This is a genomic window from Proteiniborus ethanoligenes, from assembly GCF_900107485.1.
Classification (GTDB): Bacteria; Bacillota; Clostridia; order Tissierellales; family Proteiniboraceae; genus Proteiniborus; species Proteiniborus ethanoligenes.
Window position 1 is genome coordinate 1 of sequence record NZ_FNQE01000016.1, and the last position, 57,671, is coordinate 57,671.

54 protein-coding genes (1 of these 54 running past the window's edge) are annotated in these 57,671 nt (G+C 31.9%); 50 read left to right on the forward strand and 4 right to left on the reverse strand.

Features of this window, described 5'->3' with window-relative positions; all coding sequences use genetic code 11:
- Positions 1-149 precede the first annotated feature (149 nt).
- Positions 150-1,580 (reverse strand): transposase, encoded by a 1,431-nt coding sequence (locus BLV37_RS07735; RefSeq protein ID WP_091729620.1) that lies wholly within the window; start codon positions 1,578-1,580, stop codon positions 150-152.
- A 162-nt stretch (positions 1,581-1,742) separates the two neighbouring features.
- Between BLV37_RS07735 and BLV37_RS07740 the strand changes: the two genes are divergently transcribed.
- The 18 genes from BLV37_RS07740 to BLV37_RS15435 all read left to right on the forward strand — a co-directional run bounded on the left by BLV37_RS07740 (position 1,743) and on the right by BLV37_RS15435 (position 22,084).
- Complete coding sequence (locus BLV37_RS07740) at positions 1,743-2,534, forward strand: HAD-IIA family hydrolase (RefSeq protein ID WP_091729622.1); 792 nt, start codon at positions 1,743-1,745, stop codon at positions 2,532-2,534.
- A 54-nt stretch (positions 2,535-2,588) separates the two neighbouring features.
- Positions 2,589-3,155: a glycerol-3-phosphate responsive antiterminator gene (locus tag BLV37_RS07745; protein ID WP_091729624.1), complete on the forward strand. Its 567-nt coding sequence runs from the start codon at positions 2,589-2,591 to the stop codon at positions 3,153-3,155.
- 175 nt (positions 3,156-3,330) lie between these two features.
- Positions 3,331-4,761 carry an NAD(P)/FAD-dependent oxidoreductase gene (locus BLV37_RS07750; protein ID WP_091729626.1) on the forward strand — a complete coding sequence of 477 codons (1,431 nt, stop codon included), beginning with the start codon at positions 3,331-3,333 and terminating at the stop codon, positions 4,759-4,761.
- A 29-nt stretch (positions 4,762-4,790) separates the two neighbouring features.
- On the forward strand, positions 4,791-6,059 hold the full coding sequence (locus BLV37_RS07755) for an NAD(P)/FAD-dependent oxidoreductase (RefSeq protein ID WP_091729629.1): 1,269 nt from the start codon (positions 4,791-4,793) through the stop codon (positions 6,057-6,059).
- A gap of 2 nt (positions 6,060-6,061) precedes the next feature.
- The gene (locus BLV37_RS07760) at positions 6,062-6,475 is read left to right on the forward strand and encodes a DUF1667 domain-containing protein (protein WP_091729631.1); all 414 of its coding nucleotides are present in this window, start codon (positions 6,062-6,064) and stop codon (positions 6,473-6,475) included.
- A gap of 40 nt (positions 6,476-6,515) precedes the next feature.
- Entirely contained in the window at positions 6,516-7,217 is a 702-nt protein-coding gene (locus BLV37_RS07765) for an MgtC/SapB family protein (RefSeq protein WP_091729634.1), read from the forward strand.
- Between the two features lie 199 nt (positions 7,218-7,416).
- On the forward strand, positions 7,417-7,755 hold the full coding sequence (locus BLV37_RS07770) for a cytoplasmic protein (RefSeq protein WP_091729636.1): 339 nt from the start codon (positions 7,417-7,419) through the stop codon (positions 7,753-7,755).
- Between the two features lie 142 nt (positions 7,756-7,897).
- The gene (locus BLV37_RS07775) at positions 7,898-8,539 is read left to right on the forward strand and encodes a peptidoglycan recognition protein family protein (protein WP_091729639.1); all 642 of its coding nucleotides are present in this window, start codon (positions 7,898-7,900) and stop codon (positions 8,537-8,539) included.
- A gap of 221 nt (positions 8,540-8,760) precedes the next feature.
- The gene (locus BLV37_RS07780) at positions 8,761-11,187 is read left to right on the forward strand and encodes a hypothetical protein (RefSeq protein WP_091729641.1); all 2,427 of its coding nucleotides are present in this window, start codon (positions 8,761-8,763) and stop codon (positions 11,185-11,187) included.
- Between the two features lie 301 nt (positions 11,188-11,488).
- Complete coding sequence (locus BLV37_RS07785) at positions 11,489-13,330, forward strand: sigma-54-dependent Fis family transcriptional regulator (RefSeq protein WP_091729644.1); 1,842 nt, start codon at positions 11,489-11,491, stop codon at positions 13,328-13,330.
- 240 nt (positions 13,331-13,570) lie between these two features.
- On the forward strand, positions 13,571-13,792 hold the full coding sequence (locus BLV37_RS07790; protein WP_208975229.1) for a hypothetical protein: 222 nt from the start codon (positions 13,571-13,573) through the stop codon (positions 13,790-13,792).
- Between the two features lie 16 nt (positions 13,793-13,808).
- Positions 13,809-15,218 (forward strand): ABC transporter permease, encoded by a 1,410-nt coding sequence (locus tag BLV37_RS07795; protein WP_244270499.1) that lies wholly within the window; start codon positions 13,809-13,811, stop codon positions 15,216-15,218.
- A gap of 15 nt (positions 15,219-15,233) precedes the next feature.
- Entirely contained in the window at positions 15,234-16,742 is a 1,509-nt protein-coding gene (locus tag BLV37_RS15320; protein WP_091729650.1) for an ABC transporter permease, read from the forward strand.
- A gap of 16 nt (positions 16,743-16,758) precedes the next feature.
- Entirely contained in the window at positions 16,759-17,730 is a 972-nt protein-coding gene (locus tag BLV37_RS07805) for an ABC transporter ATP-binding protein (protein WP_091729653.1), read from the forward strand.
- A 2-nt stretch (positions 17,731-17,732) separates the two neighbouring features.
- On the forward strand, positions 17,733-18,716 hold the full coding sequence (locus tag BLV37_RS07810; RefSeq protein WP_091729655.1) for an ABC transporter ATP-binding protein: 984 nt from the start codon (positions 17,733-17,735) through the stop codon (positions 18,714-18,716).
- 111 nt (positions 18,717-18,827) lie between these two features.
- Positions 18,828-20,654 carry an ABC transporter substrate-binding protein gene (locus BLV37_RS07815; RefSeq protein WP_091729658.1) on the forward strand — a complete coding sequence of 609 codons (1,827 nt, stop codon included), beginning with the start codon at positions 18,828-18,830 and terminating at the stop codon, positions 20,652-20,654.
- Positions 20,655-20,800: 146 nt separating this feature from the next.
- Entirely contained in the window at positions 20,801-21,844 is a 1,044-nt protein-coding gene (locus tag BLV37_RS07820; protein ID WP_091729661.1) for a PLP-dependent cysteine synthase family protein, read from the forward strand.
- A 105-nt stretch (positions 21,845-21,949) separates the two neighbouring features.
- Positions 21,950-22,084, forward strand: a complete 135-nt coding sequence (locus BLV37_RS15435; protein ID WP_280140123.1) for a hypothetical protein — start codon at positions 21,950-21,952, stop codon at positions 22,082-22,084.
- 64 nt (positions 22,085-22,148) lie between these two features.
- Here the strand turns inward: BLV37_RS15435 and BLV37_RS07825 are convergent, their stop codons facing one another.
- Positions 22,149-22,745, reverse strand: coding sequence for a DUF1836 domain-containing protein (locus BLV37_RS07825; RefSeq protein ID WP_091729663.1), 597 nt, complete (start codon positions 22,743-22,745; stop codon positions 22,149-22,151).
- 208 nt (positions 22,746-22,953) lie between these two features.
- Here BLV37_RS07825 and BLV37_RS07830 point away from each other — a divergent pair, with 208 nt between their 5' ends.
- A complete protein-coding gene (locus BLV37_RS07830; protein ID WP_091729666.1) occupies positions 22,954-23,790 on the forward strand; it encodes a DegV family protein in 837 nt (278 codons plus the stop codon).
- Between the two features lie 34 nt (positions 23,791-23,824).
- Here the strand turns inward: BLV37_RS07830 and BLV37_RS07835 are convergent, their stop codons facing one another.
- Positions 23,825-25,924: an ATP-dependent helicase gene (locus BLV37_RS07835; protein WP_208975230.1), complete on the reverse strand. Its 2,100-nt coding sequence runs from the start codon at positions 25,922-25,924 to the stop codon at positions 23,825-23,827.
- A 176-nt stretch (positions 25,925-26,100) separates the two neighbouring features.
- Between BLV37_RS07835 and BLV37_RS07840 the strand changes: the two genes are divergently transcribed.
- Entirely contained in the window at positions 26,101-26,943 is an 843-nt protein-coding gene (locus BLV37_RS07840) for an alpha/beta hydrolase (RefSeq protein ID WP_091729669.1), read from the forward strand.
- 150 nt (positions 26,944-27,093) lie between these two features.
- Positions 27,094-27,864: a helix-turn-helix domain-containing protein gene (locus tag BLV37_RS07845; protein ID WP_091729671.1), complete on the forward strand. Its 771-nt coding sequence runs from the start codon at positions 27,094-27,096 to the stop codon at positions 27,862-27,864.
- Positions 27,865-27,903: 39 nt separating this feature from the next.
- Here the strand turns inward: BLV37_RS07845 and BLV37_RS15440 are convergent, their stop codons facing one another.
- Positions 27,904-28,698, reverse strand: coding sequence for a methyl-accepting chemotaxis protein (locus BLV37_RS15440; protein WP_176967920.1), 795 nt, complete (start codon positions 28,696-28,698; stop codon positions 27,904-27,906).
- A 144-nt stretch (positions 28,699-28,842) separates the two neighbouring features.
- Between BLV37_RS15440 and BLV37_RS07855 the strand changes: the two genes are divergently transcribed.
- The 29 genes from BLV37_RS07855 to BLV37_RS07995 all read left to right on the forward strand — a co-directional run.
- Positions 28,843-29,091 carry a hypothetical protein gene (locus BLV37_RS07855; protein ID WP_176967921.1) on the forward strand — a complete coding sequence of 83 codons (249 nt, stop codon included), beginning with the start codon at positions 28,843-28,845 and terminating at the stop codon, positions 29,089-29,091.
- Positions 29,092-29,101: 10 nt separating this feature from the next.
- Positions 29,102-31,063, forward strand: coding sequence for a hypothetical protein (locus BLV37_RS07860; protein WP_091729678.1), 1,962 nt, complete (start codon positions 29,102-29,104; stop codon positions 31,061-31,063).
- Positions 31,056-31,526 (forward strand): PTS sugar transporter subunit IIA, encoded by a 471-nt coding sequence (locus BLV37_RS07865; RefSeq protein WP_176967922.1) that lies wholly within the window; start codon positions 31,056-31,058, stop codon positions 31,524-31,526. The genes BLV37_RS07860 and BLV37_RS07865 overlap by 8 nt, the downstream gene beginning before the upstream one ends.
- Positions 31,527-31,630: 104 nt before the next feature.
- Positions 31,631-32,029 carry a hypothetical protein gene (locus BLV37_RS07870; protein ID WP_091729683.1) on the forward strand — a complete coding sequence of 133 codons (399 nt, stop codon included), beginning with the start codon at positions 31,631-31,633 and terminating at the stop codon, positions 32,027-32,029.
- Between the two features lie 194 nt (positions 32,030-32,223).
- A complete protein-coding gene (locus BLV37_RS07875) occupies positions 32,224-32,664 on the forward strand; it encodes a MarR family winged helix-turn-helix transcriptional regulator (protein WP_091729685.1) in 441 nt (146 codons plus the stop codon).
- Between the two features lie 13 nt (positions 32,665-32,677).
- A complete protein-coding gene (locus tag BLV37_RS07880) occupies positions 32,678-34,417 on the forward strand; it encodes an ABC transporter ATP-binding protein (RefSeq protein ID WP_091729688.1) in 1,740 nt (579 codons plus the stop codon).
- 19 nt (positions 34,418-34,436) lie between these two features.
- A complete protein-coding gene (locus BLV37_RS07885; protein ID WP_091729691.1) occupies positions 34,437-34,547 on the forward strand; it encodes an RCKP-type rubredoxin-like domain-containing protein in 111 nt (36 codons plus the stop codon).
- Between the two features lie 120 nt (positions 34,548-34,667).
- Positions 34,668-35,843, forward strand: coding sequence for a sensor histidine kinase (locus BLV37_RS07890; protein ID WP_091729694.1), 1,176 nt, complete (start codon positions 34,668-34,670; stop codon positions 35,841-35,843).
- The gene (locus BLV37_RS07895; protein ID WP_091729698.1) at positions 35,836-36,483 is read left to right on the forward strand and encodes a response regulator transcription factor; all 648 of its coding nucleotides are present in this window, start codon (positions 35,836-35,838) and stop codon (positions 36,481-36,483) included. Before BLV37_RS07890 ends, BLV37_RS07895 begins: the two co-directional genes overlap by 8 nt.
- A 163-nt stretch (positions 36,484-36,646) precedes the next feature.
- Positions 36,647-37,669 carry a hypothetical protein gene (locus BLV37_RS07900; protein WP_091729701.1) on the forward strand — a complete coding sequence of 341 codons (1,023 nt, stop codon included), beginning with the start codon at positions 36,647-36,649 and terminating at the stop codon, positions 37,667-37,669.
- Positions 37,670-38,605, forward strand: a complete 936-nt coding sequence (locus BLV37_RS07905; RefSeq protein WP_091729703.1) for an ABC transporter ATP-binding protein — start codon at positions 37,670-37,672, stop codon at positions 38,603-38,605.
- Positions 38,606-38,616: 11 nt separating this feature from the next.
- Positions 38,617-39,996 carry an ABC transporter permease gene (locus BLV37_RS07910; protein WP_091729706.1) on the forward strand — a complete coding sequence of 460 codons (1,380 nt, stop codon included), beginning with the start codon at positions 38,617-38,619 and terminating at the stop codon, positions 39,994-39,996.
- Positions 39,959-41,125: an ABC transporter permease gene (locus BLV37_RS07915; protein ID WP_091729707.1), complete on the forward strand. Its 1,167-nt coding sequence runs from the start codon at positions 39,959-39,961 to the stop codon at positions 41,123-41,125. The genes BLV37_RS07910 and BLV37_RS07915 overlap by 38 nt, the downstream gene beginning before the upstream one ends.
- A gap of 166 nt (positions 41,126-41,291) precedes the next feature.
- On the forward strand, positions 41,292-41,846 hold the full coding sequence (locus tag BLV37_RS07920) for a phosphatase PAP2 family protein (RefSeq protein WP_091729710.1): 555 nt from the start codon (positions 41,292-41,294) through the stop codon (positions 41,844-41,846).
- A 164-nt stretch (positions 41,847-42,010) separates the two neighbouring features.
- Positions 42,011-44,179, forward strand: a complete 2,169-nt coding sequence (locus BLV37_RS07925) for a heavy metal translocating P-type ATPase (protein WP_091729713.1) — start codon at positions 42,011-42,013, stop codon at positions 44,177-44,179.
- A gap of 151 nt (positions 44,180-44,330) precedes the next feature.
- Positions 44,331-45,653, forward strand: a complete 1,323-nt coding sequence (locus BLV37_RS07930) for a sensor histidine kinase (RefSeq protein ID WP_091729716.1) — start codon at positions 44,331-44,333, stop codon at positions 45,651-45,653.
- A gap of 53 nt (positions 45,654-45,706) precedes the next feature.
- Positions 45,707-47,134 (forward strand): M28 family metallopeptidase, encoded by a 1,428-nt coding sequence (locus tag BLV37_RS07935; RefSeq protein WP_091729719.1) that lies wholly within the window; start codon positions 45,707-45,709, stop codon positions 47,132-47,134.
- A gap of 193 nt (positions 47,135-47,327) precedes the next feature.
- Positions 47,328-49,448, forward strand: a complete 2,121-nt coding sequence (locus tag BLV37_RS07940) for a ribonucleoside triphosphate reductase (protein WP_091729722.1) — start codon at positions 47,328-47,330, stop codon at positions 49,446-49,448.
- A gap of 30 nt (positions 49,449-49,478) precedes the next feature.
- The gene (locus BLV37_RS07945) at positions 49,479-50,165 is read left to right on the forward strand and encodes an anaerobic ribonucleoside-triphosphate reductase activating protein (protein WP_091729724.1); all 687 of its coding nucleotides are present in this window, start codon (positions 49,479-49,481) and stop codon (positions 50,163-50,165) included.
- Positions 50,166-50,452: 287 nt separating this feature from the next.
- Positions 50,453-50,788 (forward strand): PH domain-containing protein, encoded by a 336-nt coding sequence (locus tag BLV37_RS07950; RefSeq protein WP_091729727.1) that lies wholly within the window; start codon positions 50,453-50,455, stop codon positions 50,786-50,788.
- Positions 50,789-50,999: 211 nt separating this feature from the next.
- On the forward strand, positions 51,000-51,314 hold the full coding sequence (locus tag BLV37_RS07955; protein ID WP_091729730.1) for a YciI family protein: 315 nt from the start codon (positions 51,000-51,002) through the stop codon (positions 51,312-51,314).
- A gap of 66 nt (positions 51,315-51,380) precedes the next feature.
- Complete coding sequence (locus BLV37_RS07960; RefSeq protein WP_091729732.1) at positions 51,381-51,632, forward strand: apurinic/apyrimidinic endonuclease family protein; 252 nt, start codon at positions 51,381-51,383, stop codon at positions 51,630-51,632.
- A gap of 24 nt (positions 51,633-51,656) precedes the next feature.
- Entirely contained in the window at positions 51,657-52,169 is a 513-nt protein-coding gene (locus tag BLV37_RS07965) for a sugar phosphate isomerase/epimerase family protein (protein ID WP_091729735.1), read from the forward strand.
- A 125-nt stretch (positions 52,170-52,294) separates the two neighbouring features.
- Entirely contained in the window at positions 52,295-53,035 is a 741-nt protein-coding gene (locus tag BLV37_RS07970; RefSeq protein ID WP_091729737.1) for a DUF3784 domain-containing protein, read from the forward strand.
- 108 nt (positions 53,036-53,143) lie between these two features.
- The gene (locus BLV37_RS07975; protein ID WP_091729739.1) at positions 53,144-53,389 is read left to right on the forward strand and encodes an SHOCT domain-containing protein; all 246 of its coding nucleotides are present in this window, start codon (positions 53,144-53,146) and stop codon (positions 53,387-53,389) included.
- A gap of 77 nt (positions 53,390-53,466) precedes the next feature.
- Positions 53,467-54,156, forward strand: coding sequence for a response regulator transcription factor (locus BLV37_RS07980; protein ID WP_091729741.1), 690 nt, complete (start codon positions 53,467-53,469; stop codon positions 54,154-54,156).
- A gap of 1 nt (position 54,157) precedes the next feature.
- Positions 54,158-55,561, forward strand: a complete 1,404-nt coding sequence (locus tag BLV37_RS07985; protein WP_091729744.1) for a sensor histidine kinase — start codon at positions 54,158-54,160, stop codon at positions 55,559-55,561.
- A 99-nt stretch (positions 55,562-55,660) separates the two neighbouring features.
- A complete protein-coding gene (locus BLV37_RS07990; protein ID WP_091729747.1) occupies positions 55,661-56,593 on the forward strand; it encodes a tetratricopeptide repeat protein in 933 nt (310 codons plus the stop codon).
- Positions 56,594-57,004: 411 nt separating this feature from the next.
- Positions 57,005-57,671, forward strand: partial view of a 2-keto-4-pentenoate hydratase gene (locus tag BLV37_RS07995; RefSeq protein ID WP_091729750.1) — the 5' portion only. The gene runs 122 nt beyond the window's last position; the window shows 667 of its 789 coding nt (coding positions 1-667); its start codon is at positions 57,005-57,007; its stop codon lies off the right edge, out of view.

The following is a 57,671-nucleotide window of genomic DNA, read 5'->3' on the forward strand; positions in this document are numbered from 1 at the left end:
AAAAATAGATAGTTGCAGAATGGAAATTGAGAATTATCCACAGGAATTAGATAAAATCTATTAAGGATATCAAATTACCAACAGATAAAAGGCATAGGAAAACAAAGGTTTAACTCAACCTTTTAAATTTAATATTCAGTTGATTAAAACTAAGCTATTAAAGATTTGATAGCAAGTGGATTATCATAGTTTTTAGTCTTAAACATAAGTATAAAAGCAATTAACTGTGAAATGCAAGCGAGTAAAATATCTGATTTTAGAGATACTGTATTTCTAACTCTGGATGATTTGATTTGTATGAAATTTTTAATTTGGCAAATTGATCTTTCACAAATGGTTCTTAACTTGAATAATAGTTGCCACTTCAAGCTATCACGGGGCATTGAGGTATTAAATCTGTAATTATGGTGTATAGTAATTTGTTTAACTCGACCCATTTTGGATGAAGTACAAGGACTTTCACATTTAAGAGAATAGGTAGTTGTCCCATTAGAACAAATTTTTAATGCCTTTGGACAAATATACTTTATTCTATCAGCCCTACCTTTTTCACGAGTAATGCCGTCATAAACCATAGGCAAAGAAGAATCGTATGGACAAAGTGGAACTCCTATCTCGTTAAATCCAGGTTGAGGTATATTGGGAGAATTGCGTGGATTTAAGGAGATAATAGGCATAATGTTTTTTTGGTGGAGATAAGCATAGTTATCATCAGCATCAAATCCAGCATCCCCTAAGAAATATTTATATGAAAAACTGGGATGCAGTTGAAAAAAAGTTTCTAGAGTGGGGATCAAAGATTTAGCATCATAAGTATCTTTAATATCTTGGGGTCTTAGATCTTGGTCAAGATTGTTATTGACATCATAGAAGTTAACATTCCTAACAACACCAAGTGCATTAGTTGAAATAACACATTTTTGAAAGTAGCCGAAATGGCCATTAAGATAAGTAAGCTTAGCATCAGAATTGGATGAAGCGAACTTAGGCATTTGACCTTGAGCATATTTTTCAATATCAAAAGTTGAATCAGGATTATCTTTTGTAAAAATCTTAGCATATGTTTTAGCTTTACGTAGTTGGGATTGATAGAATTTAGGATTATTCTCAGTAACATAAGCCTCAAAACCTGTGGTATCAGTAATTAAGATAGAGGCTAAAAAAGGATTAACTTCCTTACAGAAGTCCTCAGTTACATCTACTAGATTGTTGAATAAATCATTTAAACTATCTAAGAAATTATCTTTAAATCGTGAGAACTGAGACTTATGAGGAACTTTAAGGAATCCACAAAATTGACGCATTTCAGAGGAAATATTAAGTAATGTAATCAATAGGTCAATAGAGGGAATAGATAAAATGTTTTTAAGTATAAAAGCATAAATCATGGATTCTAAAGAGAAATCTCTCTTTCTACCAAAATGAGAATAATACTTTTGGTAAAAAGAAAATGGAATAAAATCACTAATATTAATAAATTCGTTTAACAAATCAAGCAAATTGTTTTGATTTTGATTATAAAACTTATCAAAGTCAGTGGAAATATCACAAAGGTTTAATTGTTTAGCTGAAATTGGCATAGGATTCTCCTTTCTTAATTGATTTTGAGTTATACACATCTTGTCAATGTATATATACCCAAAATGGGGGAATCCAGCCATTTCAATATAATAAAGATGTAGTGTTTATGCGAGTTGTAGAGTTTTACAACGAGCTATTAAGTAAGGTAAAGGGGGAAAAAATTGGAGACTTTAAAAGGGAAAACTGTGTTTTTACTAGATATGGATGGGACTATCTATCTTGGAGATGAATTAATAGATGGCTCAAAACGATTTCTAGAAACTATAAATCAAAAAGGAAAAAGATATATTTTTCTTACAAACAATTCATCAAAAAACAAAGAAACATATGTGGATAAGCTTAATAATTTAGGTATACAGGCTTCAGCAGAAGAGGTATTTACTTCAGGAGAAGCCACTACTATGTACTTAAAAAAACAAAAAGAGGGCGCTAAAATTTTTCTATTAGGAACTGAGGCATTAGAAGAAGAGTTTATAAGAGAAGGCTTTATTTTAGAAAAGGAAAGACATAAAAATATAGATTATGTAGTTTTGGGATTCGATACTACATTGACTTATGAGAAATTATGGGCTGCATGTGAATATATATCTGAGGGAGTAGAGTATATAGCTACACATCCAGACTTTAATTGTCCTTTGCCTAATGATAAATTTATGCCGGATGCAGGTGCAATGGCTGCCTTTATCGAAGCTTCTACTGGAAAGACCCCAAAAGTAATAGGTAAACCAAATAAAGAGGTAGTAGAAAGCATTGCTTTAAAATACGGTTTAAATAAAGAAGATATGGTAATGGTAGGAGATCGATTATATACAGATATTAAGACTGGAGAAAATGCAGGTATAGCTTCTGTATTAGTTTATTCTGGTGAAACTAAGGAAGAGGACTATAAAAATAGTGAAATCAGAGCAGATTATGTGTTTAATTCTGTAAAAGATATGATAGAATTATTATAAGCTAGAACTGCATACAAAAAGTGAATTCACTTATTAAAATTAAGGAATGATAGTATGAATGAAACATTAATTGATAAGGTTGAATTGAATCCGGTCATTGCGGCTGTTCAAAGTGAAGAGGACCTAGAACCTGCAATCAATTCTCGAGTATCTACTATATTCTTGCTTTGTGCTGATATTTTTAATGCCAAATCATTGGTTCATAAAATTAAAAATGCAGGTAAAAACGCTTTTATCCATATTGATTTTCTCGAAGGAATAGGAAAAGATGCCAAAGCTATTGATTACATTATCCAAGTTATTCAACCAGATGGTATAATTAGTACAAAAAGTAGTCATATAAAGATTGCTAGAGAAAAAGGAGCTTTCACAATACAGAGATTCTTTTTGATTGATAATAAGTCATTTGAAATGACTATAAAAAGTGTGAAATCTATAAAGCCAGACATGATTGAGATTATGCCTGGGGTTATGCCAGGGATAATATATCGTATGACTAGTCAACTGTCTATACCTGTTATAGCTGGAGGCTTAATAAGTAACAAACAGGATATAATGGAGGCTCTAAAGGCAGGAGCAATAGGAGCATCCACCAGTAAAAAGGATTTATGGGAGCTATAGCACAAATAATATGATGCTATAATTACAAAAAAATATTTTTTGGCTGAGAATAGGAGAGCCGTGGAACTAAATCTATTTTAAATAGGTTATGTTTACACGGTTTTTTTTATCTTTTTAAAAACTCTAAGATTTTCGTGTGTATGGACTATAAGATTTTATAAGGGAGGAATAAAAAATGCATGATATCACAATCGTTGGAGCAGGTATAATAGGTACATTTATAGCTAGAGAGCTTTCAAGATATGATCTAAGAGTGCTATTAATCGATAAAGAAAATGATATAGCTAATGGAACTACAAAAGCAAATAGCGCTATAGTTCATGCAGGCTATGATGCTGCAGAAGGAACATTAAAAGCTAAATTAAATGTAAGGGGAAACGAACTTTATGAAGATGTATGTAAAGAATTACATGTTCCTTTTAAAAGAATAGGCTCTTTAGTTGTTGCCTTTAACGAACAGGAGATGAAAACAGTAAAAGAGCTATTCCATAGAGGAATAAAAAATGGTGTCCCTCATTTGGAAATATTGGACAAGGCTAGTGTGTTAAAGCTTGAAAATAATTTAAGTGAAGAAATAGTAGGAGCCCTATATGCAAAAACAGGTGGAATAGTTGGGCCATGGGAATTAGCCATTGCTTTAGCTGAAAATGCATTGGAAAACGGAGTAGAATTGATGCTTAATAGTCCAGTAACTGACATTAAAAAAACAGCAGATGGCTACTGTATCACAGCTGGAGATAGAAAGATAGAAAGTAAAATGATTATTAATTGTGCTGGGATTCATTCTGATGATATCAATAATATGGTAAATAGTCCTAGCTTCGAGATATTACCTAATCGAGGAGAGTATAATTTATTTGATAAATCAGTAGGAAATATGGTCAATACAGTAGTTTTTGGATGTCCTTCAGAAGCGGGTAAGGGAGTAGTAATTATGCCTACGGTCCATGGTAACCTACTTATTGGTCCAACATCAGAATATGTAGATGGAAAAACTAATTTTGCTACCACACTTGAAGGACTAAATTCTATCAATGAACATGCTCAGCAAACATTGAAGGGAATAGGCTTTCAAAATGTTATTACTTCCTTTATTGGCTTAAGAGCAAAGACTAAAACACAGGATTTTATTATTGAAGAATCAGAGGAGTCTGTTGGATTCTTTAATGTAGCAGGAATTGATTCTCCGGGACTTACAGCAGCTCCTGCCATTGCAGAATATGTTATAGAGCTAGTGAAAAGAAGAATAGATAATATAGAGCTAAAAAAAGATTTTAATCCTAATAGAAAACCTAATATTCACTTCATGGAATTGTCTGATTCTGAGAAAGCCAAGCTTATTGAAAAGGATCCTAGCTTTGGAAGAATTATCTGCCGCTGTGAGCATATTACGGAAGGAGAAATCGTAGATGTTATCAAAAGAAAAGCAGGAGCAACAACAGTGGATGGAGTAAAGAGGAGAGCAAGGCCAGGCTCTGGAAGATGCCAAGGTGGATTCTGTGCTCCAAGGGTAATGGAAATTCTTGCAAGAGAACTTGAGATAGATATTACAGAGGTTGTAAAGGATAGTCAGGCTTCTCATATATTAACTGGAAAGACCAAGTAGTATAAAAATCTAGAAGAGTAGGAGGGAGCATGTTGTTATACTATGATATTGTAGTAATCGGTGGAGGACCTGCAGGGTTAGCGGCTGCTATAGAAGCACGAAAAAATGGAGTAAAAAATATATTAGTAATAGAGAGAGATAGAGAATTAGGTGGTATATTACAGCAATGCATTCATAATGGGTTTGGACTCCAGGTTTTCAAAGAGGAGCTTACGGGTCCAGAGTATGCAGAAAGGTTTATTAAAGAGCTCATTACTATGGGTATAGAATATAAATTAGATACAATGGCTCTAGAAGTTTCAGACAATAAAGTTATTACAGCTATGAACTCAACAGATGGCATACTTAATATTCAAGCTAAGGCTATAATACTAGCCATGGGTTGTAGAGAAAGAACTAGAGGGGCTATCAGAATACCGGGAACTAGACCAGCAGGAGTTTTGACAGCTGGAACAGCTCAGAGATTTGTTAATATGGAAGGTTATATGATTGGGAAAAGAATTGTTATTCTTGGTTCAGGAGATATAGGACTAATTATGGCAAGACGTTTAACTCTTGAAGGAGCTAATGTATTAGCTGTTGCTGAATTAATGCCATATTCAGGAGGATTAACAAGAAATATAGTTCAATGCTTAGAGGATTTTAATATCCCTCTTTACTTAAGTCATACAGTAGTAGATATAGAAGGACATGATAGAGTAGAGTCTGTGACCATTGCTCAGGTTGACCATAGGCTTAAACCAATTAAGGGGACAGAAAAGAAGTTTGAATGCGATACTTTACTATTATCTGTAGGACTGATTCCTGAGAATGAGCTTTCAAAATCAGCAGGAATAGAGCTTCACAATATTACTGGAGGTCCAATTGTAAACGAATCCATGGAAACATCTGTTGAAGGAATTTTTGCCTGTGGCAATGTGGTTCATGTTCATGATTTAGTGGATTGGGTCACAGAAGAAAGTCAAAAAGCTGGAAGAAGTGCCGCTAAATACATTAAAGGGCAGATAGAAAGCAATTGTAAAACCATAAAAGTTAAGGGGATAAATGGAGTACGATATGTGGTTCCTCATCAAATAAGATTAGATAATATAGATCAAGTAGTTGAGCTAATGATGCGTGTAGATAATATATACAAAGATATAAAACTTGTTATAAGAAGCAATGAAAAAGTAATTGAAGAGGTAAAAAGAAAGCATGTTGCACCTGGAGAAATGGAAACTATAAAATTAGATTTAAATAAAATTAATCTACAGGCTAGTGATGAAATTTGTATAGAAGTTGTTAAGGAGGAGGCATAACCATGGAAGCTAAAGATATGGTTTGTATTGTTTGCCCTTTAGGTTGTAAGTTAAAGGTTATTAAAAATGAAGGAAGTCAAACAGGATACACTGTTGAAGGGAATAAATGCTTTAGAGGGGCAGATTATGGCATTAAAGAAATGACTAATCCTACAAGGGTATTGACAACAACTGTTATTATATATGATGCCCCTTTAAACAGGCTCCCAGTTAAAACATCGGGAGCAATTCCTAAGTATCAAATTGAGCGTGCAATGGAGATAATTAACGGAGTGGAGGTTAAAGCACCAATAAAAGCAGGACAGATTATAATAAAAAATATTCTTGATACAGGTGTAGATGTAATAGCTTCTAGGAGTATGTATGGAAATTATAAGCATGAGGATTATTTAAAAGATTATCTGGTTCAAGGATAGAGCATTTCAAAGATAAGCAATATAAAGGAGGTAGAGATTATTGATAAGTAATGGGGAAGTTATACTAAGATTAGTTTTATCAGCTCTAGCAGGAGGTATTGTTGGTATGGAAAGAGAGGCTAACCATAGCTCTGCTGGACTTAGAACCCACATATTAGTTACTTTAGGCTCTACCCTTATTATGCTAATATCTATGTATGGTTTTCAAGGACTTGGGGCCAATAACAACGGGGGAGAACCTGCTAGATTAGCAGCACAAGTAGTTAGTGGGATTGGATTTCTAGGAGCAGGAACTATTTTAAGAACGGGGAACAATATTCGAGGTTTAACTACTGCTGCAAGTATATGGGTTTGTGGGGGTATTGGATTAGCTATAGGAAATGGTTATTATATAGGAGGAATTGCAACTACTATAATAGTTTTATTTACCTTGAGAGGCTTGGTTTTTATACAAAATAAATTATCTAAAGGTCCGAATAAACTATTAATAGTGCATTGCAAAGAGCGAGCTGGATTAATAGGTGACATAGGACATATATTAGGTAAAAATAATATTATCATTAATGAAATTAAGGTTAATAGCGAAGATAATATTGTAGAAAATGGAGATTATTTGATAGAAATTAGATTTACGGTGAAGCTTCCCTCTAAATTTTTAAGCAGAAGTTTTTTTGATGAAATTTTAAGCGTGAACGGAGTAGAAAATGCAATATGGGAGGGCGATTTAGAAAAAGCTTTTTAATACTTAATTTTAAGTCATGCATTTTCAAGTACTTAGCTTATTAATATTTAAAGATAACGAATTAATATGGGAAACTCCAGCTATAAGGAATTATTGGTTCAAGGTTGGAGTTTTTTGTTTTCGTCTTCTATTTTAATAAAATAAAAGCAGGAAAAACCCTTCTTACCATAGAATAAAATACAATAAGGAGGCTGAGAAAATGAAAAAAATTGCTTTTTTCGCTTTTAAGGGAGAACAGATGTGTTTTATGCACATACTATTAAATGCTTTAGACCTTCATGAAAAGGGTATTGAAGCTAAAATTATTATGGAGGGTGAAGCAGTTAAGCTGATTAAAGAGCTTGAAGAGTCAAACAATAAGCTTTACAAAAAAGCTAAGGAGTTAAATCTGTTTGACTGTATATGTAAGGCTTGCTCTGCTAAAATGGGAGTTTTAGAGTATAATGAAGCCTGTGGTATTCCATTAAACGGAGATTTGCAAGGGCATCCTGCAATGTATGACTATATTAAAGAAGGCTTTGAGATTATTACATTATAGCTTAGTATAAATTATAAAAAATAAAGATTCGGGGATTCCTGAATCTTTATTTTTATGTAGAATAATATACAAGCATACCGAACATATGTTTGTCACACTTTGTATTATATTATATAATATATAAATAAAGGGAGGCGATATTATGTTATATCAAATTCAACATATCCCAAAAGATACAGCCTACAACAAAAGACCAGGAGTGGCTATGGAGCCTAGTTATTTAACTATACACAGTACTGGGAATCCAAGCAGTACTGCTATAAACGAGAGAAATTGGCTAACTAATCCCGAAAACACTAAAACTGCTAGCTGGCATATTGTAGTAGATGAAAATGTTGCTATAGAGGCTATACCCACATCTGAGATGGCTTGGCATGCTGGAGATGGGAAAAATGGAAAGGGCAACAGAGAATCTATATCTATAGAAATATGTGAGAGCGGTAACAGGAAAAAGACTGTGGGAAATGCAGCTAAATTAGCTGCTAAAATACTTTATGAAAATGGCTGGGGAGTTGAGCGGTTAAAAAGACATTATGACTGGAGTGGCAAGCATTGTCCTAAAATATTTTCAGACAACAACTGGGAAGAGTGGTACAGGTTTAAGGATATAGTTTCTTATGAACTAGAGCAGCTATTTATTAGTCCATGGGCAAAGGATGCTGTTGATTGGGCAACAAGTCCAGATGTAAATATTACAGATGGTAGTCTGCTTAAAGAGCCTTTAACCTTAGAACGTATGCTCACTATATTGCATAGATACGACAAATTAAGATATAAGAAATAATATTTATTGAAATATTAAGATTGTAATTTTAAATAATAAAGATAATTTTAATAAAGTTTTGTGCTTTTATGTATATATAATGGTGATAGCACATATGAAATCTTTTACAGCTAAAGTAGCTATTTTGAATCATTATCTAGAAACTATTATAAAATTAGCCTTAGTCTCTATGTCTAAGGTTATTTTCATAATATTTTTAAATATTATTTTGGAGGGATATTATGAACAATAAAGCTTTTAAAACTCTTACTGCGTTAATTCTAATTTTATCCATGCTTATAATGACTGGATGCCAAGCAGTTAAAAATATTCTGCCAGAAAAGGAGGATATAAAAAAAATCCTTGAAGCTACAAGGGGAGAAAAAGAGCAAGACCTTGAAAACATTTTTGAAATAATCAATATAGATTCTAAAAACATAGGAAAGGTAAGCACTCAGATGCTAACCTTAGCAAAGCTTTATTATGATCTATCCTATCCTAAAATAGAAAATAATACTGGAGATCTAAAGTTAAAGCTACCATTAAATCCAGATTTTAAGGGAAAAACATTAGACAAAGCAAAAAGTCATGAGTTAAGCGAGCTTTCAGCATCAGCAGCAATCACCATGTCTATGCCTTATTTCTCCATATCGAGTAGTGCATTGGCTTTTGCATATGCACCTGATTCTGCATTTGCTGTACATAACTTAGCTGCTTCCATTCGTCTTGCAATAGAGAATAATGACAAAAGTGTATTTGAAATCGAGGGGCTTTACCCCTTAGAAGATAGTGCAGCCTTGTACCTTTATTCTATTGCCATAGAGCCAGAGAGGATAGAATCATACATAAATCTAGGAAATATATTTATGGAAATGGCTGGAGAAGATGTGGATGTAGTTAGTACGCCTTATTTTTCTGGAGATATGACTAAGGCTCAAATGCTAAATTACGCTAAAGGTTTATTTGAAAAGGCTTATTCTATTGATAATGAAAGTAGCTTAGCCTGTACAGGTATGGCAAATTATTATTATGCCAAGGGAGATAGAGATAAATGGCTAGAATGGATAGTAAAAGCTTCAAAAGGAGTTGCTTTTTATAAAAAGGTTGATCAAAAAGTAGAAGAAATAGAGACTGTAACCAAGAAAGTAGGAGAACAGGGATATATCTCTGGAGACGTTGCAAAGGAAGCTATTGATCAATTAAGTAAAATAGAGGTATTTACTACTGCGGACTATTTTGAAGAACTAAGCCCAGATATTGCTACTGCTATTCGCAAGAAAATGAATAGCTTACCTAAGGACGATGTAATATTTAAAATCAATACTCAGCCCTATGTTGCTGGTGTAACCTCTTATGAGCTTTACTCTAAGCAGTATAGCATTGCTGCAGAGGATTATTATTTTAGTATAATAAACAGCCTGGAAAAATGGAGAGAGGAAGTGTCTGAAAAAAAACAGGCCATAGATGAAAAACTATATTCACAGACTGAAGAAATTGATAGTAGCATAATGGAGGAACTAGCTGAGCGGTTAGGAAAAGGAGATTTATCGGCTCTAGAAGAAATAAAAAAATATTTAAATTCAGTTGCTCCTAATATAGATTTATTTCCAGGCTATGATTATTCCCAAATTGAATCAGTAAAAAACTCCATAGCTGTGAACAATCAAATGCTACTTCAACTAAGAACTACGTATTATATGCTATATCTGGATCATGAATTAAATAAGGCTCAAGAGCTTGATTGGAATAAAAAGCAACTATTTTATGAAAAAGCTAATAGTTTATTCGAACAGGAAGATGCAGAGATAGAGCCTTTATCTGCAAAGCTTAATAATGCTGATGAATATGAAGCAGCAATTATAGCGAAAGAGATCAGCAAAATAAGGAACGAATATTCTCGTAAACGTAATGAACTTAGGCAAACTGGCTTTGCAGATTTAACAGGAGAAATATTCCCTAAATATCCTAAGGCAATGAATACTTTGATGAAAATGTGGGAGGAATGTGCTCCTCTTATACGCTTTATTGAGGATGAGCAGACAAGGAATTATAAGTATTATGAATTAAGTGAATACACTGTTCACATTGCCACGAGCTATATGTATTTAGCAGCTAACTTAAATGGCTTTGGAAGCTGGGAAGATGCTACAACCATGGAATGGGAAGAATTGAATGCAGAGCAATCAAAGATTGAAAAGCAGGCAGAAGAAGCTCAAAAAGAGGCTATTGCCAAAGCAGAAGCGGAAAAGGCATATCAAAAAATACCTGTTCCAGTTAGGGCTTTGCAAGCATTACTAGGAGATACAACATTTTCAAAAAGCTTCGGTCCCATTAGCATATCAGTGTCTCCAACAAATATATCTATGGCAGGTGCACTCATAGCAGCAGGAGAGATTGGCTACAATTGGGTAGAGGATACTGGTACAGTAGGTCTCGGCTTAGGAGCACAAATGAAAGGTAAAGGCGTTGGGGGCAGTGCTTCAACCTTATTGACATTGACCTTTGATGCAAATACTGGAAATGTAAAGGAAATAGACTGGAAGGCCTCAGCAGACGCATCTTTTGATATTGGAGTCTTTAGCCTTGGAGGAGGCTATTCTACATCAGTTATGCATGGAGGAGATTTTTCGTCTTCCCTTGGTTGGGGGGATTATGGGATTTCAAGATAAAAGCAAATAAAATATTGTTAGATAAGATCAGTGGGTATATTATCCATTGGTCTTTTTTATTATAAATTTAGTACGAAATAGCACTTATTACATTGTTATTTAATCATTAGTTGTGGTATTATATAATACAATATTTAATTCAGCCTATAAATTGTTAACAAAAATATAATCGTTTTTGTATACAGAAAAAGCAGAACAATATATAATATTATTTAAGGCAGAGTTTATATCTTCACTGGAGAGCAATTGAATTTTTATCTAATCTTTAAGTTGTTAAAACAAGTAAAAGGAGGACAATTTAATGGATTATGAAAAAATCGGCATTATAGAATATCGTCAGTTGTCACAAAAGGTAGCTGAGGCTATAAAGGCTGTTCTTGGCATTGACGTAACAATAATGAATGAATGGATGGAGCGTATAGCAGGTACAGGAATCTATAAGTCATTAATTAATGATAATATTGAGGAAAATTCAGCATTTGGTAGATGCTTTTCTACTGGTAAAGCACAAGTGATTACAAATAGATGTCAAGAAGATTCATTATTTATTGGCTGTTCAAGACTTTCAACATGTGCAGAACAAGCAACTATATGTGTTCCTATTAAGCAGGAGGATAAAACCATAGGAGTCTTAGGTATTGTTGCCTTCAATGGAGAACAGAAAAAACAGGTAATTAATAATGAAGATGTATACTTAAATTATCTGGAAAAGATGGCTTTTCTTTTGGAAGGGAAATATTCAGAATATCAGTCAAACCTAGAGAAGAAAGTTTTATCCGATAGAATGAAAGGCATACTAGATACAATTAATTCAGGTGTAGTAATATACGATGGGGATGGAAATGTTTTATACAAAAATAACTCTCTAGTTAGAATATTAAATGAAATAGGCATAGAAAACATGGATAATTTTGTAAATGAAATAAGGAAAAATGATCTTCTCCAAAGCTTGCTAGATAATGATGAGTGCACTCATCCATGCGAGATTGCTATTGATATTCTTGGCGTAAAATACAATCTTCTTGTGACTATAACTTATTTGAAAACAGACAGTTTTTCTAATGAAGTCATGCTGACTATTCAAAATATTAACTATTTTAAAAAGCAGGTTATGCAGTCTATAGAAAAAAATCATGTTAGGCTTCAATTTGACAATATTCTAGGCGTGTCAGAGAACTTCCTTGAGGTTAAATCTCTTGCAGAAAAAGCAGCATTATCTGATTCAAATGTGTTGCTTCTAGGTGAAAGTGGAACTGGAAAAGAACTTTTCGCTAGAGCTATACACAATCATAGTGAGAGAAAAGACAATGCTTTTGTTCCTATTAACTGCGGTGCCATACCAGATGCATTGTTTGAAAGTGAGCTTTTCGGTTATGAAAAAGGTGCATTCACAGGAGCCTATTCTAATAAAATAGGAAAGTTTGAAATTGCTGATAAGGGTACAGTTTTTTTAGATGAAATTAGTGAATTACCATATCGCCTACAGGTAAAGCTTTTAAGAATTTTGCAAGATAAGGAAGTATCAAGGATTGGAAGCAACATTATACACAAAATTGATATTAAAATAATAGCTGCTTCAAATGTGGATTTAAAACAAAGAGTAAAAGAAGGGCTTTTTAGAGAGGATTTATATTACAGACTTAATGTAATACCACTCTATATTCCACCGCTTAGAAAGCGTGAGGATGATATTATATTTATTGCTAACCATTTCATTAAATATTATTCTGAAATGTTAAAGAAGGATATTAGAGGAATAAGTCAAGATGCCATATCTATGCTTTTGAAATATCCATGGCCAGGAAATGTAAGAGAGCTTCAAAATGTAATAGAGTATGCAGTTAACTTCGAGCAAAGGGACATAATTCATAGTGAATTAATTGAAAGAAGACTTTTATCCAATAACGATAAGTGCAGCTTGACGAAGCATTTAAGTGGAAAATCCCTTGGGAACTGCTTAAAGGAATTAGAAAGAGAAATTATATCCAGCTCAATTAGTAGATATTCATTTCCAAATAGTAAAGATTATATAACTCAGCAGGTGTGTAGAGAATTAGATATTAGCAGGGCAACTCTTTATAGAAAAATCAAGGAGCTAGACATAAATCTCAACGATGAGAATTTTCTCATTAATGAGATTTGACGGCTTCGACTAATACAATTACTATATATACACATCTATATATTGGCAACATGTCTCATGATTGAGACTTTTAGACAAGGGGTATAAGGTAATAACAGGGGTTCTTTTGTGGCATGATTATTGCATTATAGTAAGACTATATTGACGCTTATTAAAAATAATATGGAAAACATCACGGGAGGTATACGTATGAAGAAAATCATTGTTTTTGGAAGTAAGCATTGACCAGGCTGTGCACCTATGAAAGAGTTTCTTTCAGATGAAAATATTAAATTTTTATATCTAGATATTTCTGAGAATATGTTAAACTTAAAAACCTTTTTAAAATATAGGGACAGTGCTCCTGAGTTTGAAGAAATTAAAAAGGCTGGTAGAGTTGGATTGCCTTGTATAGTAATCAATAATGGTGAAGAAATAGTTTTTGATAAGGCTTCGTTAGATATTGAAGAGTTGAAGAAATAGTAAGGAGGTAAATAAGTTGATAAAAAGTCTCGGAGTGACATTTGAGAAAATGTATAAACGCCCCTTTTATAAAGTGTTGCTGCTTATATTTGGATTTCTTTCTCTTCCTTTTGTTTTAGTTAAATATATGAAAAATAAAAGGAACAATGATTATGCTATTTTAAGACAAAGTATCTATCAGAGGCTTGAAAAAGAAGGGGTTAGAGAAGAAACATACAATAATGCTCAAGAACAGCTTAAAAACAAATTGTCATTTTTTAAGAAAGAATTAAGCCCAGAAGAATTTGAACGTCAAGTTAAAGAAATTACAGATAAAAAGTTTAATGAAATTATTCATAATGAATTAAATATAATATCTAGACAAAAACATGTTAAAAATGTTAACTTTTGCAATACATTTATAGAAATGTTTAATAATAAGCTATTTCTTACCCTTTCAATAATACTGTCTTTTCCAATGTATATATTGATTTTAATATTCAGCAATCCTTATGCAAAATACATTGTTGAAAGACTTTTCATGATGGTCTTTGTCATATTTGGTGTTACTTGGTTAGTATTTACAATACTATATTTGTCACCTATGGACCCTGCCACTAACATATTAGGACAAACAGCAACACCAGAGCAAGTTGCACAGTTCAATAGTATTTATGGTCTTGACAAACCATATCATATACAGCTAATAGGTACTTTTAAAAGCCTGTTTTCATTTGATTTAGGTAAATCCTATGTAGGAAATGAAGATGTTCTCTCAGCAATAATGAGAAAATTTCCTGTTACATTACAATTGACATTTGCTTCTCTTATAATAGCAGTTTTGATTGCAATACCTGCAGGAATAATATCTGCAATAAAACAATACTCATCATTTGATTATATATTTATGCTTGGTGCTCTATTAGGGCTATCAATACCAAATTTCTGGTTAGGACTAATTATGATATTAAACTTTTCGATTAAGCTAAAATGGCTGCCTGCTACTTTTGTGGTAGGTGATTGGAAAACACTTATTATGCCAAGTATAGTTTTAGGAACAGCTTTGGCTGCCAGTGTAGCCCGAATGACAAGATCCTCAATGCTAGAGGTTAAGAACATGGATTATATTTTTACTGCTCGTGCAAAAGGATTAAGTGAAAGAAAGGTTATAACAAAGCATATTCTTGGCAATGCAATGATACCTATTGTTACGGTTATAGGATTACAATTTGGTGGTATGCTTGGAGGCTCTGCAGTTACAGAAAAAGTATTCAATATTAATGGTATCGGAAGCTTTATAGTGGACAAGCAGTTTGTTCCAGACATACCTATTGTTCTTGCAGGAGTAGTTTATGTCGCAGTAATCATAAGCTTAGCTAATTTAATAGTTGATATCATGTATGCATTTTTGGATCCAAGAATCAAATCCAAAATGAAATCCTATTAAGGAGAGTTAGAAACTATGGAGAATAAACAATATAAGAAAAGAATCCAACAAAGAAAATTGAATAGTTTTCAAGAATACAAGACATCTACATTTGCTTGGGGAGCATCATTTCTTTTGTTTTTAATAATTCTCATTTCAAGTGTAGACATAGCAAGTGGCCAGATAAAGAAATTATCTTTAGCTGTGTCTTTAGTATTTCTTGTATCAGGAATAATTCAATATCTTGTTACTAATAAAATTAGGAAAGAGATATTAAAATATGATGATATTAAATCTTCAACAAGATTAATTGGCTATTTTTTAATTCCTTTTGCTTTAACAGGAAATTTTTTTATAGCTATAGCTGGATTTACATTGATTAAAAAAGAAAAAACTATTGAGTATACTCTCTGTATATATTCAATATTAACTACTTTTACAATTATGCTTGTATCATCATTAAATCTATTTAAAGAATATGTATCTAATACTTTTATGATTGGAATGGGCATATTGCTTGGTATTACTTTGTTCTATGTGTTTACTATGTTTATGGTTTCAAAGTACGTCAAAGGCAAGCATGTGGATAAAAAGCTAGTACCCATTGCTATTCCTCTTATTCTCAGTATTGGAATAGGTAATTTATTTGCATTTCTCTTAGGCTTGATAATTATTAGCAAGGCAAGACATAAAGACGAGGAAATATCTATTGAATGGATTGATGTCCTAAGAAGGCTCTTTAGAAACTATATGTCTGTATTAGGTATGTTTGTAGTAACACTTCTTATATCATTATCTATTTGTAGCTATTTAACCTTTGATTATTCAATAGCTATTGACAATAACTATTCTGCTATACTTCTGTCACCTTCATTAGAGTATCCTTTCGGTACAGATAATTATGGTAGATGTGTATTTACAAGAATTATTTTTGGAGCTAGAATTTCTCTAGTAGTAGGTACAATAGCGACTTTAGTTCCTATTGTAATAGGAGGTATTTTAGGTGCTTTATCAGGCTACTATGGAAAAAGAACAGACAATATTATTATGAGACTTTTGGACGTACTTTACGCTGTTCCAGGGATACTTCTAGCTATTGCAATAGTTGCAGCTTTTGGCGCCAGTACAATGAACTTAATTTTAGCCTTAAGTATTGGTTCCATACCTATGTATGCAAGAACTGTCAGAGCTACTGTTATGAGCATTGCAAACCAGGAGTTTGTTGAGGCTGCAAAGGCATGTGGTGCAAAAGATTTCACTATTGTATTTAAACATATTATACCTAACTCTTTGGCACCTATTATTGTAAGGGCAACGCTAGGAATAGGAGGAGCCGTGCTTTCCACCAGTTCTTTAAGCTATTTAGGATTAGGTGTAGAGCCACATATTCCAGAGTGGGGAAATATTCTTAAAATTGGAAGTGCTTATCTTGAAACCAGCCCATATTTAGCTATTTTCCCAGGACTGGCAATTATATTAATAGTTTTAGCCTTCAACTATTTTGGTGATGGTCTTAGAGATGCTTTAGATCCTAAGTTGAAGTAAGGAAGGAGGTTAAATTTTGGATAATAATATATTAGAAATAAAGAATCTTCATGTTCATTATATTACAGAGGATGAAACCGTTAGGGCGGTAAATGGACTGAACTTATCCTTACAAAAAGGAGAGAGCTTGGGATTAGTAGGTGAAACAGGTGCTGGTAAAACAACTACTGCATTGTCAATAATGCAATTGGTACCCTACCCACCTGGAGTTATTACAGATGGAGAGATAATATTCCAAGGCAAAAACCTTATTTATAATACAGATAAAGAGAATCAACAAATGAGAGGTAATGGTATATCTATGATATTTCAAGATCCTATGACTTCTCTCAATCCAATAATGACTATAGGAGAACAGTTAGTAGAGGTTATCTTAACTCATAAAAAAGTCACCAAGGAAGAGGCAAAACAGCAAGCAATTGAATTATTAAAGGTTGTAGGAGTTAAAGAAGACAGATTTAATGATTATCCACATCAGTTTTCAGGTGGCATGAAGCAAAGAGTAGTTATTACTATGGCGCTCTTATGTAACCCTCAGCTTTTAATTGCAGATGAGCCTACTACCGCTTTAGATGTGACTATACAAGCTCAGGTTTTGGATATCATAAGAGAGCTTCAACAAAAATACAACATGTCTATGATACTCATAACCCATGATCTAGGTGTTGTTGCAGAAACATGTGACAAGGTTGCCATTATGTATGCTGGTGAAATAGTAGAAACAGGAACGATAGAGGAAGTATATACTAATGCTAAACACCCCTATACTAGAGGATTATTTGAGTCAATACCAAAACTAGATGAGGATAATGAAAAACTGATACCTATTCCAGGTAGCACTCCTAATGCTGCAGCATTGCCGGATGGATGCTTTTTCCATCCTAGATGTAAGTATAAACAGGAAATATGCGAGAAGGTTTCACCACCTGTAATGGGAGAAGGACACTGTTATAAATGTCATTTTTCATTATTTGAAAAGGAGCAATAAATATGAGGCCTTTATTGGAAGTAAAAAACTTAAAAAAATATTTTGATGTGCCTAATGGACATTTGCATGCAGTTGATAATGTTAGCCTACAGATTAAAGAAGGAGAGACCTTGGGTATTGTTGGAGAATCAGGATGTGGGAAAAGCACCTTAGGAAGAGTTATTCTTCGCCTACATGAGCCTACTTCTGGAAGCATTATCTATGACGGAATGGATATTACAACCTTTAACAAAGAAGAAATGCGTCAAATGAGAAAAAACATGCAAATAATTTTCCAGGATCCATATGCATCCTTAAATCCGAGGTATACTATCTCACAGATAATTGAAGAACCTTTGAGATTGCATAATATCTATAAAAACGATAAAGAGAGAAAGGAACGAGTTGAAAGTCTAATGGAGTATGTAGGCTTGTCAAAGCGTGCTTACAATCTATACCCACATGAATTTGATGGTGGAAGACGTCAGCGTGTTGTTATAGCCAGAGCATTAGCCATAGATCCAAAATTTATAGTTTGTGATGAACCAGTAAGCGCACTAGACGTTTCTGTACAAGCTCAAATATTGAATTTAATGATGGAGCTTCAAAATGAATTTGGCTTAACCTATATTTTTATTTCTCATGATTTGTCAGTTGTTAAGCATATATCAAACGATATTGGAGTTATGTATTTAGGTCAGCTAATTGAAAAAGCACCTAAGAAGGATATATTTAAGCAGCCCCTACATCCTTATACAATAGCCTTGTTATCAGCTATACCTTCTACTAATATCAAGGTCAAGAAAAAGAAGATTATCCTAAAGGGAGAAATAGTATCACCAATTAATCCCAAGCCTGGCTGTAGATTTTCAGTTAGATGTCCCTTTGCTACTGAGCAATGTGTTCAAGAAGACCCACAATTCATTGAGGTTGAAGAGGAGCACTTTGTTGCTTGCTTTAGATATGAAGAGATTAAAGCTGGGGCATTACACTTTGAAACCAAGTAGGTAAAGATATTAAGGATTTAAGCTTTATTGAGGAGGTGGTAAGGGATATAAGGCTTTAGAATATTTAAGAATTGTGCTAACTAATAATATAAAACAAAGGAGAGATAAGGAATGAAAAAAACAATAGCTCTATTGCTAGTTACAATAATGATGCTAGGAGTACTAGCAGGTTGTAATGTAAAGACAAAAGACCAGGTAACTGGTGGGGATACAGAAGGACCTGCTGTCAATGCTCAGCCAGTTGATATCACCCTATTGGCTATGAGTGCTTATGAAAAAGATGTTAATATTGTAAGAGATCAGCTTTCAAAAGCAGGCTTTAATGTTAAGCTAAACCTACAGCCAGACTATGGTAGCTTTGTTGGTCAAAAAGATGCAGGTAATTATGATCTAGCAATATCAGGCTGGACTACAGTTACAGGAAACCCTGATTATGCTGTAAGATCATTGTTTACAACAGGTGGAGATTATAATGATTATGGTCTATCAAATTCAGACCTTGATAGACTTGTAGAAGAGGCAGCTACTCAAACACCTGATCAATATGTTAATACCTACAAGGAATTTGAAAAAATACTTGTAGAAGACAATGCATATATTGTTCCACTATATTCTAGCTATAAGAGCCAAGCTATTAACAAAGAAATATTGAAGCTTGACAGTGTTAGATTAAGTAAATCTCGTTCATTACCTTGGGAAGAACTTGATTTTGTAGATGAGTCAAAAAGAACATCAGAGCCTTTCCTTTTTAGCCAAACTATGCCATCACTTACTTCCTTAGATCCTATAAAAGGTAACGATGGTTCTATAAATATAATCAATACAAATCAATATATTAGATTAGTAAACCTTACAGATGATGATGAGGTAACTTCAAAGGGCTCTTTATCTTATAACAATGTTATAGGAGAAGGTAATCAAGAGTACTACTTTGTATTAAGAGATGATGTAAGATTTGCTAAAGTAGAAAATAAAAAGGCTGTTGATTCTGGAGAGCTTGTAGCAGCAGAAGATGTTGTTTTCTCAATGAACAGAGCAAAGGATAAAAACTCAGTTCCTGATCACAGAACTTACAGCTTACATTCAAGTATGGACAAAATAGAAATTGTTACTGACATTGCAGAATTAGAATCTAAAAATGAATCAGGTAAAAATACAAATGTTAAAGAAGCATTAGAAAAAGGGTTACCAAGCCCAATTAATCAACTTGTTGCTGATAAAAAAGATGTAAATAATGCAGCTGGAAGCTATCAAGTAGTAAAAATAACTACTAACAAGCCATTTCCACAAGTATTAAATTATCTAGCACATCAATCAGCAGGTATTGTTTCTAAATCACAAGTAGAAGCTATAAACACTTATGATGTGGCTACTTATGACAGAAATAAGGATATAGCTTATGGAGATCAAACTACTATAACAGAAGGCTCAACATATAACAATACTTTAGCTACTAGTGGACCGTATATTGCTATTTACAAGAATGACTATGAAGTAGTATTTGAAAAGAACCCTGGATACATGAAAGGTACAGAGCATGAGCCTAGAATATCAAAGGTAGTTGTTAAATTCATTAAAGATGCTGATAGTTCACTTTCTGCTTTCAGAAGTGGAGAGGTTCATTTATTATACAGTGTTCCAGAAGATAAATATTCCTTAGTAGAAAGTGATTCTAAATTATTCCTTCAAAAAAGACCTAGTAATGCTGTAAATTATGCATTCTTCAACTTAAAAGGGAATAGCAAATTTTCTGATGTTAATTTAAGAAAAGCAGTATTAAGCAGCGTCAATCAAGATGAGTTTTTAGCTGTATATAACAACTTAAAGCTTAAAGCGTATTCTACAGTTTCTCCACTAGTAGACACTGGAAATGTTCATACTGCTGATCCTGCTAAGGCAAAAGAATATTTAAATCTATACTGGGAAAGTCAAAAATAGTAAATAATAATTTAATAGAGATAAGAGAAGACAGGGAAATGAAAGCTTTCCTGTCTTCTGTCTCTACAGCGACTTTATGCAATAGATTATTTTTAATAAGATGATAAATTATGAGCATAATAAAATTCATATAAGGAGGGAAATTCATGTGTCCTGAATCCTTAAATAACCGAATTAAAAATTTATCTGGTATGATTGGAAATACTCCTCTATTGGAGATAAAACTAAAATATAAAGGCGAAGAGCGTACTGTTTATGCAAAGGCAGAACATTATAATTTAACAGGTAGTATAAAAGATAGAATGGCACTGCATATTATGAAAAAATCATATGAGCTTGAGAGACTAAAGCCAGGAGATACTATAGTTGAAGCTACCAGTGGAAATACAGGTATAGCCTTTTCAGCAATAGGTAGAGCATTAGGACATAAAGTAACTATTTTTATGCCTGATTGGATGAGTCAGGAAAGAATAAACCTAATAAAAAGCTATGGAGCTGATATTCAACTAGTCAGTAAAGAAGAAGGCGGTTTCTTAGGTAGTATAAGTAAAGCAGAAGGATTAGCTGAAACTAGTGATAATTTTTTCCTACCATGTCAATTTTCCAATACGGATAATTGTGAAGCTCATTATACAACTACTGGACCAGAAATCTGGCATCAACTACAGAAGCTAAATTTAGAGCCAGATGCAATAGTAGCTGGTGTGGGTACAGGTGGAACCATTATGGGAGCAGGAAGATATTTAAAAGAAAAGAACCCAAACATTAAGCTTTATCCTTTAGAGCCTTCTAACTCTCCTACCCTATCTACTGGATACCAAGTAGGTAAGCATAGAATTCAAGGGATATCTGACGAGTTTATTCCCTCCATTGTGAAGCTTGAAAAGCTAGACGATATAATTCATGTTGATGATGGAGATGCTATTATAATGGCGCAGAAATTAGCTGCTACATTAGGGTTAGGTGTAGGAATTTCCTCGGGTGCTAATTTATTAGGATCCATTATTGCACAAGAAAAGCTAGGCAAGGATAGTATTATTGTGACTATTTTTGCTGATGACAATAAAAAATATTTAAGTACTGACTTAATGAAAGAAGAGCCTATTGGAAAAGATTTTCTTTCCCCAGATATAGAGTTAATAAGCGTAAAAGCCCATAGTCGAGTATGCACTACTTGTAATGAAGAATAATATTATTTTGAACAAAAAATCATAGCAAAATATTTCTAAGCTATACATAATAATACATCTTATGGATAAAATATTATGGAACTACTATAAGAAAGGAGTTTATGTATGGCAAAGAATAAAAATAACAAAGACAACAAAAATAGCAATCTAAACAATCTAAACAAAAATGACAACAAAAACAATAAGGACAGCAAGGATAAAAAGGACAATAAAGAGGACAAAGATCTTAGATACAGATAGTAATTATTTTAAATCTGTATAGTCAACACAAATATAATAAGCCACAGAAGTGGCTTATTATATTTTATTTAGATTGTTTAAAATACGAATCTATTATCTTTTCTGCAAGTCTTTTTTGAGCATAGGCCTGGCTTATGAGTGTAAGAACTACTAATAAAAGCTCATGCTTAGAATATTCGTGTTTATTTTTTTCTGATAAATTATCTTTAATTCTTTTAAGTCTATTTTCAAAATCTTTATTAAAGGAATCCAACTCTTCAGTTTTTATCCCGATAAATGTTGAGTAGAGATGGTCTAAAGAAATATTTTCATGGCCATTAACCTCTAAATCCTTGAGTAAGGGCTTCAATAATGATTTAATATCATTTATTGATAATATTTGCTTTAAATTATATATTAGTATCAATAATATCATATGTTCCTTACTGTATTTTTTACTCTTAGGGGGTATAAGTACTTTATCCTTTGTATAATTATTTATCATAGTTTTAGTTAAAATAGGATCCTTTTCATCTCTTTTCAAATGACCAAGCTTTTCATCAAAAAAAGTTGTTATCTGATCCATATATAGGTCTATACAAGGGATATCTCTAATATCAATTTCATTACACTTTGATATTTCTTCAACAAGACTAAAAAGCTTATCTTCTTCTAATTTCATAAGATCACCTCTTCTATATTATAGCATAAAGAAAAACTTGTATAATAATAATTATTAATATAAAATATAAATAATTATTTTGGCGTTTTAATATAAATAGTGGTATAATAATATATAGTATTTAAAACCATATGCAAAAACTTTAAAGGCTTTGGGCCTTAAGTATAAACAGGATTAGTTAAAAAATGAAAACGAAAGGGGATAATGTATGAAATTTAAAGTTATTGCCGATAGCTGCTGTGATTTAAACCAAGAAATAAAAAATAAGATGGAAATAAAATTGGTACCCTTAACTATTCATATAGGAGATAGAATTTATACTGATGATGAAAATTTAGATGTAAAAGAATTGCTAAGTGTAATGAAATCTTCAGAAGCTGCTCCTCAAACAGCAAGTCCTTCACCAGGAGATTTTATGCGAGAATATGAAGAAGCTGAAAATATTTTTGTAGTTACACTATCATCTATGCTTAGTAGTACATATAGTCATGCAATGATGGCTAAGAAAATGGTGTTGGAAGAAGTAGGTAATAAGTTCATACATGTTTTTGATTCCCTTAGTGCATCAGTAGGAGAGACCCTAATTAGCATGAAAATACATGAGGTACTTAAGACAGAACAAGATCCGCCTAAAATAGTTGAAAAAGTAAATGAATATATTAAAAGCATGAAGACTTTTTTTGTTCTTGAGTCTTTGGAAAATTTAGTCAAGGCAGGTAGAATAAGCTCCTTAAAGGGGAAGATTGCTTCACTACTATCTATAAAACCTATTATGAGGGGAACCGAAAAAGGTGAGATAAACATGCTAGAAAGCGTGAGAGGTTCAAAGAAGGCCTTTAAGAGATTAGTTGAGGTAATAGGTGAGCAGGGAGAAAAGCTAGAGGATAAAATTCTAGGTATAGCTCATTGTAACTCCTTTGAAAAAGCACTTAAGTTTAAAGAAGAGGTTCAAAAAAGATATCAATTCAAGGATATTATTATAGTAGAAACAGCAGGTATAAGTACGGTTTACGCCAACGATGGGGGCCTGATTATAGCATTCTAGTAAGGGTGGACTTTGTCCACCCTTTAACTCTTACCTACACTATTTCTAGAAGGCCTTTTTCCAAACAGCTATGCAATGAAAGTCGTTTTTTACCTTCCTTGTGAAATTTTATAGTTATTGTATCATTAGTTATATTTATTATATTGCCCTTTCCAAATTTGGAATGACTTATTTCATTTCCAACAACAAGCTGTTTTTTCACCTGGATTTCCTTTAAGCTTAGCATTATCCATTCAAGCTCCTTAACAAATCTAGAGTTTTGGACTTCTTCATTATTCATGGTGCTTAATGTTATAATATCTAGAACGGTTTTAGCCCTTGTCATTCCAACGTAAAATAATCTTCTTTCTTCTTCTAATAGCTTATAGTTTCCTTCTTCAAAGGCTTCTATACTTGCTTGAGACGGGAAATCACCATCAACTAAATCTATCATATATATTTCCTCAAATTCTAGTCCCTTTGCAGAGTGTATAGTTGATAGATATACAGCATTTTTTCCTTTATTATATCTTGAATCTTCAATAGCCCTTTGCATATTATTAAGCTTTTCTAAAAACTCTTGAATAGTTTTAGTTTCTTTAGCGATTATTTTTATATTAGATATTATAGCTTTTATGCTTTCATATGAGTATCCTAAGCTCTTACAATTATCCCTTAGATAGTTTGCATATTCTAATTCTTTTTCAATGAAGCTTATTCCTTCATATGGGTTTTTTCTTGATAAGGATTTAAATTCTCTTTTCAAGCTACGTATTCTATCTAGTTGAAAATACTGAAAACCAGGGTACTCAAGCAATATATCAAATACAGAATGAGACATATTAGCTTTTAACACATAGCTAATAGAATCCTTTGAAATATATCTATTCATTTTATAATATATTTTTTCAAAGGCCAGACTATTTTTAGGCTCCAATGCTACCTCCAAAAAGGCTACTATATCCTTTAATACCCAATGATTAAAAAAGCTCATTTTAGAGTCTCTTACATAAAAGGGTATATTATGGCGAATAAGACCTTCTACCATACCTATTAAGGAGATATTATTTCTATATAAGATTGCAGAATTATAAAAACATTGTTTTTTCGATATATTTTCTATTATGTATTTATATTGTTGGTATTGGTCTTTTACCTTAACTATGGTTATTGGTCTATTATTAGAATTAGAAGTAATCAGATTTTTAATATATCTGCTAGTGTTTTTCTTAATAAATTCGTTACATATATATACAATATTTTTAGAAGAACGATAATTTTCTTCCATATAGAACATTTTAGTATTAGGATAAATACTTTTAAAATCTAATAGCTCCTCTGGAACAGCTCCTCTGAATCCATATATACTTTGGTCATCATCTGCAACTATAAATAAATTGTTCTTTGGACTGACAATAGCTTTAATTATTTCATTTTGTATCTTTGAAGTATCTTGTCCTTCATCAACCTGCACATACTCATATTTATCTCTGTACTTATTTAATAATTTAGAATTTGATTTAAGAATTTCATAAGAAAGTGTTAGCATATCATCAAAATCTATGTAATTATGTTCCTTTTTATAGCTTTCATAGAGATTATATATTTCACTAAAGTTGTTAAAGGAAGTGTTGTTAGCCTTAATAAAATCATCAATTTTCAACATCATATTTTTGATGTAGCTTATGTGACTAAGCAGTTCCTCTAGTTTATCTTCATTGAGAAAAGAATTATTTACAGTTCTATATATCTCTCTAAGTATGAGAGTCTTATTTGTAGATGAACTCTCACCTTCTATAAGTCTATAGGATTTTTTAGCTATGCATGCATAATCTCTAATTATAGAATATGCAAAGCTATGTATAGTAGAAAAATTAGCTTTGCTTCCAATGCCTTGTCCAAATATAGATGAAAATCTATCCTTCATATCTCTTGCTGCTGCCTTACTAAAGGTAATAGACAATATATTTTCTGGGTTGATATTATGATTTAATATAAGATTTGCAGTACGAGAGATTAAAACGGTGGTCTTGCCCGCTCCAGGAACTGCTAATACTATTGCTGGACCATTTTTATGTAATACAGCTTGCTTTTGCTGTTTATTTAAATCAATACTATATTTCATCTTTAGCAAATCAAAAAAGCTACTACTCAAGTGGATACCCCTTTCAAATTATACTACTAGTATATTTTATCATATATTATTGTTCATTAGGGCTTAATAATTTAGTATCAGAAACTAAAAAAAGTTTAATATTTTTGGATTATTTAGAAAAATATAAATAAAATATAGTATAATAATCGTATATAGATTGCGAGGGAGGATAAAAGGTGACTATCCATACAGAAGGATATATGAAATCATATGATAGTACTGAGCTTTACTATGTAAAAGACATGGTAGATAATCCTAAGGGTATAATAGTGATAGTTCATGGATTTGCAGAACACTTAGGAAGATACAATCATATAACTAAAAGACTAAACCAGGAAGGCTATGGAATTTACAGATTTGATAACAGAGGGCATGGAAGAACGAAAGGGGAAAAAGGCCATATTGAAAGCTTTGAAAGCTTCATTTTAGATACGGATTACATTGTAAACATGGCAAAGAGAGAAAATTCGAGAGTACCTATTTTTATGCTTGGTCATAGTATGGGAGGCTTTATTACAGCCTCATATGGCATAAGATATAAGGACAAGCTAAATGGTCAGATTTTTTCAGGTGCAGCTACTACTAGGGCCTCTGAGGTTAAAGGAATTAAGGGCTCTATCTTTAAGCTTTTAAATATAGCTGTGCCTAAATTTAGAATTAAAAATCCTATATCTAATACATTATGTAGCAATGAACGTGTTGTAGAGAATTATATAAGTGACCCCCTTAATCTAAAGGATGCTACTCTAAATTTTTATGTTGAATTTTTAGTTAATGGAGTTGACTGGCTGAACATGCATATGGAAACCTATAACTATCCATGTCTTATTTTACATGGTAGTGAAGATAAGATAGTATCTAAAGATGCATCTATAAATTTTTATAATAAAATACAATCCTTAGACAAAAATATAATCATATATGAAGACCTTTATCATGAAATAATGAATGAAAAGACAAAAGATAAAGTAATAGATGATATAATTCTTTGGTTAAAGGATAGAATTCCTACTAATTAACCATATGTAGAGTTTTCACAAATTACATTATTTATAGATTATCGACAAAAATTGACCAAATTTTTCTACATTATATGATAAACTTTTATAATAAATAGGAAGGCTTTTTATATAGTATATAAATCTAAGACTAGCTAGGAGTGATTAAGATTGAAAGAACTAAACATTTTAAGTCCTGGACAACGTCTAAAGGAAATAAGGAAGCTGCTAAGACTGAGACAAGATGAGTTAGCTGGAGATAGGTTTTCTAAGAATTATATATCTATGTTTGAAAATGGAAAAAGAACTATTAACGCTATTAATGCAGCATATTTGGCAAGTCAAATCAACGAGTTTGCTAAAATGAAAGGTAAGGATATTAACCTAAATGCTTCTTATTTATTAAAAAGCGAAAGGGATATGGCTAAGGAAAATTGTGAAAAATGGATAGATGAACTAGAGCTAAAGCCTAATATGAGCTTTAGGGATTATAATATCAATCTTTATAAAATAATACATATATCTTCAAAATATGGACTAGCTAGTTATAAGGCCAAGGCTTTACATTTAAAAGGGTTGTTATATTTGGAAAGTGGGAGATATGAATGTGCAATGACACAGTTTTTAGGTGCATTAGTTTATTATGGCAAAGAAAATGATTTTATGAATATAAGTGAAATATACAAAAGACTAGGAACCATAGCTTATAAAAACAAACAATTACAACAGGCCTTTGTATACTTTACTTTAGGACATACAATTGTTAAAATGAACAATAAAAATGATATCAAAAAAATAGACGAATTAAATTATCTTATTGCGTTGTGCTACTATGATATGGGGCAATACCCTATGGCAGAGAAAATATTAGAATTGTGTGAAGTTAGAAACAATAAATATTTAGACTTAAATGAAAAAATAAATAAGGCTCTTTTAGCTTAAATAAGTGTTAAAAAGAGAAAGCAATTTGCTTTCTCTTTTCTAATTAGAAGCTTCTCTAGTTAATTCATCCATAGCTGAGCTTACTAGCTTTGAGTGCTCTATTTGTGAATTAGATAAATTCTTAAGCTTATCAATCTCTATATTTATTTTATATATCTCTTCAGATAATTTTCCCAAGATTTCATTGATTTCTGAGGCAAATTGTTCACTATTTCCGGCTAACACTTGAACTTCCTTAGCGACTACAGCAAATCCTTTCCCATACTCTCCAGCTCTTGCAGCCTCTATATTTGCATTTAAGCCTAGTATTTTAGTTTGGTTAGCTATTTTGTTTACATATTGAACAACCTTATCACTTTCTTCTATATATTTTTTTGAAGTTTCAGTTGAATGAACTAGATTTTCACTTACAGAATGTACTTTGTTAATTGAATCATATATAGAATGAAGATTTTCTTGCACAGATGCTGAAGTGTGGTTAATGATTTCAATTTGCTTATTCATTTTTTCTAATGTACTCATATTTCCATCAACTAAGGTAGATACTAATAATGCGGCATGAGAATCAATTATTTTATATCTGCTTTCAAATTTCTCTATAAGAATATCAGCAACCCTTTGTGTACCAGTTGCTTCTATTATCATGTCTACAGGGACCTTTGAAATATCATCTATTGATACTGAATGTCTTATTCCTAGATTTTTCGCTAATACTATACCAGGAGCATTTGAATCTAAGTCTACAACCATAGTTATTTTTATACTGTCAACCCCAGCTAGGGATCGAATAAGATTTGCACCGCCTCTTCCTGCTCCAACTATTGCAATATTCAATTTAGCCTCCTCCTTAAAATCAATTATCATTGTTCACAATTCTACAAAAAAACATAAAATCCTTTTATAGATAAATTAAATAAATTTAAGATATAATTTTGTTCAATAATTATACTGGAAGGGGTATAATATTGACTTACCTTTATGATACTACCCATATCAACCATATATAAACGGGGTGAACAGATGCTTTATATAGGAATAATATTTATTCTCTTAGGCGTATATAATATTTTTAGTGATATATTTGATATAAAAATCTTTTTTAAAGAGGGAAAAATATCCAAAGATAAATGCTTTAAGCTTGATGAATACGATAATATAAAAATAGTAGTTGGCATTTTTGCAATTATTGTAGGGCTTCTTTCTTTAGCCAATTACTTTTACTATTAAGGGTGCAGCCATGGCTAAATATAGAATAAAAATAATATCCATATTTCTTATAGTAGCTTTTAGCTTTCTATGCTCATATAATGCAAATGCTACACAGCATAGGTCCAACAAGATTTTAATTATAGCTTTAGACCAGTTAGATCTATCAATGTGTGAAGATATAATGAGCCATAATCTATCTTTGGGACTTATGAGCATAAAAAACCCTGAGATATATAAAAGGGTTAATGCTGAAAGTCTTTTTATGACTATGTCAACTGGAAGAAGAGTTAAGCTTGATAAAGGCTCATATAGTGGAATAAAGGAAGGGGACAATAATTATATATTTATAGAGGACTATGAGAATATAGTCAAGGATTTAAATAAGAAAAATAAAAATCTTCCTATGGAGATTGATTTGCTAGGAGACTCATTAGCAAAAAACAATGTTAATACAGGAGTCCTAGGAGTAGGTTCTTCAGCTATGCTAATAGCTGACAGAGAGGGCATTATACAAAATGGATTTAAAGAAATAAAGTATGATGAAAAATGGCTTAAGAGTACTACAGAGGAGCTATTTAAAGCTGTAGACCTACTAGTTGTTTCATATAATATTCATGGACAGAAGGACAGAATAAATATTTTAAAGTCATACATAGAGGAATTTAACCATTTATATATCTTTGTCTTTCCCGAAAATATAAACGGTGACATTTTGTATAAGTTTAATACTACTCTTGTTCCATTAATATATAGTGACGGTAGAGGTGAAGGGGGAATACTAACAAGCAATACAACTAGAAGAGAAGGACTAATAACTAATTTAGATATTAGACCAACCATAGAGTACATTTACGGGATAAAGTCAAAGGGTGCTATAGGGAATAAAATAGGTGTAATTAAAGGAACTAATATTATTGAAGAAAATAAAAATAATCTGCTGGAATTTTTAAATTTAAACATTATTAAATATGCTTTCCATGGATATGTCATTGCTGCTCAGCTTTATGTTATATATAATTGTGCTTTGAGAGGAAGAAAAGATTATAAAAAATATAACATGATTATGATGAGTATACTTTTATGCATATTGTTATCTTTAATAGCAGGTATATTTAATATTCACAGGTACATAGTGATTTATCTAGGAACGATTATTTTTACCTCTATTTTTATTTCTAGATTCCTTATTAACAAAGGACTGATACCACTTTCAACCATATCAATAGGGACTAATATATTGATTTTAGTAGGAGCATTTTTCAATATGGATATAATCTATAATTCATTTATCGGCTATAATAATATTATTGCAGGAGGAAGGTTTTATGGCTTTAATAACGAAATTATGGGAGTACTATTAGCTACGTCTATTATTACAGTGTATAGACTTAAAAAAATAATTAGAAATTGGGCAGTATTATATTTTCTAATATCTATACTAGCTCTTTCAGGAAAATATGGAGCAAATGTAGGCGGTTATATAACCTCAATATTAGGATTTTTAATACTCATATATACTAATTTGTTCAATAAAAAGAAAGGTATGAAAAGCTTTATTGCATTATCAGCTCTAGGCATATCTGCTTTAGCATTAAACTTATACTTTGACATACATAATGGTACTGTTAGCCACGGAGGAGGCCTTATGCAAAGGATAAAAATCTTTGGAATATATGAGCTATATAATATGATTGCTATAAAGCTTAAACAGCTCCTTACTATTTCTATTTTACCTCCTTGGAATATAATTCTTTGTGGGCAGACGTACTTTATCAGAAGGTTTTTTAAGGACAACAGAGGATTTTTAAGGAGTATAGATAAAACTGGTATTGAATCTCCTGATAAATACGGTATAATATTTATAATATCCCTTATTGCTTTTGTAACTAATGATACTGGGATAGTGGCATTTACTTATATTAATACATACTTAATTGCATACATCTTAAATGCATATAGAGTAAAAAAATCCTTGGATGGTGATGATTGAATTGTTAAGTGATTTGATAAATGAGGACGTCATTGAACTAAATGTTAATGCTACAAACTGGGAAGAAGCAGTTAGAATAGGCGGAGAACTTTTAGAAAAGAACCATGCTGTAGAAAACAGATATGTAGATGCAATGGTTCATATGGTTAGGAAGCTAGGACCCTATATAGTAATATCTAAGGGGATAGCATTTCCACATGCAAGACCTGAAGAAGGCGTTTTAAAAACAGGGTTGAGCCTTATAACTCTGAAGGAAGGCATTGAATTCGGAGATAAGGACAATGACCCGATTAGATTGGTAATATCCTTTTGCTCCACAGATGCAGAAGGACATCTACAAGCCCTATCTGAATTAGTAGATTTTATAAGAGACGAGGCTGCAGTAGATAGTGTAATAAATGCAAGGAGCAAAAAAGAAATAATCCGAATAATTGAAAGACTATATAGCAGGGTAGAGTACTAGTATCCTGCTTTTTATTTTTATACTAATATAAGATATCCTGTAGCAAAAGAAAAACCTCCACATAATATAATATTGCAAAAGACATGAATAAGGAGGTTTTATATATGGATGATATGGACAGATTATATAGAGACTCAGACATGTATAATATGTATCCAGAGCTATATCATAGACTATATCCAAAGGTCCATGATTGTGTATGGAGATATATAAGAGAAAAAGGAGAGGACTGGGAGCCTTCTAAGAGAGAAATGGAAGATATGATTGATGAAATATACGAAAGAATGATGAAGGAATGTCCTGAGATAGATAATGATATGGACGAAAGAAGATATGGCATGAGTAATGATGTAGAAGGAATGCAAAGGCCTTTCTTTGGTAGACGAAGAATATTTAGAGATTTAATAGGTATTGTGCTGCTAGGAACTTTGCTGGGAAGGAGAAGAAGAAGAAGATATTATAATTACCCTGGATATGACTATGGCCCTGGATATTGGTATTAATAAGGATGGATCTTTCCATCCTTATTATATTTGAGCTATGCTGTAATTATCTAAATCTTTGATCTTATGACAAAAGCATTCAGCAAATCGGGCTAGGTCATTATCCAGTGTATATATTGACAGGGGATAATAAATGTTCTATACTATTTAGAGTATCAAAAATATCGTGGTACGATATATTAGGAGGAAAGAAATTGTCTTTAGAGAATCAAACTGAAGAAATAGTAAAAAATGTCCGTCTAATAAGCAGAATGATACATATGAAGCGTCATGAGATAGCTCAATGCCATAACTTGACTCTTGATCAGTTTCATACTCTTATTTATTTAAATAACATTGAAAGCCCACCTACTATAGGAGAAATGGCTACAGAAATAAGAAAGGCACAGAATACTATATCAGAAAGAGTATCTAGGCTTGAGGAAAAAGATTTAGTGGAAAGAATTAAGGATAAGCATGATAGGAGAATAAGTAGAGTAGCCCTAACAAAAAAAGGCACAGAACTAATAAGCTCTATAAACTATCAAGCTGGTAATGAGTTTGTTAGAAAAGCCTTAATAAATATTGATGAAAAAACAGTAGAAAACATGGTATATGGGTTAGAACAGCTTGCTAAAAGCTTGGACATAAAATAAAGGAGGATTCATTATGATTAAAAGATTTATTTCTTACTACAAGCCCCATCGTAAGCTTTTTTTATTAGATATGGCTTGTGCATTTTTAATTGCGGCACTAGATTTAGTATTTCCTATAGTTACAAGGGATGTAATCAACAATATAATTCCTGAAGGAAGAATTAGATCTCTTTTCATCATCACAGGTGTTTTAGTCTTATTATATATAGTTAGATATATTGCAAACTACATAGTGGATTATTATGGACATGTTGTAGGTACTAGGATGGAATTTGACATGAGAAAGGAAATATTTTCTCATATTCAATCCTTATCCTTTTCTTATTTTGATAATACAAAAACTGGACATATAATGTCTAGAATAGTCAATGACTTAAGAGAAATCACAGAGCTGGCTCATCATGGACCTGAGGATCTTTTTATTTCATTTGTTATGCTTATAGGCTCATTTGTAATCCTTCTTAGAGTAGAATGGAGACTTACACTAATAATTTTTGCATTTATTCCAATTATGATTTGGTTTGCCATATCTAAAAGAAATAAGCTGGAGCAGGCTTTTAGAGCTCAAAGAGTAAAGATAGCCAAGGTCAATGCACAGCTAGAGAATAGTATATCTGGCGTAAGAGTAGCTAAGTCCTTTACTAATGAAGAGTATGAAATAGAAAAGTTTGATGTAGGTAATAGTGAATTTAAAGAATCAAGAGAGCATGCCTTCAAAACCATGGCAGAGTTTACTGCAGGGATTCAATTTTTCTCAAACATATTAAATATATTAGTAATTAGCTTAGGTGGTTATTTTGCATATAAAGGGTATATAAATATGGGAGATTTATTTGCATATTTATTATATGTTACGTTTTTTCTTCAACCTATAAGAAGACTTGCCCAATTCATACAGCAATATCAAGATGGAATGACAGGCTTTGAAAGATTTGTTGAAATAATGAACATAGAACCAGATATAGCAGATAGCGAGAATGCAGTGGACTTAGAAAATGTAAAAGGCAAAATAGAGCTTAAAAATGTAACCTTTAGCTATGAGGATAATAAGAAAACTGTATTATCGGGACTTAATTATACTATTGATGCAGGAGAAACTCTTGCATTAGTTGGACCTTCAGGCGGCGGGAAGACTACATTATGTCATTTGATACCTAGATTTTATGAGCTGGATGAAGGCGAAATATTAATTGATGGTATTAGCATAAGAGATATTAAATTAAAATCCTTAAGAAAAAACATAGGCTTAGTCCAGCAGGATGTATTCCTTTTTACAGGAACTATTAAGGAAAATATCTTATATGGAAATCTGGATGCTACAGATGAAGAAGTAATAGAAGCTGCTAAAAATGCTAATATACATGATTTTATAATGACTTTACCTAATGGATATGAGACTTATATTGGGGAAAAGGGAGTAAAGCTTTCTGGTGGTCAAAAACAAAGACTTTCAATAGCTAGGGTATTTTTAAAAAATCCACCAATATTAATTCTTGATGAGGCTACCTCAGCACTAGACAATGAAACGGAAATAGCTATTCAAGAGTCCTTAGAAAGACTTTCAAAGGGTAGGACTACCTTAGTAATAGCCCATAGACTTTCGACTATAAGAAATGCTGATGAAATAGTAGTGCTTACTGATAAGGGCATAGAGGAGCAAGGAAGGCATGAGGAGCTTTTAGATAAGGAAGGCTTATATGCTAAGCTATACAAAGCACAGTTCAAAGGCTATATCCCTGATGGGGCAGCTTAAATACAGGAGGTGAACTTTAATGGCAGTATGGAAATGTTCAGTATGTGGAGAAACTAAAGAGGGCAGATGCAGACCAAAAGAATGTCCTAAATGTGGTGCTCCAAAAGAAAAATTTGAGAAGGACGAATAAGAGGATGGGCTTAACCCGTCTTCTTTTTTTATTCATTAAATAAAGGATTTATACTACAGCATAGCGAAATTCTTTTATAAATGTTGTGCTTTATAAAGAGGATTAAAGGAAGGAACGATTATGAAACGAGAAAAGCTTAAGCTTTATTATGTTTTTAAAATATTAGTATCATCAATTTTATTTTATGCATCGCTGAAGTTTGAGAATGTAGCTGGTAAAAGGCTTATTGTTTTAGCTTTTTCATTTATCATCTATATTTTAATAGGTGTCATAAGAGAATCAGTTATAAAAAAAGAAAGGCTATATTTATTTTCCTTCTTAATAGATGTTGGAGTAATATTTTTTTTGGAGAGCAATTCTAAATACTTAATTAATTATTTTTTGCATATATTTTATATTTTGATCCTGCTAGAGGCTTCATTACTCTTAAGGAGAAAACAAAGCTTTTTTGTAAGTATAATTACTCTAGGAGTATCATTGTCCAAGTACTTTATACTGATATATTACAAAAGAAGCTTAAGCAGTGTTTCAGAGATGATGTTTTTTGGGGTAATTAGCATATTTATAGTATCCATAATCTATTTTTCACAGTATTATAAAGAAGAAAAGGAAAAGAAGGATGTGCTTTATGCAGAGCTACTGTCAGCACATAAAAATCTAAAGGAGTATTCGGAAAAGGTTGAAAGGCTTGCTACCATTGAAGAGAGAAATAGAATAGCTAGAGATATTCACGATACATTAGGTCATGACATGACTGCTCTTTTAATGCAGCTAGAGCTTGCAAGTAGATTTATAGATAAAGATATTAATCAGGCAAAAAATATTCTTTTAGAGCTAAAGGATTCTACAAGAGAAAATCTAGTTAAAGTCAGAGAAATAGTCCAAACATTGAATCCTGATGAGGATATATGTAAAGGAATAAAATCCATAGAAGAGCTTGTAGAGGAATTTTGTAAAAAAACAGGAGTCAAGGCAAACTTAAATATTGAGGGAGATATGGTTAAAGCAAATCCATCTGTAAATATTACAATTTACAGAATAGTCCAGGAGTCTATGACAAATGCAGTTAGACATGGGAAGGCTAATGAAATAAATATTATAATAAGATATATGCCTAATAGAATAAGCTTTAGGATATATAATAATGGTTTAGTAGAGAAGGAAATTAAGGAAGGTTTTGGATTAAAGGCTATGAGAGAAAGAGTAGAGACCTTAGATGGAAGGATATACTTCTCAAATCATGAGATGTTTACAGTAGAAGGTTTTTTGCCATTGGAGGTGAAGGGAAATGATTAGAGTAATAATAGCAGATGATCAAAAGATACTTAGAGAGGGCTTAAAAACAATAATCAACATGGAAAAAGATATAGAGGTATGCTCGTTGGCAGAAAATGGACAAGAGGCCTATGATATGAGCTTAAAATATAAGCCAGATGTTGTTCTTATGGATATTAAAATGCCTCTTTTAAATGGTGTTGAGGCTACAAAAAAAATCAAAAGTAGAATTCCAACTATAAAAATAATCGTTCTTACAACCTTTAATGATGATGAGTATATATTTGATGCCCTGAAGTTTGGAGCATCAGGATACCTTTTAAAGGAGACGACTCCAGAAGGGATAATAGAGGCCATAAGAACAGTGCATCATGGTGGAGCACTTATTCAGCCAGATGTGGCTGTAAAGGTTTTAGATAAATTTTCTCAAATGGCTAAGGGTGACAAGGACATCCATATAGATGAAAGAGTTAAGCTTTTGACCCGTAGGGAGCTAGCCATATGTAGACTTGTAGGAGAAGGCAAAAGCAACAAAGAAATGTCGGAGGAGCTTTTTTTAAGTGAGGGGACTATTAAAAATCATATTACAAATATTTTAAACAAGTTAGAGCTAAGGGACAGAACTCAGCTTGCAGTATTTACTATTAAAAATAATATATAATTTGTATAAGGAAGGACGCTGTAGTCCTTCTTTTTAATATATTATGTGCAAAAAGTCATGTGTCATTTTTCTATTTAGTGAGGTTTGGTACATGATTTATATTATAATTATCCTTATAATATAAATAAAATAAGATATTTAATAGCTTTAGGAGGAATAGAATATGAAGAGAATCATGGCTGTTGTCATTAGCTTAATACTTTTGTTTTCCATTACAGGATGTAGCACTGATGCATTTAAGGCTTATCGAGAGGCTAGAGAAAAAACTAGTGGAATAACACAAGGGCATTTAATACAAGAAATAATAATAGAAAACAAGTATAATACAGAAGGATTAAGTGATGAAGATATTAAGGAGCTAAGCTATTTTAATCAAATCCAATCAAAAATGGACATTGTATTCAAAGAAGATAAAGGGAATACGAAAATTATATCAAGAAATTATTTTAATTTAGGGGGACTTGGGTTTGATTCTGCCTTTTATAAGGATAAAGAAAGAATGTACATTAAAACACCTATTCTAGGAAAGTATGTTGTACTAGATGAGTTTTTAGAAAATGGAGAAAAAACAGATATTTTTGGAGACAGGGACAATGAGGGGAACCATTTTGAAGAACAAATAATCTCTAAAATAGGCGAAATATGGGTAGGAGTACTTAAAGAAAAAGATGTAGTTTCAGGGAAGAAAACCTTGCTTTCTACTGAGGATGGGGAGGTTAAAGCTACAGAGTTTTCCATAGACCCTTCTGAGGAGCAGATTAAAGAATTAATGAAAGAAGTTGCTACATTATTATCTGCTAACGAGGAGTTTAAGCAAATGATAGCTTTAGTCTATGGAAATAATAAGGAAGAAAAAATAGAGACAGAGAGCATATTCCAAGATTTTATTAATAAAATAGATGATATAAATGTATCTGGATTTAAATATACAGGCTATATTGATATAGACGGATATATAACTCAAGAAGAAATCAGTTTAATAATCAGTAATGAAAAAGCTAAGTCTAAAGAAATTAAGGAAAGCAATATAAGTATTAAAATAAAGAACCTAAGTATTGAGAGAGAACAAGCCTTTGATTTTCCTGATCTAAATGAAAATAACACCCTGGATATTGAATATTTAAAAGGGGGTATGCCTTTCATGCTAGAAGGATTTTTCAATAAAACCGAAGGAGGGGCAAAATAAATGGCATTATTAGAGATTACTAACATTAGTAAGAAGTATAAGGAAATAAAGGCAGTAGATGAAATAAGTTTTGAAATAAAGGCAGGAGAAGTCTTTGGATTATTAGGGCCTAATGGAGCTGGTAAGTCTACTACCATATCTATGATATCAACTTTAATAAAACCAGATAATGGAGATATAGTCTATAATGGAGAGAGTATAATCAAAAAACCTAAGGCGATTCAGAACAAGCTAGGTGTAGTAACACAGGAAATAGCACTTTATCCAACATTGACAGGATATGATAATTTAAAATTTTGGGGTCGTGCATATGGCTTAAAAGGGAAATTACTAAAGGAAAGAATAGAAGAAGTAGCAGATATAATAGGACTTAAAGATAGACTAAGGGACCGAGTAGATAAGTATTCAGGAGGAATGAAGAGGAGAATAAATATAGGAGCAGCACTTCTTCACAAGCCTGAAATACTTATAATGGATGAACCAACTGTAGGAATAGATCCACAATCAAGAAATCACATATTAGATACAGTATTACAATTAAATAAAGAAGGTATGACTATAATATATACTAGTCACTACATGGAAGAGGTAGAGTATTTATGTACTAGAGTTAGTATTATGGACAAAGGTAAAATCATAGCTACAGGGAATAAGGATGAGCTAGTAAATATAATAAAGGGCAAGAAAAAAACAAAAATAGTATTTGATAACTTAAACGAAGAGCTATTAGGAAGACTTAAAGGCATTGACTATATAGTCAATGTAGAGGTTATGGATAATGAAGTAACATTAACTACAGAAAATGGGAAGGACATATTTGTGGATATTATTTCAAAAGTATCTAGTGCTAACTCTAATATACTTTCAGTAGATATCCAAAAACCTAATCTAGAATCCGTGTTTCTGCATCTTACTGGTAGAGCTTTGAGAGATTAAGGGGTGAGTATATGGACATCATTTTTATTATATTAAAGGATTTAAAAATATTGCTATCAGATAAAAAAGCAACTGCAATATTAATTCTCATGCCTATAGTACTCATATCCATACTAGGTTCAGCTTTAAAAAGCTCTTTTTTAACAGACATAGAAAAGCCGATAATAAAGGTGGCAGTTGTATTAGAGTATGACCAAAGTAAGGAAACAGAAGAGTTTATAAATTTTTTTAGCAGGAATGGTTTTGTGAAGGACTCAGAAGATGCAGGATTAAATGAAATGACTAAAGTATTACAGAATTTAAACCTAGAAAGTATGCTGATAGAGGATTTTCTAGAGAATGAAGAAGTTAAAAAAATAATAAGCTATGAAATAACTCATAGGGAAAGGGCGAAGGAGCTTCTTCAAAATGGAAAGGTATCTGGAATAATAATCATGCCTGAAAACTTTGTATATGATATGTATATAAACTTTCTTACGCCCTTTAGAAACACAGTAAATATTCAAGTATTAGGACATCCAGATAGATATATATCTAGTCAAATAATAGAAGGAATAATGAGAGGATTTGCAGATGGCTTATCTGCAACAATAATAGGAAAAAATGTATTTATAGAAGCAGGGTTAGAGGAGGGAGTAGGCTTTGAAGTCTATGACCATATGGAAGCTATAATAAGCAATATAGCTGAGGCTATGGAAAGCTCAAGGATTAAAATAAATCACATAACTGCCAATGAAAAAAAACCTATTTCAGGGACTCAATATTATGCTTCTGCAATGATTGGAATGTTTGTGTTATTTTGTGCTTCCATGGGAGGGAAGCTTTTGCTTAAAGAAAAAAAAGATGTTACATATCAAAGAACAATTATAGCAGGGATAGAAAAATGGAGAATATTAAGTGGAAAGTTCTTTACTATTTTTTTATTAGGACTTGTACAGGTAGCTATAATAATACTAGTAACTAGCTTAGTTTACAAAGTTAGATGGGGAAATATTTTATATGTGGTACTAATATCATTATGCACAGTCTTCTCTGTAGCAGGAATAGGCATACTTATATCTGCATTAACTCTTAAAAATGATAACTATATGGCTGCCAATGTGTTTGAAAGTGTATTTATTAATGGGATGGCACTTCTTGGGGGGAGCTTTATGCCCATAGATGCTTTTCCTGAACCAATGAAGGTATTAAGTAATTTTACCGTTACAGGATTAACTATAAAATCATATCAAAGAGTAATGATGGATTATGGAATAGAAAAGATAGCCCCTGGGCTATTAGGACTAATCCTGATGGGAATAGTATTTATATTATTGGCTGTTTTAGTGATTAAGGGTAAAAAGGAGGAAGCATATGCTGAACATAATAAGGCTCAGATTGCTGAAATTTAAAGACGAATATCTTGTCCTAGTAATGATGACCGCAATGGCTCTTATTTTTACCTATCTTATGGGAGCAGCTCAAAATAGTGACTATACATCTATAGTAGCCATAATAGATAAGGACAATACAGAATATTCAGCAAGGATTATAGACGAATTAAAGCTAGATAACACATTTATATTTAGTGAGGATAGCTACCAGGATTCTACAATAAAAGTAGAGGAAGGCAAAATATTAGCAGCTGTAGTATTAGAAGAGGGCTTTGAAAATAAAGTTAAGAACTCAGAAAGCTCTGCAATTACAATAATGAGGATTAAAGAGGATAGAGATATATATACACTAGAAAGCCTGCTCTCAAGCATAGTAGGAAGAACTATAGTAAATTATAAAATAGCTCAGCTTACAGGAGATTATCTCCAATCAAACTTAAATATAGACAAAAATACTGCTTCTGATAATGCATATAGAAAAGTAGTAGAAGCCTGGAGATATAAAAAGCCTGTAACAGTTATGACAGAGACCTTAGATTCAACTAATAAATACGACAATATGAAGCATATGACCCTAGGCTTTGCTTTGTTCTTCTCCATGTATACTATAGCGTTTGGAGTAGGGGAGATATTAACCGAAAGAGAAAACAACACATGGCAAAGACTTTTAATATCTCCTGCTTCAAAATTTACTATATTAGGAGGCAAATTTGTTACCGCATACTTAATAGGTGTATTTCAAATAGGACTGCTCCTGATAGGTGGTAAATATTTGTTTAAAATGGATTTTGGGGATAGCTTTTTAGGCATTATGGTTGTGGGATTGGCATTTGTATTTACTACTACTTCCTTAGGATTATTTTTAGCAGGATTAGTAAAGACACATTCACAGCTTTCAGCATTATTACCTGTTGTTTTGACTAGTACATCCATGCTGGGAGGTTGTATGTGGCCATTAGACATTGTAAACTCAAAGATTTTACTTGGGATAGCAAACTTTATGCCTCAAAAATGGGCACTTGAGGGCATGGAGAAAATCGCCATGTATGGGAGCGGATTTAATGCTGCAATAATGCCAACCTTTGTATTAGTAGTTATGGGGTTAATATTCTTTATTCTTGGTGTAAAGCTAGTTAGATTTGAATAGCTGTATTTAAATATGAAGTATTACTAAATTCTATTTCGTCTTAATAAAAAAATAATTGAAGGAATATTTATATTTTTCTGCAAAAATCAAAAAAGTATTTTACAAAATGTCTAATGCTGACTATAATAGTATTTAATGATTTAATAATATAGAAGGAAGATGCCAAATGAAGCATTTAAAAAGATTTCTTATCTTTGGTGACAATAGAATTTTTCATGTATTTAATACAAAAATAAGCTGCAAAATACTAGACTTTATCATGCCTCGAATAACTGAATTAGGAGGATTAATTTTTTCTGGTATCATGCCTCTTGTGTTAATAGTGCTTAATATAGGGAAATCTAGACCCTTAGGCTTTGAGCTACTAGCCTCTCTATCCTTTAGTCAGGTTTTCGTTCAAATACTTAAGAGAACCATGTCTAGAGAAAGACCTTACAATATATTAGAAAATATTAAGACCTTTGATATAGTATTAAAGGATTACTCTTTCCCATCAGGGCATACAACGGCAAGCTTTTCAATGGCTACAATATTTTCTTTTTATTTACCGCAGTTTATGTTTATTTTCATAGCATTAGCAACCCTAGTAGGAATTTCTAGAATTTACTTAGCCGTTCATTATCCTTCGGATGTAATAGTAGGTGTTATACTAGGTGTATCATCAGCCTTTGTAACACATTCATATATAGTTAATAATATGTTTAAGGCCAGTATAATATAAGGAGCATTTATCAATGCTTCTTTTTTATTAAGTTTTTTTCATAATCTATTTGCCTAATTGACAATTATATTTAGAAATAGTATACTTTAACTGAGTGAACATATGAACAACTATTCATATGTATTCGGACTAATAATAAATTTCATAATAAGGGGGCTAGGAGCATGATTAAGAAAGATATCATTTTAGATGGTTTAAACTGTGCAAGCTGTGCTGCAAAGATTGAAAACAAGGTAAATACTATGAAGGAGATTAAGAGTGCAAGCTTTAGCTTTGCAACTAAGGTACTATCTATAGAATATGAAGATAGTCTAGGATTTGAAGCTATATTAGATAAGATAAAAAAAATAGTGAATACATTAGAGCCAGATGTTATTGTAAAAACAAAGAATTACTATGAAGAGCTTGGAAGGCATAATCATCCTATTAAGGATGAGTGCTGTTCAGGTCATGACCATTCACATGGACATAGCCATGGAGAAGGAAGTCACAGTTTATTAAACAAAAAAAATGTGAGGATAGCCCTAGGGGCATTATTGTTTTTAGGAGGAGTTATTTTAAAACAAAATCAGTATATTCAGCTGCCTTTGTATATATTTAGCTATTTTTTAATAGGCGGAGATGTTTTGCTTAGAGCAGCTAGGAATATAATGAGGGGTCAAGTATTTGATGAAAACTTTTTAATGGCTATTGCAACTATAGGAGCTTTTGCTATAAAAGAATATCCTGAAGGAGTAGCAGTAATGCTGTTTTACCAAATAGGTGAGCTTTTCCAAGATATTGCTGTGGAGCGTTCAAGAAAATCTATCAAATCACTATTAAATATTAGACCTGATTATGCAAATTTAAAGACAGAAGAAGGCTTAGTTGTGACAAAGCCAGAGCTGATTAAAGTAGGAAACACTATAGTGGTGAAGCCTGGAGAGAGAGTACCTCTAGATGGAATAATTCTAGAAGGGGAATCCATGGTAGAAACCTCAGCTCTTACAGGCGAATCTGTTCCCAGAAGAGTGAAGGCTGGGGATACAATATTAAGTGGATTTGTAAATACAAACGGACTTTTAAATATAGAAGTAAAAAAAGAGTTTGGTGAATCTACAGTATCTAGAATTTTAGATTTAGTTCAAAATGCAAGCAACAAAAAAGCTCCTACAGAAAACTTTATTACAAAGTTTGCAAGGTTTTATACTCCACTAGTAGTTATTGGAGCAGCATTAGTAGCTATAATTCCTCCAATAGTTACAGGTGAAGCTTTTGCAGATTGGCTATATCGTGCATTAATATTTTTAGTAATATCCTGTCCATGTGCATTAGTTATTTCTATTCCACTAGGATTTTTCGGTGGAATAGGTGGTGCATCTAAGTCAGGGATATTAGTAAAAGGAGGCAATTACCTAGAGGCATTAAATGGAGTAGATACAGTTGTATTTGATAAGACTGGTACCCTTACTCAAGGAGTATTTAAGGTAAGAGAAATAAATGTAGCAGAAGGCTTTACTAGGAGTGAGGTTTTAAGGCTGGCAGCAATGGCAGAGATACACTCAAATCATCCAATTGCTAAGTCTATTATAGAAGAGTATAATGGTGAAGTTGATGAAGGCTTAATTAACAGCTATGAGGAAATCTCAGGTCATGGTATAAAAGCTAATATAGAAGGCAAGGAAGTGTTGGCAGGAAACATTAAATTGCTTCATAGAGAAGGAGTAGCAGCTTCCCAATTGGATAGTTCAGGAACCATAGTATATATTAGCATAGATAAGAAGTTTGCAGGAAGCATAACTATTTCCGATATAATAAAGGAAGATTCAGCAAAAGCTATTAAAGCACTAAAAAAACAAGGAATTAAAAAGCTTATTATGCTAACGGGAGATTTAGACAATGTAGCTAAACAGGTTTCAGAGGAGCTTCGTCTTGACGAATACTATTCAGAGCTATTACCTGAGGACAAGGTCAATGTACTTGAAAGAATAAAAGAAACAAAATCAGAAAAAGGCAAGCTAGTATTTGTAGGTGATGGAATAAATGATGCTCCAGTTTTAGCAATGGCAGATATAGGGGTTGCTATGGGGGGACTAGGCTCAGATGCTGCTATAGAAGCAGCAGATGTGGTACTGATGACTGATGAGCCTTCAAAGCTATCAGAGGCAATATCCATAGCCAGAAAAACAAAAAAAATAGTTCTTCAAAATATTATTTTAGCTTTAGGAGTCAAAGGTATAGTCCTAATTTTAGGTGCCTTTGGAGTAGCTACCATGTGGGAAGCTGTATTTGCAGATGTAGGAGTAGCATTATTAGCAGTTTTGAATTCAATGAGGGTATTAAAAACTAAATAACCTGCACTTTATAGAGACGGTTCTTTTATATTAACCTATACCGTCTCTTTTTAATGCTTAAAACAATTAGAAGGTAATTTGCATTAAATATAGAATAAGATACTATATGTTTTAGAATGCAAGAGATTTAAATAATTACAGGGTGATTAAATTGATAGTAATAGTTAACTTTTTTACTAACATTATTGATGTATGTATGATGTTCTTTTTTCTAAAGGCTTCCTTTGCAGAAGAAAAAACTAATAAAAAAAATATAATTACTGGGTTAATAATAGTTATAGCTTTTGGTACTATTGTTAATAGTATTCTTGGATTAGCAAATTTTATAGGATTTATATTAATTCTTTTAGTTACCAATATTATGTTTTCTCTAATTTTCAAAAAAAGATTTTTGATTGTTTCAGCTATGTTAATTATAGGTGTAGTCATAATGTTTATTTTAGAATTAATTACAGTTAACCTCATTACATATATTTTTCAAATACCACCATCTGTTATTCTAGAACTTAATATTTATAGAATTTTAGGGATAATTATTGGAAAGGGGAGCTTTATTCTGATTACAAGGTATTGGGTTAATAAAAGAAAAATATATTCTTATGCTCAAAACAGGAAGAATTCACCAATGGTTTTTATTCTTTTATTCAATTTAATAATTATGTATGTTGCGTTTATTGTTTTTAAATACGTGGAAATTAATTCTTATATGGATTACATAATTTTATCTATACTTACATTATGCACTATTGTATTCAATTGGCTAATCTATATATTTACAAAAAAAATAATTAAACAGGAACAGCAAGAGGAGCTAATGAAGCTAAAAATAAAAGAATATGAAAATCAAAATTTCTATATCAAAAGCATGGAGGACATATTGTTAAATATTCGTGCTCAGAGACATGAGTTCAATAACTATATGAGCACATTATATGGTTTGATTCTTTTAGACAAAAAAGAAGAAGCTGAAAAATATATTTTAAATCTATCGGAAGATATTTCTTTTATTAACAAAATAATTGATGTTGGACATCCTGCTATTACTGCTCTTATTAATGTAAAAAGGGACAAGATATTGAGAGAAAAAATTAAGTTGGATTTAGAGGTTCAATTGCCTGATGATATAGCCCTTGACTATATAGATTTATCTGTAGTTATAGGAAATCTTTTAGACAATGCAATAGAGGCATGCTTACAACCTAATATAAATGACCCGTATATTGAGTTTAAAATGTTTACTAAGGAAAATTATTTAGTTATCACTGTATACAATTCAAAATCGAACATATCATCAATCCATTCAGAAGCCTTAGGAGAAAGATATACTACAAAAGATGATAAGGAAAACCATGGATATGGTTTAAATAACATACAAAGAATAGTAAATGAGTACAAAGGAGCATTAAGAATTGAAGATAAAGACCATAGCTTTAATGTGAATATTGAATTACCTATAGAAAAGGATATACATTGATATATAGTTATCTTTTTGTGTATATAATATAACATATACGAGGTGTTATAGTCTTGAAAATTAAAAAGAGATTAACTATATTTATCTTTATAACATTAATTATCTCTTTAATACTTGGTGGTTGTTCTTTAGCTAATGTTAGAGGAAGTGTTCAAGAACAAACTACAGGCTTTCAAAATATTAAAGAAAAGCATATTAATTCAAAAAATATTATGCAGACAATTGAAGAGCTTACTTCGGAGGAATACAAGGGAAGACTTGCAGGAACAAAGGGAAATGAACTTGCTACTAATTATATAGCAAATTATTTTAAAAAAATAGGTCTTAAAAATCCAGATGCCCTTGAAAATTATTTACAGCATTATAAACAAAAAGTAAGGTTTACTTATAGTGCTCCTGAATTAGAGGTTGTAACTAGTAGTGGAGAGACCGTAAAAAAATATGAGTACATAAAAGATTTTACAGTTAATACATATTCCAGTTCTTTTAGTATAAAAGGTGAAGCAAAAGGAGAAGCTTTGTTTGTCCAAAGCACAGAGAAGTTTTTTGATTATTCGAAGAAATACACAGGGAAAATCCTATTGATTTCAGAAAGTATGTTAGCTCGTGAGGGTAACACGAATCTTCTTACTAGTATTTTGCTAAAAGATAGTAGTGTTGGTGGAATAATCACAGAAGTGGACATAAATAAGACCTATGGTAGTTTTGTAGTAGGACCCAATGCTAATCCAGCAGTTAAATTTTATGAAGACAGACCCTTGCTTTTCAGCTGCAATAGTTCAACTTTTAAAGAGTTAATAGATTATTCAAAAGAAGGACATGAAATATACATAAAAGCAGATTATGCAGTAGAAAATGTAGAGCCTGCTAATGTAATTGGACTAATAGAAGGAAGCCATAAGACACTGAAAGACGAATTCATAATAATAGGGGCACATTTTGACCATGTGGGAGACAACAAAAACGGAACATATAATCCAGGAGCGCTAGATAATGCCTCTGGTACTGCGGTAATGATGGAAATAGCAAGAGTATTAAAAGAAGGAAAATATAAGCCTAAAAAATCCATATTATTCATTGGTTTTAATGGAGAGGAAGAGGGCTTATACGGCTCTCAGCATTATACGGATAATCCCATATATCCATTGAAGAATACTACAGCCATGATTAATTTAGACATGGTAGGTTCTAAGCATATAGACACACTTACCCTATTGAGCTATGATAAAACTAATGCAGATTTAAAGGGAGAATTTTATCAATATGCTAAAAACCTTGAACTTAAAAGTATTCAAGCTGTAGGTCAAGGAAGTGACCATAGTCATTTTGGTGCTAAGGGAGTATCTTCATTATGTTTAATTGATATGGACCTTAAAAATGGATACCATACTCCAGGAGATACTATAGACAATATAGATGAGGATAGAATTAGAGAAATAGCTAAATTAGTTTTATACTACTTAGACAAAAATGCTTTTTAATAACTAAGGCACTGAAGTAAAGTTTCAGTGCCTTAGTTTTATTTTTTGGTCCTTATGTCCTAAATGTAAAAAATACATAAATAAACACGAAAATTAGTTGCAACCATATATTATTTGCCTTATAATTAAATACAATAATACACAATATATATGTATTGTTAACAACAATACCACAATATAAGGGGGAAATGACATGATAACTAGGGTACAGAAAAGAAACGGAGATATTGTCGATTTTGATATGGGGAAAATTGAAAACGCAATATTTGCAGCAGCAAAGTCAGTTGGTGGGGATGATAGAAGTATAGCAAAGAAATTGGCTAATATGGTTGTTAATATAGTAACAGAAGCATTTGGAGCAAGCATACCTACTGTAGAAGATATACAGGATATAGTAGAGAAGGTTTTAATAGAAGAAGGTCATGCTAAGACTGCAAAGGCCTATATATTATATAGAAGAAAGCATGAAGAATTGAGAGATACTAAAAATCTCTTTATGGATGCGGAGACATTAGTTGACGAATATGTGTCATTAGATGATTGGCGAATCAATGAAAATGCAAATATGGGCTTTAGCTTACAGGGTCTTAACAATCATATTGTAGAATCTATTACAAAAAAATATTGGCTAAATAAAATATACAGAAAAGAATTAAGAGACCCTCATATAAAAGGTGATTTACATATTCATGATTTAGGGCTTTTAGCTCCTTATTGTTGTGGTTGGGATCTTGAGGCATTGCTAAATGAAGGCTTTAAAGGGGCAAGTGGAAAGATAGAGTCTTCACCTGCTAAGCATCTTCAATCTTTTTTAGGACAGATTGTTAACTGGTTGTATACATTGCAAGGTGAAGCAGCAGGAGCTCAGGCAGTTAGCTCATTAGATACATATGTGGCTCCATTTATATATTATGATGGCTTAGATTATGATGATGTAAAAAAGGCAGTTCAAAGCTTTGTATTTAATTTAAATATACCTACGAGAGTTGGCTTTCAAACACCTTTTACAAATATAACATTAGATATTACGCCACACCCTATGTTAAAAAACATGGAGGTTATCATTGGTGGCAAGAGAATGGATAAAACCTATGGAGAATTCCAAAAAGAAATGGATATGTTTAATAAGGCTTATTGTGAGGTTATGATGGAGGGTGATGGTGCAGGCAGAAGCTTTAGCTTTCCCATACCTACAATAAATATTACAAAGGATTTTCCATGGGATTCAGAGGTAGCTAATTCCATTATGGAAATGACAAGGAAATTTGGTACTCCATATTTTGCAAACTTTGTAAATAGTGATTTAGATCCTGAAGATGTAAGGAGCATGTGCTGTAGACTTAGACTTGATAACCGTGAGCTAAGAAGAAGAGGTGGAGGCTTATTTGGTGCTAATCCTCTTACTGGCTCTATAAATGTGGTTACTTTAAATATGGGACGTATTGGCTATACAGCAAAATCAGTTGAGGAGTTTAAAAGAAGAGTAAGAGAGCTAATGGAAATATCAAAGGAAATATGTGAAACAAAACGTAAGGTTCTTGAGAGATATATGGATGTAGGTCTATATCCTTATTCTAAGTTTTATCTTCAAGCTATAAAGGATGCTGAAGGAGAATATTTTAAAAATCATTTTAGCACCATAGGCTTAAATGGTATGAATGAGGCTTGTGTCAATTTACTTGGAAAGGATATAACCACAGAAGAAGGAAAAGAATTTGCGATAGACATAATGGAATTCATGAACAGAGTAATTCAAATATTCCAAGAGGAAACAGGAAGCCTTTGGAATCTGGAAGCTTCACCAGCAGAAGGTGCTGCCTATAGATTTGCAAGGATGGATAAGAGAATGTATCCTAAAATATATACTCAAGGTGGAGATGAGCCATATTATACAAACTCTACACAGCTTCCAGTAGACCATACTAAGGATATATTTGAAGCTATTGAACATCAAGATAAGCTTCAAACACTATATACTGGTGGCACAGTATTACATGGATTTATTGGAGAAGAGATTGACAGTCCTGAAACTGTTAAGCTTTTATTAAAAAGAGCCTTTGAAAATAGCAGAATACCATATTTAACTATTACTCCTACTTATAGCATTTGTCCAGACCATGGATACTTAAAAGGAGAACAGTTTACTTGTCCAGAATGTAGCAAGGAAACAGAGGTATGGACTAGGGTTGTAGGCTTCCACAGGCCTGTTCAATCATGGAACAAGGGTAAAAAGGAAGAATATAAGGACAGAGTTGAATTTGATACTGAAGAAAGTTTAAATGACAAAAATTATACTGTAAAGAAAGCTATTTAAATAATGGTTTTAACATATAGAGGTGAAATTATGGAATTTAAAGGACATCAGAAATCTTCATTCATAGATTATCCAGATAAAATATGCACAGTATTTTTCACCGGTGGCTGCAACTTCAGATGTCCATACTGTCATAATTCTAACCTTGTATATAATGAAGGTGAATATATAGCAGAGGAATTTGCTCTTGAGTACCTAGACAAAAGGGCAAATTTCTTGGATGCAGTATGTATATCAGGCGGAGAGCCTACACTTCATAAAGGATTATACGATTTTATAAAAAAAGCTAAGGACAAAGGATATTTAGTAAAGCTAGATACAAATGGAACCAATCCAAAAGTGCTTAAAAGGCTTATAGACGACAATCTAGTAGATTATATTGCAATGGATATTAAGGCACCCTTGCCTAAGTATTATGAAGTAGTAAATACTAATGTAGATATAAATAGCATACTTGAAAGTATCAGTTTAATAAAAAGCTCTTGTACGGATTATGAGTTTAGAACTACTGTATGTAAAGAGCTACTAACATATGAGGATATAATAGAAATAGGAGAATATCTAAAAGGCAGTAATAGATACTACATACAAAATTTTAAGGACGGAGACACAATTCTAGGAGGGCAAAAAAAATTCAGCTCATATGACTTAGATACATTAAAGAAAATAGAAGAAAGGCTCAAGGGATACTTTCAAATATTTAAAATACGAAATTAATATATTAGATATAAAGACAATAGAAATATTTGCGACTACGAGCGAACATTTCTATTGTCTTTTTTTTGAAGATTATTTATAACTCTAAGTCTTCATAAGACCTTCGTTTTCATATGGTTTAGCTAGTTATATTGTAATATCTGTAATGTTAGTTTATAATTTCTTTAATAGCATATTTATGAAAAGGGTTTTATTTAACACATTGTAGGAAAGACTACCGTCTTTCGCATGTTCCGTATTAAAAAATTATTTAAATAAAGCTTATATAATATGAGGTGGGTCTTTTCATGGAAGAAAAAATTATTATGCAGGGGATTGCTAATCGAGTAAAGAGTACGTTTAATGTTCAAAATGGCTATGGAATATTAACTAATCAAAGGTTTATTTATTCTAAACACAGTCTCGCCAAAATAGCTCTTATAGGAGTTTTGGTAAACCTTACAAAAGGCGATTATGAGTTTGATATCCCTCTAAGTGAAATAAAGGAAATTACTAGAGGGAAGCAAGGTATAAGCAAGAATGTTCTAGTTATCACTAAAAAAAACGATGAGACTTTTAAATTTGCTGTAACAAAGTATATAGAATGGGAAATTGCATTTAAAAATTTATTATTAAACTCCTAGCCGATTAGTGGCAGCATATATTTTATATAGTAATGTACCTAATAAAAGTAGTATGTATTTTTACATAGAAGGGAAACTGCATGATTAATATTTAAGATGAAAGGATTTGTTTAAGAGTATTAAGATTATTATGATATGCAGTATAGATGGGAAGATAAACTGAACTATATATTCTGAAACCCAAATGACTTAAAATGAGGAGGCTATAGAAATGACAGAAAAAAAGAAACAGTTCATTTATGTATTGAAATTAGTACCAAGCTTACTAAATGAAGCGAATTGGACAGAAAAAGAAGAAGAAATCGTAAGTAGACATTTTAGCAGCCTACAGGAATTGTTAAATGAAGGGAAGCTTGTTTTAGCAGGCAGAACATTAAATATGGACGAAAAAACATTTGGAATTGTTGTATTAGAAGCAGATTCAGAGGAAGAGGCAAAACAAATTATGGAAAATGACCCTGCAGTAGCTGAAGGAATAATGCTATCCGAATTATTTCCTTATAGAGTTGCTCTAATGAGAAAATAAAATAACTTTAGACGAAATAGGATTTGTTGGACTATAATCCTGTAATTCAGAGGAGGTCTTTTTACAGTGAAGCTAGGAATGCCTGCTTTAATTGAATATAGTAACCTAGAAGAAAATTTAAGGCTCTGTAAAGAGCTAGAGCTAGATTTTATTGAATTAAACATGAATTATCCTATTTTCATGCCTGAAAGTTTTAGTTATGAGGAAGTAAGGAGCATTAAGAAAGAATATCATATTGACTTCACAGCTCATCTTCCAGAGGAAATTGATTTAACTTCCTTTCATCCTTCTATTAGAAAGGGACATTTAGAACGCTGAAAAGAACTAATAAGGTGGACAAGCTTGGCAGATATAAAAATTGTTAATATGCATATTAATAATGGTATTCATTGCACATTACCTTATAAAAGGCAATGGATTAACGAAACATATGAATTAGAGTTTAGAAAATTGCTATTTGAATCCTATTCTGAACTAAATAACTTAGCTAATTCACTAGGTGTAATATTATGTATTGAAAATACGTCTAATTTTCACATTCCTTTCATACAAAGGGCACTTGAAATGTTGAGCTCATTTGATAACTTCAATTTAACCTGGGATGTAGGACATGATGCAAAGGCTAATTTTAACGAGAAGCCTGTTTTATTAAGATTTAAGGATAGGATTAAGCATATGCACCTTCATGACTTTAATAATAATTCAGATCATCAGCCTCTATATACTGGAATAATACCTATAGATGATAGGCTTAGTTTTGCTAAGGCTAACAATATATCTGTTGTTATAGAGGTAAAGACTAGTGAAGCCTTAAAAGAATCTGTAAATAAACTAAGAGCTTTTATACAAATATGAGAAATTAGGAGAACAATTAGAAATAGATAGATTATATATTTAAAACTTGTATTCAATTTAACAAAAAACCACCTTATGGTATAATATATATATTATAGAATCTGCATAGCAAGGGGGAGAAAATTATGTACATTGTAATTTTCGTAGGGATCTTAATGATAGTACTAGGTATTCTGATTAAACACTTTAAATGTTATTGGCTTATATCAGGCTATAATACCATGTCTAAAGAGAAAAAGAAAAATGTTGATACCGAAGGACTAGGCAGATTTATGGGAAACTCATTGTTTGTAATGGGTGGCATATTTATACTAGGTAGTATATTGGAGTATTTAGGCATAAAGATAGGTATGATAGCTTCTATATTATCTTTATTTATTATTGTTCCTTATATATTAATAAATAGTCAAAAATATGATAAAAACGCTTTAGAGCCGGATGGAAGTATGAAAAAAAGTACAAAGCTAATCGTAGGTACTATAATAGGTGTAACTGGGATTATATTTATTTTTGTTGCTCTTACTTTTATATATGGAGCACAGCCGCCAAGCGTTGATATAAAAGACCAGTATATAAGCATTGGTGGTATGTATGCATCTACAGTTTATTTAGAGGATATAAAAGAGGTAATATTATTAGATTCTATACCTAATATTATCAGAAAGCAGAATGGATTTGATTTGGGAAATATATTAAGAGGCAAATTTAGTCTTGAAAGCATTGGAAAAGGAAGATTATATATAAATAATGGAAAGCCACCCTATGTTTATTTAAAGCTGAAAAAGGGGTATATAATAATAAACTATAATAACAGTGAAAAAACCCAGGACCTATATAATGAAATAAAATTCAGTATTAACGGATAATAAATATTATTAATAAAATCTAAAATTATTTCATATCTTCATATTTTCTTCAAATTTGTTTTGTATTATAAAAAAGAGGGAAGATAATTATATGAAGGAGGAAATAATATGTGTCGCGGATTTGGAATGGGATTTGGCTTTGGTGGTGGTGCAGGCTTACCTTGGATGTTAGGTATGGGAATATCTAGAGTATTAGTAGCAGCTTTAGTTATATTTCTTATATATAAGCTAATTAAAGGGCTTAATAATACATCAAGAGATTCAGATAGAGCACTAGAAATATTAAATGAAAGATATGTAAATGGAGAAATTGACGACGAGGAATATGAAAAAATGAAGAAAAGAATTAGATAATACTATTTATTTTAATGACCAGTATTGAAAGATACTGGTCATTGTAGTATTTTTGATTTAGTGAGGTGAATTCTATTATGCACAATACAAAAAATATACTTGTAGTAGATGATGAGGCTCAGATAACAGAGGTAATAAAAGCCTATCTTCAAAAAGAAAATTATAATGTATATACAGCCCATAATGGACAGGATGCAATGAATATATTTAACAGAGAATCTATTGATTTTATAGTCCTTGATTTAATGCTTCCAGATTTGTCAGGCGAGGAGATATGTAAAAGAATAAGAGTTAAATCTACAGTCCCTATTCTTATGCTGACAGCTAAGGCAGAAGAGGAAGATAGGGTTACCGGGCTATATCTAGGGGCAGATGATTATCTTGTAAAGCCTTTTAGTCCAAAAGAGCTCGTAGCTAGGATAAAAGCCATATTTAGAAGAACAGAAAAGGACTTTATAAAAGCAGAAATAATCGAATTTAAAGATGGAGATTTAAGTGTGGATATTAATAAAATGGAATTATATAAAAAAGGAGTGCAAAGAGAGCTTACTCCTACTGAATTTAAGTTAGCTGCTACATTAATGCAAAATCCAAGCAAAGTATTTAGCAGAGAAGAGTTAATAGAAAAGGTATTAGGCTATGACTATGAAGGCTATGATAGGACCATAGATACTCATATTAAAAATATAAGACAAAAGATAGAGGACGAAAATAATAAATATATCCATACTGTTTATGGAGTAGGATATAAGTTTGTAGGTGAATAGGATGAAAAAGCTTAAAACTAAAATTATTATACTAATGCTAAGTGTAGCCATATTATCTGTTGTTCTAGTAGCTGTAATAACTAACTTAACTATATTTAATAAATTTAACACCTATATGGAGGAGGAGCATGCTGACAGAATTAGTGATATTGTTAAAATGGTTGAATACTCCTACTCTATAGATAATAGCTGGTCAAACAAGGTTTTGAGAAACATAAGTAATTCCAGCCTTATAGATAATTTTATGATTCAGATAATAAATGAAAATGGCAATGTTGTTTTTGAAAATAATGTAGACAATAGTATGATGAGAATGCATAATCAAATGATGGGAAGAATGGGCAAAAGAATAATGAGAGGAGCAGATAATAGTAAAATAAGTGATTCTAATACTACAGTTAAATTGCAAGAGCTAATAGTTGATGGTAAGAGAATAGGCACTATTGAAATAGGCTATACTGGAAATTTTATAGTATCTCAAAGAGAAGTCGACTTTACTAAAGGCATAAACAGCTCTATACTGTATGCATCAATCATATCTATTATTTTAGCTATTATTTTAGGGCTATACAACTCAAAAGTAATGTCACAGCCTATACTTAAAATCACTAATGCTGCTAATAATATTAGAGAAGGGGATTTGGATACTAAAATCCAGATTAAAAATGATGCTAGGGAGCTAATAGAGCTATCAGAAGCTATTAACCATTTAGCTCAATCTCTTAAGGAACAGCAGATTTTGAGAAAAAGACTAACTACAGACATATCTCATGAGCTAAGAACACCTTTGACTATATTGCTAAGCCACATTGAAGCCTTTAGTGATGGTGTATGGCAGCCTACTAAAGAAAGATTAAGTATATGTAGAGATGAGGTTATCAGGCTCAAAAAGCTTGTAGAACAGCTAAAATATATAACAGATATTGAAAATCATAGAGTAGAGCTTGAAATAGAAAGCTTTAATCTATCAGAGCTATTAGAGGGGATAGTAGAAAGCTTTGAATATGAGTTCCAAATAAAGAGCGTAAGGCTAGAAAGACATATAGAAGAAAATATAATAATTGAAGGAGACATGGACAAGGTTAGACAAATAATTATAAATCTCATTTCAAACGCCTTAAAATTCACAGACTCAGAAGGAAGGGTCAATGTAGCTCTTAACAAAGACAGTAATAAAACTATACTAGAAATAATAGATACAGGTATTGGAATTAATGAAGAAGATATTCCTTTTGTTTTTGAAAGGTTTTATAGAAGTGACAAGTCAAGAAGCAGAGATACAGGTGGTGCAGGCATTGGACTTACGATAACTAAAACCTTAGTAGAAGCCCATGGAGGAAAAATAAGTGTTGCTAGTGAAAAGGAAAAGGGCAGCAGGTTTACAATTGTTTTTCCTAATATATAAATATTGGATAGAATATTTTAAAATGATGAACCTATTAATAAACTCTTAAATATGTTAGACTATAGCTATTGACAATGAATGTAAGAGGTGTAGATATTGATGAGGCAAAGACTTAAAAAAATTAATCGCAGAAATAATTATGTAATTTTAGCAGAAAATTTTCTTGATGAAGATAATAAGGAAAAGGCCTTACAATTTTTCAAGAAAGCATTAAAATTTAAGGGTGAAGAGTTTGAAACTATAGATATTTTGTTTTATATAGCTCTTTTATATGATGAAATTGGCTTTAAGGAAAAGGCCTTTGAAACATATAATAGTATACTTAGATTAAATCCTAATGAGGCGGGAGCATATTATGGCATTGCTATAATATACGATGAAAGAGGAGAAAAGGGAAAGGCACTAAGAAATTACCTAAAGGCTATTCAGTTAGATCCAGAATATGATAGGGCATATTTTTATGCAGGGAATATATATGACGAAGAAGGAGACAAAGAAAAAGCCATTGAGTATTATAAAAAGGTTATTGAACTAACACCAGATGATTATATGGCATACAATAATCTAGGCTCTATATATGAAGAAATCAAGGAGTACCAAAAAGCATTTGAAATGATTGAAAAAAGTATAGAAATAGAAGATGGATATTACAGATCCTTATTTAATATGGGTGTAATTCAAAAGCATTTAGGAAACATTGAAAGGGCAATTGATTATTATAAAAGGTCTATAGAAGCCTATAGTGGCTACCCATATGCTTATTTAAATATTTCAGCAATATATATAGAAGAGAAAAAATATAAAGAAGCCATAAGGATACTTACGGAAGGAATAGAAAAAAATCCTGATGCAGGCTTTCTATATTACAACAGGGCTTGCTGCAATATAAATTTAAAAAATATTGACATAGCAATTACTGACTTAATCAAAGCAAAGGAGCTTTATCCAGATTTTATTGAAATGGTAAAGTCAGATAAAGATCTTAAGGTTATAAGAGAAAATAAAAGATATAGATTTCTTTTGGAGGATTAAACTTAGCTCCCATTCTTTCTAAGTACATTAAGAAAGGATGGGAGCTTTGCATTTTGCTAGATTACAATACATACGAAAAAACATATTCCACTTAGCGGAAATGTTTAGTGTATACCTTTTATTTCACAAAAATAATTGTATAATGTAGTTGAAGCACAAAAGTACTATAGTATTTTAAAACTCAACAAACTAAAATACTAAAGCTAAAAAGCTACGCATACATTGAAAACAAAAGGTTTTTATGCGTTTGAAATATTTTTAATCCACTACAATTATTAATGTATTATTTATGATAATTATGAAAAACTACAATAAGAAAACCTCTTCCGCATAGCGGAAATATTTAATACATGTATTTAGTTGATAAAAATTTAGAGTATAATTTAATTAGAAAGATTGGAGGTAAAATTTATGGATGAAAAGCTTATTAAAGATTGTGCCTTGGAAATATATAATGCTGAAAAAAATTGTAGTCCTATGGGAGCGCTGACAGACAGGTTTTCAGACATTACAATTGAGGATGCCTATAAGATTCAAATGGCTGTTGTCGATTTAAAGCTTAAAGACGGAGAAAAGATTATTGGAAAGAAGATAGGTTTAACAAATAAAGCCATTAGAGAGCAGATAGGAGTACATGAACCAGACTATGGAATCATAACATCTTCAGGATTTGTTGGAGATGGGGGAGAGCTTGACTCTACAACACTGATTGCTCCAAGAATCGAACCTGAGATAGCATTTGTTTTAAAATCAGATTTAACTGTAGATATGTACCCTGTAAATAACATGGATATAATTAATGCTACTCTAGGAATTTGTCCTGCACTTGAAGTCGTAGATAGTAGAGTAAAGGATTGGAAGATAAAGATACAAGATACAATTAGCGACAGTGCTTCCTATGCAAGAATAGTTCTTGGCAATAGAATAACACCACTAGATGGCCTGGACTTAAGAGTAATAGGCATGGCTTCTTATGTAAATGGAGAGCTAGTTACACATGGTTCTAGTGCAAATGTAATGGGGAATCCAATTGAAGCTGTTACATGGCTAACTAATAAATTATTGAAATATGGGGTTG

Bases quoted from the DNA above. Each gene is read 5' to 3' on its own strand.
- BLV37_RS07990 (WP_091729747.1), top strand. From the start codon at position 55,661: ATGAGGCAAAGACTTAAAAAAATTAATCGCAGAAATAATTATGTAATT.
- BLV37_RS07780 (WP_091729641.1), top strand. From the start codon at position 8,761: ATGAACAATAAAGCTTTTAAAACTCTTACTGCGTTAATTCTAATTTTA.
- BLV37_RS07815 (WP_091729658.1), top strand. From the start codon at position 18,828: ATGAAAAAAACAATAGCTCTATTGCTAGTTACAATAATGATGCTAGGA.
- BLV37_RS07950 (WP_091729727.1), top strand. From the start codon at position 50,453: ATGGAAGAAAAAATTATTATGCAGGGGATTGCTAATCGAGTAAAGAGT.
- BLV37_RS07755 (WP_091729629.1), top strand. From the start codon at position 4,791: ATGTTGTTATACTATGATATTGTAGTAATCGGTGGAGGACCTGCAGGG.
- BLV37_RS07900 (WP_091729701.1), top strand. From the start codon at position 36,647: ATGAAGAGAATCATGGCTGTTGTCATTAGCTTAATACTTTTGTTTTCC.
- BLV37_RS15435 (WP_280140123.1), top strand. From the start codon at position 21,950: ATGGCAAAGAATAAAAATAACAAAGACAACAAAAATAGCAATCTAAAC.
- BLV37_RS07955 (WP_091729730.1), top strand. From the start codon at position 51,000: ATGACAGAAAAAAAGAAACAGTTCATTTATGTATTGAAATTAGTACCA.
- BLV37_RS07810 (WP_091729655.1), top strand. From the start codon at position 17,733: ATGAGGCCTTTATTGGAAGTAAAAAACTTAAAAAAATATTTTGATGTG.
- BLV37_RS07775 (WP_091729639.1), top strand. From the start codon at position 7,898: ATGTTATATCAAATTCAACATATCCCAAAAGATACAGCCTACAACAAA.
- BLV37_RS07970 (WP_091729737.1), top strand. From the start codon at position 52,295: ATGTACATTGTAATTTTCGTAGGGATCTTAATGATAGTACTAGGTATT.
- BLV37_RS07870 (WP_091729683.1), top strand. From the start codon at position 31,631: ATGGATGATATGGACAGATTATATAGAGACTCAGACATGTATAATATG.
- BLV37_RS07975 (WP_091729739.1), top strand. From the start codon at position 53,144: ATGTGTCGCGGATTTGGAATGGGATTTGGCTTTGGTGGTGGTGCAGGC.
- BLV37_RS07915 (WP_091729707.1), top strand. From the start codon at position 39,959: ATGCTGAACATAATAAGGCTCAGATTGCTGAAATTTAAAGACGAATAT.
- BLV37_RS07770 (WP_091729636.1), top strand. From the start codon at position 7,417: ATGAAAAAAATTGCTTTTTTCGCTTTTAAGGGAGAACAGATGTGTTTT.
- BLV37_RS07890 (WP_091729694.1), top strand. From the start codon at position 34,668: ATGAAACGAGAAAAGCTTAAGCTTTATTATGTTTTTAAAATATTAGTA.
- BLV37_RS07855 (WP_176967921.1), top strand. From the start codon at position 28,843: ATGATACTACCCATATCAACCATATATAAACGGGGTGAACAGATGCTT.
- BLV37_RS07885 (WP_091729691.1), top strand. From the start codon at position 34,437: ATGGCAGTATGGAAATGTTCAGTATGTGGAGAAACTAAAGAGGGCAGA.
- BLV37_RS07880 (WP_091729688.1), top strand. From the start codon at position 32,678: ATGATTAAAAGATTTATTTCTTACTACAAGCCCCATCGTAAGCTTTTT.
- BLV37_RS07735 (WP_091729620.1), bottom strand. From the start codon at position 1,580: ATGCCAATTTCAGCTAAACAATTAAACCTTTGTGATATTTCCACTGAC.
- BLV37_RS07830 (WP_091729666.1), top strand. From the start codon at position 22,954: ATGAAATTTAAAGTTATTGCCGATAGCTGCTGTGATTTAAACCAAGAA.
- BLV37_RS07985 (WP_091729744.1), top strand. From the start codon at position 54,158: ATGAAAAAGCTTAAAACTAAAATTATTATACTAATGCTAAGTGTAGCC.
- BLV37_RS07945 (WP_091729724.1), top strand. From the start codon at position 49,479: ATGGAATTTAAAGGACATCAGAAATCTTCATTCATAGATTATCCAGAT.
- BLV37_RS07760 (WP_091729631.1), top strand. From the start codon at position 6,062: ATGGAAGCTAAAGATATGGTTTGTATTGTTTGCCCTTTAGGTTGTAAG.
- BLV37_RS07865 (WP_176967922.1), top strand. From the start codon at position 31,056: ATGATTGAATTGTTAAGTGATTTGATAAATGAGGACGTCATTGAACTA.
- BLV37_RS07785 (WP_091729644.1), top strand. From the start codon at position 11,489: ATGGATTATGAAAAAATCGGCATTATAGAATATCGTCAGTTGTCACAA.
- BLV37_RS07920 (WP_091729710.1), top strand. From the start codon at position 41,292: ATGAAGCATTTAAAAAGATTTCTTATCTTTGGTGACAATAGAATTTTT.
- BLV37_RS07925 (WP_091729713.1), top strand. From the start codon at position 42,011: ATGATTAAGAAAGATATCATTTTAGATGGTTTAAACTGTGCAAGCTGT.
- BLV37_RS07940 (WP_091729722.1), top strand. From the start codon at position 47,328: ATGATAACTAGGGTACAGAAAAGAAACGGAGATATTGTCGATTTTGAT.
- BLV37_RS07860 (WP_091729678.1), top strand. From the start codon at position 29,102: ATGGCTAAATATAGAATAAAAATAATATCCATATTTCTTATAGTAGCT.
- BLV37_RS07745 (WP_091729624.1), top strand. From the start codon at position 2,589: ATGAATGAAACATTAATTGATAAGGTTGAATTGAATCCGGTCATTGCG.
- BLV37_RS07790 (WP_208975229.1), top strand. From the start codon at position 13,571: ATGAAAGAGTTTCTTTCAGATGAAAATATTAAATTTTTATATCTAGAT.
- BLV37_RS07820 (WP_091729661.1), top strand. From the start codon at position 20,801: ATGTGTCCTGAATCCTTAAATAACCGAATTAAAAATTTATCTGGTATG.
- BLV37_RS15320 (WP_091729650.1), top strand. From the start codon at position 15,234: ATGGAGAATAAACAATATAAGAAAAGAATCCAACAAAGAAAATTGAAT.
- BLV37_RS07910 (WP_091729706.1), top strand. From the start codon at position 38,617: ATGGACATCATTTTTATTATATTAAAGGATTTAAAAATATTGCTATCA.
- BLV37_RS07905 (WP_091729703.1), top strand. From the start codon at position 37,670: ATGGCATTATTAGAGATTACTAACATTAGTAAGAAGTATAAGGAAATA.
- BLV37_RS07825 (WP_091729663.1), bottom strand. From the start codon at position 22,745: ATGAAATTAGAAGAAGATAAGCTTTTTAGTCTTGTTGAAGAAATATCA.
- BLV37_RS07895 (WP_091729698.1), top strand. From the start codon at position 35,836: ATGATTAGAGTAATAATAGCAGATGATCAAAAGATACTTAGAGAGGGC.
- BLV37_RS07980 (WP_091729741.1), top strand. From the start codon at position 53,467: ATGCACAATACAAAAAATATACTTGTAGTAGATGATGAGGCTCAGATA.
- BLV37_RS07750 (WP_091729626.1), top strand. From the start codon at position 3,331: ATGCATGATATCACAATCGTTGGAGCAGGTATAATAGGTACATTTATA.